We start from the raw sequence: 57,671 nt of genomic DNA, 5'->3' as shown, positions 1-57,671 counted from the left end.
AACTGGCGTCCCTCGCCGGTGCCGCTCGGCGGCAGGGCGGCCGCACGCGGACCATTGCGTAACCATGCTTCCCGCGCGTCGACCTCGCCGACGTGGACGGGAACTCCGGCGACCGCCGCGACCGGGTCGGCACTCATGTCACCGTCACCTTCACCGCCGGCGAGTAGACCAGCCCACCGGCGCAGCCTACCCGCACCAGCGCCCACCACTGGCCGGGCTCCAGCCACGGCGGCGGGGTCACGTCGAATGCAAGTTCGACCGTGTCGCCGGCCGGCAAGACAGCAGCTCGTACGGCCGGACCGAGCCACTCCCAGGTGCCCCACGGGCTGATCAGGTGCGCCTCCACTGCCACGTCCGCTCCGGCACGGCTGCCGAGGGTGACGGTGAGGCGAGCCGAGTCGCCGGCGGCCACGTCGATGTCTGCCGGCGCGTCGAGGAGGTAGGCCAGCTCCTGCTGAGGTGTCCCGACCGCGAGGACGCACACGTCCTCGACCACCTGCCGCCACGCGGCCGGCGCCTCCCGGTCGGTGACGGCCAGCCGGGCCCCGACCGGATACAGCCCCGGCGGCGTGTCGGCCGGGATCATCAAAACGACATCGGCTTCCAGGTATTCACCGGCACCCAAGGTGAACGGCAGCCGGGCCGGTGCCACCGACCAGCCGTCGGGACACACCACATCCACGGTGCCGCCCAACGCGGAGTCGCTGCAGTCACTGGCGGCGGTGAGACGCAACACCGCCTGGTTACCCGCCTCCGCGTTGACCAGCCGGGGATGTAGGTAGGCGACGGCCGGCAGTCCGCCCAGCGGAGCCGGGCCGCGGTTGTGCAGCCAGTAACGGGCATACAGCGGCTGCGCAGTTTCGGCTTGCGGCGCGAGCTCGGCGTCGCCGGCGGTCCCGCTGATGTCGAGCCGGGCCACCACGGTAGCGACCTGGTAGCCGTGCAGGTCGATTGATCGCTTGCGCTGTTGCGGGGATTCCAGCAGGTCGGCCATCCGGAATCCGGCTACCTTGCCGACGTCGGAGCCGATCCGGACGCGGGCGGCAGCCCCGGTGGTCTCGACCAGCCGCAGCGCGACCACCGCGGGATCGACGGGCCGGACGCTGCCGGCCGTCAAGGGGTTGCCCGCCGCTTTGAGCGCGCCCAGATGAACCGCATCGGCGGGGTCAACCTGCAGCAGCGAGCCGGCCGACGGCAGCCTTGCCGCCGATTTTCGCGGGGTCACCGCGATGAGTGGATGCGAGAACTGCGCGCTGGTCGCGGGCAGGCCGGCACGGCGCCAGTCGCCGTCCGCGCAGACCAGGGCGTAGTCGAAATCGTGTGTCCAGTGCTGGAGTTGGAAGTTGGAGCCGTCGGGCGCGGTGCGGCGCGGTTCGTCAATCCAGACGCCGGACGGCCAGCCGGTGCAGGAGCGCATCAGCGCGGTATGCAAGGTGCCCTCGGCGTCAACGGCGAAGCTGGGCACCCCGCGGTTGAGCAGCGCCACGGTGCGGGCCTCGAAGGGTTGCATCGCAGGCGGTGCCTGTTGACTGACCTCGATCTCGGCGTCGCCCAGGTCAGCGATCACCGAGGCGATCGCCGCGGCGAGGTTGGCGTCGTCGCGGCCGTCGATCACCAACACCGGCAGCGCGTCCGCCGCGCGCAGGTCCGCCCCGGGCACCCAGACCGCCGGCAACGGCGCCGCGGCCGGCACCCACACCCTGGCTCGGCCGGTCTCGGCCAGCTGCCGCTGGAGTTCGGCGGTGTATGCCGGGTCGGCCTCGGCCAACACCGCTTTGGTGAACACGTTGCGGTCAGGCCCGCCCAGCGCGATCCGGGTATCCGGCAGGTTGGAGTCCACGTCGAGGTTTCCGTAGCGCGGTTTGTCGGCACCACTGCAGGTGGCCGTGACGCCGGCGCGAACCAGCGCGACCATCAGCTCGCGAGCCATCGGGCCCGACATCTTCTCACCGGGCGACACCACCTCGGCGACCGATACCGCCCGGACGGCGTCACTGCCGGCGCGGACCCGCGCCGCCGACGACAAGCCGAACCAGCCGTAGGCCGGGTTGTCCAGTGTCCACGGGTGGTCTGCGGTATCGACCGAGCCGCGGCCCGATTCACCAGGGCTGTGCAGCAGCGCGAAACCACGCCCGACGACGGCATCGCCCACCTCGCTGACCGGCATGGCGCCCGGAACCGGGCATGGCCAGCGCAGCCGCAGCAAGCGGTCTTCACCGGTGAACCCGTCGACCGTGGTGCGGCAGTCGACGCGGGGCACGCCGTTCCACAGGGTCAGGGTTTGGGTATAACGCAAGACCGTGCCGATCCGGCCGCGCACCACCAGCCGCTGGCCCAGCGGGCACCGGTAGGCCCGCACCTGCGCCGGCGATTCCGACGAGCAGACCACCGGCCCCTTGGGCAGCAGGTGCCACGGACCCTCACCCTGCGTCGGGTGCGCGGGGTATTCCTCGTAGACGGCAAGCTCGTTGCCCACCCGGCCGTCGGCGATGAGCTGACGACCGTCCTGCACCAGCGAGGCCACCGCTCCGCCGCGCGCGGGGTCGACGGTCAAGCGGTAGTGCTCGTTGGCGATCGATTCACCGGACGCCGGTTGCCAGCCGGCCGGGCGGTCGGCCGCGTCCAGTCGGTAGCACCGCCAGCCCAGCGACGAGACATCCCGCGCCAGCCAGGTGACCGTCCGCCCGTCGTGCTCGACGACCGCGGGGACCTCGGCACCCTCGGAGTCACGGACCCGCACCCCGGCGACCTGCGGCGCTTCGAGCCGCACCGTGACGATGTCGGTGCGCCGGTGGGTCAGCGGGTTCCACACGACGACGGAGCCCTCGGGAGTATCGACCAGGCCGGAAATCGATGCCAGCGCGTTGTCGCGGGCGGTGCGGCCCAGTTCCCACGCGTCACGCCAGCCGGTCAGCAGATCGAGGTAAACCTGGTCGGATTCCGACCCGGTGATCGCATCGTGGTGCGCGCCGTAGGCCAACTGCACCCAGGCTTTGGCCAACGCGGCCTGCGGATACCGGGCGCCGGTCAACACCGCGGCGAACACGGCGAATCGTTCGGCGTCCAACACCGCGTTCTCGGCGGCCCGGTTGGCTTGCTTGGTGTCGATGTACGAGACGTCCTTGCCGGTGTAGATCGGGTTCATGTCGCGGGTCTGCGGCGACGGCACGACACCGCGCTCGGCGAGTTCGGTGCGCACCGCCGCGAAGAACTCCCGCGGCAGCCCGCACACGAACCGCGGCCAGGTATAGCGGACGGCCCAGTCGCGGTGGATCTCGGTCACCCACTTGTTCGGCGGGGTGTAGTCGGTGCCGACCGGCAGCAGCACATTGCGGGTCAACGCGACGCTTTTGAGCTGGTCGAAAAGCGCATACGTGGCCTCCTCGGCCTCGGCCAGCGAGGTCGACGAGTCCATCCACCAGCCCGCCGAATAGTGCGCCGGCATGTAGTGGGTGAGCAATCCGCGGCCCGACGGCGAAATCCACTCGAACTCGCTGGAAAACTGCATGCGGTCGACCCCGCCCTGAGCCGGGCCCCATTGATGGTGTGGCCCACGGGCCCAAGAACTCGACGTCAGCCCCGCGTCGGCGGCCATCCCGGGAAATTGCGGGTCGTGGCCGAACACGTCGAGCTGCCACGCGGTCGCCGGATCGGCACCCAGGACATGCCGCTGAAAGCCGGTGCCGTGCACCAGGTTTCGAATCGTCGTCTCCGGGCTGGTGAGGTTGGTGTTGGGCTCGTTGTAGGTTCCGCCCATCACCTCGACGCGGCCCTCGGCGAGAAACCGGCGCAGGTCGGCACGGTCCTCGGGGTGGGTGTCCCAGTACGGCTTGAGGTAGTCGACTTCGGCGAGCACGAACTTGTAGTCGGGATCGCGGCGCGCCAGCTCCAGATGGGCGCGCACCAGCTCGAAGCCGTTGGCCTGCCGGGCTCGCCCCGGCGGGTCTTCACGCCACTGGCTGGTGTAGCCGGCCTGGGTGTTCCACCACACCGGGTCGTAGTGGAAGTGGCTGACCATGTACATGGTCCAGCCCGGCTCGGCCACAACGAACTCGAAAGTCAGACCGGCCCTAGGGGCGCGCACCCGCGCGGGCAGCCGCGCCCCCACCACCGGCCGGTCCACCGAGACCGCGATATCGACCACCTCTTCGCCGGAAGCCACGACCGCCTCCCCGCGCAGGCCGTCACCGTCGACGCGCAGCGGTGTCGGCTCGGCGCATCCGGCGACGGCGACGCGCACCAGTTGCAGCGGCTGGTCAGGCGGGCCTACGAACAGCTCGGTCGATGCCGCCGAAACCAGTTGCATGACCGCACCTTACGGTGCCTTACCCGCACACCGAAGACGTTTGCCCACCGCACCCGCCGCCGCCTGCACCTCCGCCGGCTCCGGCACCTCGAACTCGGCACCCACCATCGCGAAGTCAACACCATCCGCTCGGGCTCGTCGCCGCCTGCCGTCACCACGCAGGCCTCGCCTGCGTCGGGTTCGACAGTCATCGATTGCGGCGAACGGTCCGCAGGCGGATTACCAGAATTGGCAGTACGCCACCCACGCCGCGACCGCCCTGCGGCAACTAGACGAGGAGTACGCGACCTGGATCACCGGTGCGCGGGCGCTGTCCGCCACCGAATTGGACCGACCATGCGGTCCAGCGGAAGGACCCTCCGCCCAGTACGCATTGAGTAAATTGAGCCTGCACATCAACCGGGAGGCGATCCATCACGGCGCTGAAATCGCATGTCTGCGAGACCTTTACCTGCACAACCATTTGCACGACCGAAAGGATTGACAATGCCGGCCCTTGCCGCTCCGGTCGCCGATGAGCGCAGCGCGCTGCTCGAGTTCCTGGCCTATCACCAGAGCGCCTATTTCGCGGTGTCTTACGGCCTGACCGACGACCAGGCGCGATCGGCGCCGTCGGCCAGCGCGCTATCCGTCGGCGGTCTGATCAAGCACGTCACCGGTATGCAAAGGGTATGGATGGCAAGGGTGGCCGCCGCGCCGGACGCCCTGCGGGAGGATCCGCGGCCGTTGGAGCAACGCACCGCCGAACACGCCAGTGAATTTGTGATGCGGCCCGAGGAAACCCTTGCCGGTTTACTCGAGGCATTTGCCGCGCAGAACGCGGAAGCGCTGCGGCTGGCCGGCACGGCTGACCTTGACGCCGCCGTGCCAGTGCCGCGGGACGCGCCGTGGTTTCCCAAGGACGTCCCCGCCTGGTCGGTGCGCTGGGTCATCCTGCACGTGATCAACGAACTGGCCCGCCACGCCGGACACGCCGACATCGTCCGGGAAAGCATCGACGGTGCGACCATGTACGAATTGATCGCCGGCCTGGAGAAGTGGCGGCCGCAGCCGTGGCTGACACCCTGGCAACCCAAATAGACCGCCGTACACGCATCGTTGGCGGCTTTCGTCGCGGGTGAGGCGGCATACGGAAATTGTGAGTCGGCTCCACCAATTTGGCACACTGCACAGATGAGTTCCACCAAACACCGCGACGTGGCCAAGCTCGACCGGGTGCCGTTGCCGGTCGAAGCGGCCCGGGTCGCCACCACTGGTTGGCAAGTCACCCGCACTGCTGCTCGGGTGCTCACCAGGCTGCCGGCCAAGGGTCCGTGGCAGCAGAAGATCATCAAGGAAATCCCGCAGACCTTCGCCGATCTCGGTCCCACGTATGTGAAGTTCGGGCAAATCATAGCCTCCAGCCCAGGGGCGTTCGGCGAGTCGTTGTCGCGTGAATTCCGCACCCTGCTGGACCAGGTGCCGCCGGCCGACACCGACGAGGTGCACCGGCTTTTCGTCGAGGAGCTCGGCGACGAGCCGGCCAGGCTGTTCGCCACGTTCGAAGAAGAGCCGTTCGCCTCCGCGTCGATCGCCCAGGTGCACTACGCGACCCTGAAGACCGGCGAGGACGTCGTGGTCAAGATCCAGCGTCCGGGCATCCGCCGCCGGGTCGCCGCCGACCTGCAGATCCTGAAGCGCTTCGCGCAGGCGGTGGAGCTGGCCAAGCTGGGCCGGCGGCTCTCGGCACAAGACGTGGTTGCCGACTTCTCCGACAACCTGGCCGAAGAGCTGAATTTCCGGCTCGAGGCACAGTCGATGGAGGCGTGGGTGTCGCACCTCCACGCTTCCCCGCTGGGCAAGAACATCCGGGTGCCACGGGTGCACTGGGACTTCACCAGCGAGCGGGTTCTGACCATGGAGAAGGTGCAGGGCATCCGAATCGACAACGTCGCCGCCATCCGCAAGGCCGGGTTCGACGGTACCGAGCTGGTCAAGGCGCTGCTGTTCAGCGTGTTCGAGGGCGGGCTGCGCCACGGGCTGTTCCACGGCGACCTGCATGCGGGCAACCTGTACGTCGACGACCAGGGCCGCATCGTGTTCTTCGACTTCGGGATCATGGGCCGCATCGATCCCCGTACCCGCTGGCTGCTGCGCGAGCTGGTGTACGCCCTGCTGGTCAAGAAGGACCATGCCGCGGCCGGCAAGATCGTCGTGTTGATGGGCGCCGTCGGGACCGTGAAGCCGGAGGCTCAGGCCGCCAAAGACCTGGAGAAGTTCGCCACCCCGCTTACCATGCAATCGCTGGGCGAGATGTCGTATGCCGACATCGGCCGGCAGCTGTCGGCGCTGGCCGACGCCTACGACGTCAAGCTGCCCCGCGAGCTCGTGCTGATCGGCAAGCAGTTCTTATACGTCGAGCGGTACATGAAGCTGCTGGCGCCGAAGTGGCAGATGATGTCCGACCCGCAGCTCACCGGGTACTTCGCCAACTTCATGGTGGAAGTCAGCCGCGAGCATCAGCCGGATGTAGAGGTCCAGTGAGGTCTAGTTGAGGTCTGGTGGAGGTCCGGTGGACGTTCGCAGTGGTCACGCCATATCAAGGGCCACCTCGGGCGACCTGAAGCTGTACTACGAGGACATGGGGGACCCCGACGACCCACCGGTGCTGCTGATCATGGGTCTGGGTGCCCAACTGCTGCTGTGGCGGACCGGCTTCTGCGAGCGACTCGTCGCCCAGGGGCTGCGAGTCATCCGTTACGACAACCGTGATGTGGGCCTGTCCAGCAGGACCGAGCACTGCGATAGCGGCCCGTCGATGCCGGCGCGGCTGCTGCGCTTCTGGTTCGGCCTGCGCAACCAGGCCGCATACAGCCTGGAGGACATGGCCGACGACGCGGCCGCTCTGCTGGACCACCTGGGTATCGAACACGCCCACATCGTCGGCGCGTCGATGGGTGGCATGATCGCCCAGATCTTCGCGGCCCGGTTCCCGGAACGGACCAAGGCCCTGGCGATCATCTGCTCCAGCAACAACCGAGCGTGCCTGCGGCCGCCGGCGGTACAGGCGTTGCGGGCCATGCTCAGCGGCCCGCCTCCGGGTTCGCCGCGCGACGTGGTGGTCGACAACGTCGTGCGGGTCACCGGGATCACCGGCAGTCGCCGCTACCGCCTGCCCGAGGAACGGATCCGGGCCGAAGCGGCCGAGAACTACGACCGCAGCTTCGACCCGTTGGGCGTGAGCCGGCAGTTCAACGCGGTCCTGGGCAGTGGCAGCCTGCGTCACTACAACCGGCGCATCGCGGCGCCGACCGTGGTGATCCACGGCCGAAAGGACATAATGGTGCGGCCTTCCAATGGCCGCGCGGTCGCCCGCGCGATCGATGACGCTCGATTGGTGTTGTTCGACGGAATGGGCCATGATCTGCCCGAGCCGCTCTGGGATGGGCTGATCAGTGTGCTGATGAGCAACTTTGCCAGGGCGGGCTGAGGCTTGAACGAAGGTTGCGACGAGGTTGTGACGAGGATTGTAGGGTTGCACAAGGAGGTTGTCTCAATTGGCCGAGCTGACACCGTATTACGAGGACTCGCAAGCGGCGTACGACATTTCGGACGACTTTTTCGGGCTGTTCCTTGACCCGACGTGGGTCTACACCTGCGCCTACTTCGAGCGCGACGACATGACCCTCGAAGAGGCGCAGCTGGCCAAGCTCGACCTGGCCTTGGACAAGCTCCACCTCGAGCCCGGGATGACGCTGCTCGACGTCGGGTGCGGCTGGGGCGGCGCGCTGGTCCGGGCCGTCGAGAAGTATGACGTCAACGTCATCGGCCTGACGCTGAGCAAGAACCACTGTCAACGCAGCCGAGACCGGCTGGCCGCCATTCCCACCCAGCGGCGGGCCGAGGCGCGCCTGCAGGGCTGGGAAGAGTTCGACGAGAAGGTGGACCGGATCGTCTCCTTCGAGGCGTTCGACGCCTTTCACAAGGAGCGCTACGGCGCGTTCTTCGAACGCGCATACGAGATCCTGCCCGACGACGGGCGGATGTTGCTACACAGTCTGTTCACCTATGACCGCAGGTGGCTGCACGAACAGGGCATCGCGCTCACCATGAGCGACATCCGATTCCTCAAGTTCCTGCGCGAGTCGATCTTCCCGGGCGGCGAACTGCCTTCCGAACCCGACATTGTCGACAACGCGCGGGCCGCGGGTTTCTCCGTCGAACAGATCCAATTGATGCAACAGCATTACGCCCGGACGCTGGACATGTGGGCCGCCAACTTGGCCGGCGCGCGCGAGCGTGCCATCGAGATCCAGTCCGAAGCGGTCTACGACAACTTCATGCACTACCTGACGGGCTGCGCCGAGCGGTTCCGCCGCCGCTTGATCAACGTGGCCCAGTTCACTCTTGCGAAATAGCCCCGCACCCGCCCTGGCCTGCGCAGATTCGGTCGTGATTTAGTGCTGCGGCGCTGCATCGGATAACATTTCCCGAGCACTTGGGGGAGCGCTTCGGTGCGCCTTAGGCGAGCACCGTAGGGCCGATCCTGGCCCGGAAAGGCATTCATAAGGTCATGGCTGAACAACTGACGCCGCATTTCGACGACGTGCAGGCGCATTACGACTTGTCCGACGAGTTCTTCCGGCTGTTTCTGGACCCGACCCAGACCTACAGCTGCGCCTACTTCGAGCGCGACGACATGACCCTGGAAGAGGCCCAGATCGCCAAGATCGACCTGGCGCTGGGCAAGCTGGGCCTGCAGCCGGGCATGACGCTGCTCGACGTCGGCTGCGGCTGGGGCGCCACCATGCGCCGGGCCATCGAGAAGTATGACGTCAACGTCATCGGCCTGACCTTGTCGAAAAACCAGGCCGCCCACGTGCAGAAGAGCTTCGACGAGCTCGACACCCCGCGCACCAGGACGGTGTTACTGAAAGGCTGGGAACAGTTCGACGAGCCCGTCGACCGGATCGTGTCCATCGGCGCCTTCGAGCACTTCGGCCACGACCGCTACGACGACTTCTTCGCCATGGCACACCGGGTCCTGCCCGCCGACGGCGTGATGCTGTTGCACACCATTACCGGGCTGACCGGACCGCAGATCGTCGAGCGCGGCATGCCGATGACCTTCGAGATGGCGCGATTCATCAAGTTCATCGTGACCGAGATCTTCCCCGGTGGCCGGTTGCCGTCGATCGAGAAAGTCGAGGAGCACGCGGGTAAGGCCGGCTTCACCCTGACTCGGCGGCAGTCGCTGCAGCCCCACTACGCGCGGACCCTGGACCTGTGGGCCGAGGCGCTGGAGGCGCACCAGGACGAGGCCATCGCGATCCAGTCCGAAGAGGTCTACGAGCGCTACATGAAGTACCTGACCGGCTGCGCCAATGCGTTCCGCATCGGCTATATCGACGTCAACCAGTTCACCCTGGAGAAGTAGTGACTGCGACCATCGCAGGTCCCGGTCTGGAAAAACCGGCCTCTCAGCGACTTTCAATGCGATGGTTGCGCCCTACCCGGTGTAGGGTGCCGTGGATGATCACCCTGTGAAGGTGCTCATCTGTTCTTGGAGGACATATGGCTGGTAAGACAGCAGGTGACGCGAGCACCCGGTCTAACCTGGACGACGTCCAGGCGCATTACGACTTATCCAACGAGTTTTTCGCCCTGTTCGTCGATCCCACCCGCACCTACAGCTGCGCATATTTCGAACGCGACGACATGACCCTGCACGAAGCGCAGCTCGCCAAGATCGACCTGACGCTGGACAAGCTGGGACTGCAGCCGGGGATGACGCTGCTCGACATCGGTTGCGGCTGGGGCTCGGTGCTCAAGCGCGCGGTCGAGAAGTACGACGTCAACGTCGTAGGGCTGACCCTGTCGAAAAACCAGCACGCCTACTGCCAGCAGGTGCTCGACGAGGTCGACAGCAGCCGCTCGCGTCGGGTGCTGCTGCAGGACTGGGCCGAGTTCACCGAACCAGTGGACCGCATCGTCGTCATCGAAGCGCTGGAGCACTTCGGCTTCCACCGCTATGACGACTTCTTCAAGTTCGCTTACCACGCCATGCCCGGCGACGGCGTGATGCTGTTGCACTCGATCACCGGGTTGCATGTCAAGCAGGTCATGGAACGCGGCATACCGTTGACCATGGAGATGGCCAAGTTCATCAGGTTCATCGTGACCGACATCTTCCCGGGCGGCCGGCTGCCGATGATCGAGACCGTCGAGGAGCACGCGCAGAAGGTCGGTTTCACGGTGACCCGCCGACAGTCGCTGCAGCTGGACTTCGCCAAGACTCTGGACTTTTGGGCGGAGGCGCTTCAGGCGCGCAAGGACGAGGCGATCGCCATACAGTCCGAGGAGGTCTACGAGCGCTACATGAAGTACCTGACCGGCTGCGCCAAGGCATTCCGGATAGGCTACATCGACTGCAACCAGTTCACACTCGCCAAGTAGACTCTGGTGCCACAGACGGGCTATGGGTGCACACGCTCGCGTCGATAGGTAGTAACGCCTCGGGGGTTCGTCGGGCGGTTGCACAAGTCAAACCGAGGTTTCGCGTGCGTTCGGGCAATGATCACTATCCAGGAGAACAGGACGACAATGGCTGAAAAGGCGCCGACACAGACGAAGACCCGGACGCGCTCGGAAGACATCCAGGCGCACTACGACGTCTCCGATGACTTCTTCGCCCTGTTTCAAGACCCGACCCGGACTTACAGCTGCGCCTACTTCGAGCGTGACGACATGACACTCGAAGAAGCCCAGTACGCCAAGATCGACCTCAACCTGGACAAGTTGGACCTCAAGCCGGGTATGACATTGCTCGACATCGGCTGCGGTTGGGGTACCACGATGCGGCGGGCCGTCGAGCGCTTCGACGTCAACGTCATCGGCCTGACCCTGTCCAAGAACCAGCACGCCCGCTGTGAGCAGGTGCTGGCCGCCCTGGACACCAACCGCTCACGTCAGGTGCGGCTGCAAGGCTGGGAAGACTTCACCGAGCCCGTCGACCGGATCGTCTCCATCGAGGCCTTCGAGCATTTCGGACACGAGAACTACGACGACTTCTTCAAACGGTGTTTCGATATCATGCCCGAGGACGGCCGGATGACCGTGCAAAGCAGCGTCGGCTACCACCCCTTCGACATGGCCGCCCGCGGCAAGAAGCTGAGCTTCGAGACGGCGCGCTTCATCAAGTTCATCATCACCGAGATCTTTCCCGGCGGTCGGCTGCCGTCGACCGGGATGATGGTCGAACACGGCGAGAAGGCGGGTTTCACCGTCCCCGAACCCCTTTCGCTGCGCCCGCATTACATCAAGACGTTGCGGATCTGGGGTGACACGCTGGAGTCGAATCGGGAGAAGGCCATCGAGGTCACCTCCGAAGAGGTGTACAACCGGTACATGAAGTACCTGCGCGGTTGCGAGCACTACTTCACCGACGAGATGCTCGACTGCAGCCTGGTCACCTACCTCAAGCCGGGCGCCGTCGCCGCCTAGTTGGTGTCGGATTAGGGCTGCGCGGTTCGTCTAACAGGTAGAGAGTGGAGCACAGGGCTTCGCTCACTGCCGGATGAGGTGACCACGATGCAGTACTTCGCCCTATTGATCAGCCAAGAGCGCGACCGCACGCCCGACGAGCGGGCCAGCGAGATGGCGGCCTATGAGGCCTTTCACGCCGAGGTGGCTTCGGCGATCCGCGGCGGCGACGCGCTGCTCCCGGCGGCGACCGGCGTGCGCATCGCCGGCGGGCCAGACGCGCCGGTCGTCACCGACGGCCCATTCGCCGAGAACGCGGAAGTGGCCGGCGGCTATTACGTGTTCGAAGCCGAAAACCTTGATGAGGCGCTGGGTTTCGCACGCGGCATTCCCGCCGCCAAGCACGGCGCGGTGGAGGTCTGGCCGATGTTCGGGACCTTCGAACCGAGTCGGCGGGAAGGCAGCCAGTGGCTGGCCCTGCTGCTGGAACCGCCATCGAACGCGGTCGCGCCGGGAACCCCCGAGTGGCAGGCGTTGGCCGCGCCACACCAGGAGTTCATGGCCGCGGCCGGCGATCACATCACCGGCGGAGCCGCCCTGCATGAACCGTCCACCGCGACGACGGTTCGAGTGCGCGACGGCGAGGTCGTCATCACCGACGGGCCGTATGCCGAGGCTAGCGAAGTGGCCAACGGCTTCTATGTGCTCAGCGCGGCCGACCGCGACGAGGCCGTCAAGCTCGCGTCGATGATCCCTGCCTCCGCCGTTCAGCTACGTCAGCAGGCCGGTGTATCCGGGCTGTAGCGACCTGCCGATGGTCAACCTGGACGGTGTCTTCCGTCGCGAATGGGGTCCGGCCGTCGCCGCGATCGCCCGGTGGTCCGGCGACCTCACCATTGCCGAGGACGCCGTCCAGGAGGCCTGCGCGGAAGCGCTTCGCGTCTGGCCGCGTGACGGACTGCCGGATCGCCCAGGGGGGTGGCTGGTAACGGTCGCCCGCAACCGCGTCCGGGACCGCCTTCGCCGCGAATCTGCGCGCCCTGGAAAGGAAATGGCGGCCGTGATAGACGAGATTCGGGCACGTACCGAGGGCACCGACCCACATCCGGTTCGCGACGACGAGCTACGGATGATGTTCACCTGCGCCCACCCGGCATTGGACCGGCAGTCGCAGCTGGCGCTCACACTGCGGTTGGTGTCCGGGCTGACCGTCGCCGAGATCGCCCGCGCGCTGCTGCAGACCGAGACGGCGGTCGGTCAGCGAATCACCCGCGCCAAGAACAAGATTCGCCGGGCCAATATCCCGCTGCGGGTGCCGCCCGCCGAGCTGCTGGCCGAGCGGACTCCGCATGTGCTCGGCTGCATCTACTCGGTGTTCACCGAGGGCTATTGGTCCACGGCAGGTCCGTCGGCGATTCGTGATGAACTGTGCGACGAGGGAATTCGGCTGGCCGGAGAGCTGTGTGCGCTGATGCCCGACGAACTGGACGCACACGCGCTGGCAGCCCTGGTGCTGCTGCATGATTCACGACGAACGACCCGGGTGGACGACTCCGGGGCGCTGGTGCCGCTGGAGGAACAGGACCGTCAGTGCTGGGACCGCGGTCGCATCACCCGCGGCCTGGATCGGCTTCGGCAGGCCCGGGGATCGACCGGACCGTACCTGCCGCAGGCGGTCATCGCGGCATTGCATGCAACGGCACCATCGTGGGAGCAGACCGACTGGACCGCGATCTGCGCGGCCTACGACCGGCTACTGCAGCTGACCGACTCTCCGGTGGTGCTGGCCAACCGAGCGCTGGCGGTTGGTTTCCGCGACGGCCCCGGCGCCGGTTTGGCGGCGCTGGAGAAAGTGGCCCATGATCCGCGACTGGCCCGTTCGAACCTGGTCGCTTCGGTGCGTGCAGATCTGCTGCGCCGCGCCGGACGCCGAACCGAAGCCGTCACCTGGTATCGAAAGGCGTTGGACGCCAACGGTTCCGAGCCGGGCCGGGCATTCCTGCGGCGCCGCATCGCCGAGTGCGGCGGATAATCCACCAGCGGTTTTCGCCGGGCCTCGCCCGGCCAACAGACATAGAATCGCATCGCCCCAGCGATTGTTGTGCGATTCCGCGTCTGCTCGCCGGGAGAAATCAGGCCTCCGCGAAGTTGCGGGTGATGGACGGGTCGACCGGAATGCCGGGGCCCGTCGTCGTCGACACGGTGATCTTCTTCAGGTAGCGGCCCTTCGATGCCGACGGCTTGAGCCGCAGCACCTCGTCGAGGGCGGCGCCGTAGTTCTCGGCCAGCCGCTTCTCGTCGAACGACGCCTTGCCGATGACGAAGTGCAGGTTGGCTTGCTTGTCCACCCGGAAGTTGATTTTGCCGCCCTTGATGTCGGCGACGGCCTTGGCGACGTCGGGCGTGACGGTGCCGGTCTTGGGGTTGGGCATCAGGCCGCGCGGGCCCAGCACCCGGGCGATGCGACCGACCTTGGCCATCTGGTCGGGCGTCGCGATCGCGGCGTCGAAGTCCAAGAACCCGCCCTGAATCTTCTCGATCAGGTCGTCACTGCCGACAACATCGGCTCCGGCGGCGACGGCAGCATCGGCCTTTTCCCCTACCGCGAACACCGCGACCCGGGCGGTCTTACCGGTGCCGTGGGGCAGGTTGACGGTGCCGCGGACCATCTGATCAGCCTTGCGCGGGTCCACCCCGAGCCGAATCGCCACCTCTACGGTCGCATCCTGCTTGGTCGACGACGTCTCCTTGGCGAGCTTGGCCGCCTCCAGCGGCGTATAGAGCTTGCTGCGATCCACCTTCTCGGCGGCGGCGCGGTATGCCTTGCTGGTCTTGCTCATATCCGATATCCAATCTGGTGTTGGGTCGTGGTTTCCAAACGGGCCGAAGCGAGCCCTCCCACAGGGGTTTGATCCCGGCCTATGCAGGCCTATTCGAGGCTATTCTGGCCTATTCAACGGTGATGCCCATCGACCGGGCGGTGCCGGCGATGATCTTGGCCGCGGCGTCGATGTCGTTGGCGTTGAGATCGGTCTTCTTGGTCTCGGCGATCTCGCGGACCTGGTCCCAGCTGACCTTGGCAACCTTGGTCTTGTGCGGCTCGGCTGAACCCTTGGCCACACCTGCGGCCTTGAGCAGCAGCTTGGCGGCGGGCGGAGTTTTCAGCGCGAAGGTGAAGCTGCGGTCCTCGTAGACCGTGATCTCCACCGGGATGACCTGACCGCGCTGGCTCTCCGTCGCCGCGTTGTACGCCTTGCAGAACTCCATGATGTTGACGCCGTGCTGACCGAGCGCGGGACCAACCGGCGGCGCAGGGTTGGCCTGACCCGCCACGATTTGCAGCTTGATCAGCCCGGCGACCTTCTTCTTCTTCGGGGGCATGGCGACTCGATTGTTCCTTCCTGGTTAAACCTGGTTGATGCGCTGAGCTTGACTGCCCGGCTCTCGACCGGGGTGGGCCGGCTAGATCTTGGAGACCTGGCTGAAAGTCAGTTCCACCGGTGTCTCGCGGCCGAAGATCGAGACCAGCACCTTGAGCTTCTGCTGTTCGGCATTGACTTCGCTGATGGTGGCCGGCAATGTGGCGAACGGCCCGTCCATGACGGTGACCGATTCGCCCACCTCGTAGTCGACCTCGACAACGGGACGTTCCAGCCCGCCCGCTTCGGCGACGGCGGCGGTGCTGGCCGCACCCTTCGCTGCCTTCTTCGCCGCTCCCCGGGGCAGCAGGAACTTCACCACGTCGTCGAGGGAGAGCGCCGATGGGCGCGAGGTTGCCCCGACGAACCCGGTGACCCCGGGTGTGTTGCGCACCGCTGCCCAGGAGTCGTCGGTCAGGTCCATGCGCACCAGGATGTAGCCGGGCAGCACCTTGCGGTTGACCTGCTTGCGTTGGCCGTTCTTGATCTCGGTGACCTCTTCGGTGGGCACCTCCACCTGGAAGATGTAGTCACCGACGTCAAGGTTCTGCACCCGGGTTTCCAGGTTGGCTTTGACCTTGTTCTCGTAACCCGCGTAGGAGTGGATGACGTACCAGTCGCCGGGCTTGCTGCGCAGTTCCGCCTTGAGCGCAGCGGCCGGGTCGACCTCTTCAGCGGGGGCTTCTACTTCCTGGGCGGTAGTGGCCTCTTGCAGGTCCACCGCCTCACCCGCGGACGTGTCACCGTCGAAGGTAGTCACGGTTTTCAGTCCTCTCTGTTACTGCCAAGTCTCAGCCGAACACCAGCATCACGAGCCTGCCCAGGCCGAGATCGGCGCCGCCCACCAGCGCCACCATGAAGGCAAGAAACACCAGCACTACCGACGTGTAGGTGATCATTTGCCTGCGGTTAGGCCAGATCACTTTCCGCATCTCGGCCACAACCTGCTTGATGTAGTTGTAGACGAAGATGAACGGGTTGGCCGAGCGTGCGGCCGGCCTGCCGGCCTTCGTGGTTTTCTTGGCCTTCACCGACTTCTTAGCCGACGTCTTAGCCGACTTCCCAGCCGACTTCGTGTCTTTCTTGGCGGAGCCCTTCTTCGAGACCTCGGTCGCGGTCGACGGCTCCGTGTCCTCGGCGTCCTCGTCGGCCTCTACCGCACGCTGCCGAGACCGCTTGCCGGTCGGTCGTTGCGGCCGCACCACGGACTTCGTCACCACGGCCGTGCGACCACCGCCGTCGCTGCCGTCCTCGGTTGCGCCGCCGTCGCTTGCGGCGCCGTCGGCGGCGTCGCGCTCGTCGCTCACCGCGTGCTCCTTTGTTCGCTAACTATCGCGCCAGCCGTCCCGCTAAGACTGGGTGTCCTCCCAGTGTCCAGCATGGCATGTCTTTGCCTTCAGCAGGGGCGACAGGACTTGAACCTGCAACCTGCGGTTTTGGAGACCGCTGCTCTGCCAGTTGAGCTACGCCCCTTCGCGGTTGGCAGGCCAACCTACTCGTGCCGGGGCTTACATGACACGCGCGCATCCGGTCGGTGGTCACGAACCGAAGTGAGACAACTCGTCCGTCTCGCTCCCGTCGCCGGCTTCGCTCGACCGACTCACGGAAAAATGCGCTAATGTTGGGAAAACCCCGGGGTCCGAGTGTACTAGAGTCTAGCCGGGCGCCGGTGCCAGATACTAATTACCCGGTCCTGACGACCTGCCCTGATTCCTTATCCCATTTGAGTTTGGCGGAGCCGTCGCCCTGCTGGCCCATCAGCGTGGTGTAGGCCTCCAGCACCAGCTCGCCGTTGTCGTTGTGGCAGGTGTTCTTCGTGACGACGATGTCGGCGCCGAAACGCTCGTCCACGGAGTGGATGTCCATGCGGGCCCACAGCTTATCCCCGGCGAGCACCGGTTTGTAGAACACGAACCGCTGGTCGACCTGGACGATTTGCATGGTCTCCATGCCGATGTCAACATTGCGGAAGAAATCCAGCTGGACCAGCTTGGCCAGGATTGTCACGAAGGTCATCGGAGCCACGATCGCGTCGTAGCCCAGTTCGGCGGCCGCGTCCTCTTCGAAATAGGCCGGGTGGTCGCACTTGATGGCCTGCGCAAACTGGCGGAGTTGCTCGCGGCCCACGATGAAGTAGTCGGGATACCGCCAGATCATCCCGCGAATGTCGGTCTTGAGCGCCATGGCCTATGCGGGTTCCTAAGCCAGCTTCGCCGACGCGACGGCCCGACCGAAGATCTTCTTGCCGCCGGTGGTGGCAGTGAGCGCGATCGTGACCGACTTGCTGTCGGGATCCACCGACTTCACCCGGCCGCTGAACACGAGCTCAGCACCCTTGCCGTCGTTGGGCACCGGTACCACGGCGGTGAACCGCACGTTGTACTCGGTGATCGCACCCGGATCCCCGACCCACGACGTGACGTAACCACCGCCGATGCCCATCGTCAGCATGCCGTGGGCGATTGCGGTGTCCAGCCCGACGACCTTGGCGATGTCGTCGTCCCAGTGAATCGGGTTCAAGTCACCCGACACGCCGGCGTAGTTCACCAGATCCTGGCGGGTCAGCGGATAGGTCCGCTCCGGAAGCTGGTCTCCGACCTTGACCGAACTGAACTCACGCAGCGCCATCTGAAAATCCCACTTCCCCGTCCTCGCCGGCACGACCCGCCAGGGTCGTGTAGGTCTCCTGCACAATGTCACCGTCTTCGTTGGTGATGATGTTCTTGGTCACGATGATCTGGGTGCCGTGCGCCTCACGCATCGAATCCACATACACATCGCAGTAGAGCTTGTCACCGGCAACGATCGGCTTGGCGAACTTCAACACCTGGTCGACCTGGACGATCTGGGCGTCCTGCACGGCGATGTTCGCGTGTTTGAAAAACGCCGATTGCGCCTTGTAGCCGAACACGCAGATGAACGTCAACGGCGCTAACAGCCCGTCGTAGCCAAGCTCCGCGGAGGCCTTCTCGTCGAAAAAGAAGGCGTCGTCATTTTGTACGGCTTGCGCATGCTCGCGGATTTTCTCGCGCTCTACCTCATAATGGTCGGGGTAGCGGTAATGCATCCCGACAATGTTGGTTGTCAGTGGCACGGCTATCGAATCTACCGAATCAGTTTGGCTACCGTATGTGGTCACCGCGTCTCGCGGTGCGCTTGGTGCTTGCCGCAGTTCGGACAGAACTTCTTCAGCTCCAGGCGGTCCGGGTCGTTGCGGCGATTCTTTTTGGTGATGTAGTTGCGGTGCTTGCACACCTCGCACGCCAAAGTGATCTTAGGCCGCACGTCGGTACTGGAAGCCATGACCGTTCTCTCTCGAATCTGGTGTCAAACGTCTCGGTGTTGTGTTGTAGCGATGGCCGGACTCGAACCGGCGACCTAACGATTATGAGTCGTTCGCTCTAACCGACTGAGCTACATCGCCTCTGGGCCGCCCCGCCTTGGTTCAGGGCTGCCCTCCTGCTCGGCGTCCGCCGAGCCCCCTAACGGAATCGAACCGTTGACCTTTTCCTTACCATGGAAACGCTCTACCGACTGAGCTAAGGGGGCCGCTCACCCGTAACGGCCAGTCGAGCCCCGGGCAAAAAGAGGGTACAGCCTGGCGCGCGGCGTCACCAAACCACGTGCGACGCGATGCGCAAACTGGCGTCCTCGAGACGCTGGACGACGGGGGCCATGACCGGGGCGCAGATCAGCCGCCGCGATGGCCCCGGTGCGGGTCGAGCACACTGAGATCGCTGAACTCGTCGTATTCCTCCTCGTCGGCCTCCCCGCTACCGCCCTCGGCGAGAAGGGTCCGCAACGCGAGATGGACCGCTTCGCGCGCATCAGCCAGGCCGTACCGACGGATCGCTTCCTGGACCAGATCGTCGTCGATCTCGATCTCGACCTTCTTCCGCATGCGCCAACAATACCCACCGGCTTCGCCCGCGGAATCACAGAAGCCCCGCATTTCGCATCGGGGCATCGTGGCGTCAAGGCCGCCAGGATTGGACCGATCTTGGATCAGTCATAGTCTGGTGACGTGTCAGATTCGGACCGGCTGTATTTCCGGCAACTGCTCTCCGGTCGCGACTTTGCGGTCGGCGACATGATCGCCGCGCAAATGCGCAACTTCGCCTACCTGATCGGCGACCGGCAGACCGGCGACTGCGTGGTGGTCGACCCCGCCTATGCCGCCGGCGACCTCGTCGACAGGCTGGAAGCTGACGACATGCACCTGTCGGGGGTGTTGGTGACCCATCATCACCCGGACCATGTCGGCGGCTCGATGATGGGCTTCGAGCTCAAGGGATTGGCCGAGTTGCTGGAGCGGGCCATCGTACCGGTGCACGTGAACACCCATGAGGCATTGTGGGTTTCCCGGGTAACCGGGATTCCGATGAGTGATCTGACCACCCATGAGCACCGCGACAAGGTCGCCATCGGCGACATCGAGATCGAGTTGCTGCACACTCCGGGCCACACGCCGGGCAGTCAATGTTTCCTACTCGACGGCCGGCTGGTCGCCGGTGACACGCTGTTCCTGGAGGGCTGCGGGCGCACCGACTTCCCCGGCGGGGATTCCGACGAGATCTACCGCAGCCTGCAACAGCTGGCCGCGCTACCCGGCGATCCGACGATATTTCCGGGGCACTGGTATTCGGCCGAACGTAGTGCGCCACTCTCGGAGGTCAAGCGGTCGAACTACGTCTATCGCGCCGCCGACCTCGGTCAGTGGCGCATGTTGATGGGCGGCTGAGCAGCGGCAGACCCGGGTTGATCCCGCCACGTGCCCGCCGCCGCGATGGGGGGTCACATCCAAGATCGTGCGTTACTCAATTTCGCCTGCGGATCGGTGTGGTGGTATAAGCGGAGGGTGGATTCCATGGGGTGGGTCCAGAGCAGCTGGCATGGGGTCACCGATGTCGAGTCCGGCACCTGGTTCGCGGTGGCTGCGTGGGCGGCGCTGGCGCTCGGCGTTATCGCACTGGTCGTGATGAACTATCAGATTCGCCGCAACCGCGAACTGACGTTCGAACAGACGCGACCGTATGTGTCGATGCTGATGGAGCCCCACGTAGCGGACTGGCATGTGATCGAACTGGTGGTCCGAAACTTCGGTCGTACCGCGGCCTACGACATCCGGTTCTCGTTTCCCAATCCGCCGACCGTGGCCGAATACGAGAACGCCTCGGACGGTTACGCCGACGTCGTCGAATTGCAGTTGCCCCGCGAACTGCCGACGCTGGCGCCCGGTCAGGAATGGCGGATGGTGTGGGATTCGGCGCTGGACCGCGCCGAGATCGGCCATGGCGTCGAATCCCGGTTCGAGGGGACGGTGATCTACTACGACCGCCCCGAGCAGCGGCCCGGCTGGCGGTTCTGGCGACGGGGGCGGCGTCCACTGGAGACAAAAGTGGTGCTGGACTGGGATGCCCTACCGCCGGTTCAGCGGATCGAGCTCATGACGACCCACGACCTGGCGAAACGGGAAAAGCAGAAGCTGGAGCTGTTACGCAGCCTGCTGACGTATTTTCACTATGCGAGCAAGGAAACGCGACCCGACGTTTTCCGCAGCGAGATCGACCGGATCAACCGCGCGGTCCAGGAGACCCAGGACCGATGGCGAACCCGCCAACTCGACGAACCCACCGACGTCAGCCTGCGTTGGGGTGACGCGGAAAGCGAGCTGGGCAAGCATCGCGGGCAGCGGGTCTGAGGGCGTTCTGCGACCGGGCAAGCGATGCGCGGTCATGGTGATCTGATTCAATCGACGTCCCTACCGAAGGAGTAAACCCATGAGCGGCCCGGTCACCTATACCCACGACGAAACCATCGCGGTGATCCGGATGGACGACGGCAAGGTCAACGTGATCGGCCCGGACATGCAGCGCGCCCTCAACGAGGCGATTGACCAAGCCGACCGGGACAACGTCGGGGCACTGGTCATCGCCGGCAATCACCGGGTGTTCAGCGGCGGCTTCGACCTCAAGGTCCTGACCTCCGGCGAAGTGCAGCCCGCAATCGACATGCTGCGCGGCGGGTTCGAGTTGGCCTACCGGCTGCTGTCCTATCCCAAGCCGGTGGTGATGGCCTGTACCGGTCATGCGATCGCGATGGGCGCGTTCCTGTTGACCTCCGGCGACCACCGGGTGGCCGCGCATGCCTACAACATTCAGGCCAACGAAGTCGCGATCGGCATGACCATTCCCTACGCCGCCCTGGAAATCATGAAACTGCGGCTGACTCCGTCGGCCTACCAGCAAGCCGCCGGGCTGGCCAAGACATTCTTCGGCGAAACCGCGCTGGCGGCCGGCTTTATCGACGAGATCGCGTTGCCCGAAGTGGTGCTCAGCCGCGCCGAGGAAGCCGCGCATGAATTCGCCGGTCTCAATCAGCAGGCCCACGCCGCGACCAAATTACGCGCCCGTGCCGACGCCCTGAAAGCCATGCGCGCCGCGATTGACGGAATAGAAGCCGAATTCGGCGTGTAACGGCGGTAAAAGGCCGTCAACGGCCGTCAACGGCCGAAAAAGCCCGGCGTTTCGTATTCTCAGCGCCGGGTAACTATCCGCTCATGGTTACGCCGGACCGGATCGCCCAGCCCTGGGGAACCAGGACGCCCTACGGAGCAGGCCAGGACTGGCCGCAGCGCATCGACCAATACCTGGCGGACGGCCTGAACCCGGAATCGGTTGATCAGTGGGTGCAGTCGGCTGCGGTGTTGCACTCCAACGGGGACGGCCTGGATATCGCCGTCAAGCAGGGGCGCATCGTCGGGGTCCGGGGCCGCGCCGTCGACCGGGTGAACCACGGTCGGCTCGATCCCAAGGACCTGTTCGGCTGGCAGGCCAACGCATCACCAGATCGTCTCACCACACCGCTGATCCGCCGCGACGGGCAATTGCGGCCGTGCGACTGGGACACCGCCATGAACGCGATCGTGCAGCGCAGCCGGGAGCTGCTGGACAGCCACGGCCCCAGCGCAATCGGGTTTTATACCTCCGGGCAGCTGTTCCTCGAGGAGTACTACACCCAGGCCGTCATCGCGCACGGCGCGATCGGCACCAACCACGTCGACGGCAATACCCGGCTCTGCACGGCGACGGCCGCCGAGGCGCTGAAGGAGTCGTTCGGCTGCGACGGCCAGCCCGGTTCCTACACCGATGTCGACCACGCGGATGTCATTGCGCTGTTCGGGCACAACGTGGCCGAGACGCAGACCGTGCTGTGGGCGCGGATGCTCGACCGGTTGGCCGGCGACACGCCGCCCGCCATCGTGTGCGTCGACCCCCGGCTCACCCCCGTGGCCCGGCAGGCCACGGTTCACCTGGCGCCGCTGCCGGGCACGAATGTGGCGCTGATGAACGGGTTGCTGCACGAGATCATCGAGCACGGATGGGTCGACCGCGAGTACATCGACGCGCACACCGTCGGCTTCGACGAGCTCCGCAACCGGGTTGCGGAGTTCCCCCCACAGCGCGCCGCCGAGATCTGCGGCGTCGACGCCGACGACATCCGCTGCGCGGCAAGGCTTCTCGGCACTGCCGAGCGGCTGCTGTCCACCGTGCTGCAGGGCTTCTACCAGTCCCATCAAGCCACCGCGGCAGCGGTGCAGGTCAACAACATCCACCTGGTGCGCGGCATGCTGGGCAAGCCGGGTTGCGGCATCTTGCAGATGAACGGGCAACCGACGGCAGAGAACACTCGTGAGTGCGGCGCCGACGGGGATCTGCCCGGCTTCCGCAACTGGTCCAACGACGAACACGTTGCCGACTTGGCCCGCGTGTGGAACATTGAGCCACAACAGATCCCGCACTATGCGCCGCCCACGCACGCGATGCAGATGTTCCGCTATGCCGAAGAGGGCACGCTTCGGATGCTGTGGGTTACCGCCACCAATCCGGCGGTGTCGCTGCCGGAGCTCTCGCGGATCCGCGACATCTTGGCCCAGACGCGACTGTTCCTCGTCGTCGAGGACATCTTCATGACGGAGACGGCCGAGCTGGCCGACGTGGTATTGCCGGCCGCCGCGTGGGGCGAGAAAACAGGAACGTTCACCAATGCCGACCGCACCGTGCACCTCTCCGAAAAGGCCATCGAGCCACCAGGGTTCGCGCGTAGCGACCTGGACATTTTTCTCGACTATGCGCGGCGCATGGACTTTCGCGACAAGGACGGCCGGCCGCTGATGTGGTGGACCGATCCCGAGTCGGCGTTCGAGGCGTGGAAGAAATGCAGCGCCGGGCGGCCCTGCGACTACACCGGTCTGAGCTACGACAAGCTACGCGGCGGCAGCGGCATCCAATGGCCTTGTAACGCAGACTATCCCGACGGTACCGAACGGTTATACACTGACGCCGGATTTTGGGCGCATCCCGACTACTGCGAGGCTTACGGCAAGGATCTGATCACCGGCGCTCCGCTGGAGCCCACCGAATACCGTGCGATGAACGCCTACGGTAGGGCCATTATCAAAGCGGCCGAATATATTCGGCCGCACGAGCCGACCACCGCCGATTTCCCGTTCGCGTTGATCACCGGCCGCACCCTTTACCATTTCCACACCCGCACCAAAACGGCTCGGGCACCGCAACTTCAAGGCGCCGCACCCGAGATGTGGGTGGAAGTCTCGCGGCGCGACGCGGGCCGTCTCGGTATCGCGGAGGGCGATACCGTCGAGGTGAGCACCCCGCGCGGCAGGGTCCGCTGCGCCGCCCGGATCAGCGGCATCCGCGACGGCGTGTTGTTCGTGCCGTTCCATTACGGCTATTGGGACGCCGGGGGCGACCGTGGCCATCATCGGGCTGCCAATGAGCTCACGCTGACCGATTGGGATCCGGTGTCCAAACAACCGATCTACAAGACGGCGGCCGCGCGGCTGCGGCGGCTGCGCGCCGGAACCGGTGGTGCCTCATCCGCGCCGACCACCGCAGCCTCGGCACCGGTCGACGACACGGTCCACGATACGGCGGGCGGAGCGGCGGCCCGCGCTGCCGAAGCCCTGGTCAGTGGGGGTGCGTCGTGAAGCTCAAGCTCGCCATTCGCGAATTGCATCGCTCCGAGCGCCAACTCGCCCACCGACTCAACGTGATGGCCGCCCGCCACCGCAGCGACCAGGACATCTATCACCTGGCGCACGACCAGGCCGGCTGGTCGCAGCATCACCTCGAAGAGCTGGCCCGCCACGGCCGCCACTACGGGCTGCGGCTGTCCGCCGATCCGCATACCCGCGCGTTGACCGGCTTTGCGCAGACTCGGATGAGCGGCATGCTGCGACACCGCCCGCAACCGGCCCTGTTGCTGCTCGCCGACCTACGGCGAATACACCGGATCGCCGCCGGGGCATCGCTGGACTGGGAGCTGTTGGGCCAGGCCGCGCAGGCGGCCAAGGATCTGGAGCTACTCGAGCTGACGGCACGCTGCCATCCGGAGACCCTGCGCCAGATGCGCTGGGCCAACGCGATGCTCAAGGAGCTTTCACCACAGGTGCTCACCTCCTGAACGCTCTGTCACTGCTCGTCGGCCGCAACCCACTGATAGGGAAGGAATTTCCCGTCGAATGTCACCACCACGCGGTCGCCCGAGGAATGCGTCTTCTTGTGCACGTCGACGCTGAAGTTGATCGCGCTCATGATGCCGTCGCCGAACTTCTCGTGGATCAATTCCTTGATGGCTTCCCCGTAGACCTGCAGCGCTTCGTAGAAGCGGTAGATCGTGGGGTCGGTGGGCACCGCGGTGGGCAGACCGCCGCGCATCGGCGGAGCGGCCAGCACGGGCACCGCCGATGCGTCAAGACCCAGCATCTCGACCAGGACCGTACCGAGTTCGGCGGGTATAGGGTGCTGTCCAAGCAGCGCCGACGTCGTCCATACCACCGGTCTACCGATGGCGTCGGCCAGTTCCTGCCAGGTGAGCCCTTTGGACAGGCGGGCCAAGACGATCTGTTCGGTAATGCGGGATCTGTTCATCCAACTAGCATGCGTCACCGAGGTTTCGTGGCGGCGACCAGGCGCGTGGAAAACTACGGCCCCCCGTACCACATAAGCCAGCCGAGGTTGCGGCGCTCGACAATTCGCCAGCCCTGGTCACGCAGCCAAGCAGCACCCGCATCGCCGCCAGCGCTGCCGCCACGCGGTTACCCCGGGCAAGGCTGAGGCCCGCCGCCGCAGCGAACACAGCGAACTGAACACCGACACCTGCCAACTGCGTTGTCGCCGAAAAGGTGCCGAAGGAGCATCACCAGCGCCCGTAGTGGACGGCCCCGCCGAAAGGCCGCCGGTTAGGTTTGCGGATCGGGACGGTAGTCGGGGACGCCAAAAACGCGCCGGGCCTTGTCCTGGTCACCCACAGTGGGTTCCGGCACCGCACGGCGATCAGTCATGACGACGAAGTCCCCACGGCTGGCGGTTCTTCGCCATCAGTGTCGGTCCGGCGGGCTATCGTGGCCGGCGATGGCGCTTCATCTCCACCGTGCCGAGCGCACCGACCTGCTTGCCGACGGACTCGGCGCCCTGCTGGCCGACCCGCTGCCCGACCCGTTCGCATCGGAGCTGGTGCTGGTCGCCGCCCGCGGCATGGAACGCTGGTTGAGCCAACACCTGTCCCAGGTGTTGGGCAGCCGCGGCGCCCACGGCGACGGAGTGTGCGCCGCCGTTACATTCCGCAGCCCGCAGTCGTTGATCGCCGAGATCACCGGGACCGCCGACACCGACCCGTGGTCGCCGGAGGCCATGACGTGGCCGCTGCTGGAGGTGATCGACACCGTCCTCGACGAACCGTGGTGCCGCTCACTGGCAACACATTTGGGCCACTTCGACACCGACGCCGTCGAGGCCGAGTTGCGCCGCGGTCGCCGCTATTCGGTGGCGCGCCGCCTGGCCGGGCTGTTCGCCTCTTACGCGCGGCAGCGTCCTGCGTTGCTGGCCGGCTGGCTGGACGGGCACCTCGACGGCGTGGACGCCGACCTGGCGTGGCAACCCGAATTGTGGCGGGCATTGGTCGCCGCGGTCGCGGCCGAGCCGCCGCACCTCCGGCACGAACGGACCGTGGCCCGGCTGACCGCGGGCCCGGCCGACTTGCCGGCGCGGCTTTCGCTGTTCGGGCACACCCGGCTGGCGTGCACCGACGTGCAACTGCTCGGCGCGCTGGCCACTCATCACGATCTGCACCTGTGGCTGCCCCACCCCAGTGACGATCTGTGGCAAGCGCTCGCCGGTGTCCACGGCGCGGTGCAACGACGCCAGGACACCAGCGGGCACGCTGCCCGGCATCCGCTGCTGCACACCCTCGGGCGCGACCTGCGGGAGCTGCAACGGGCGCTGCCGGCCGCTCCGGCGACCGACGAATTCCTCGGCGGGACAACCAAACCCGACACGTTGCTGGGCTGGCTGCAAGCCGACATCGCCGCCAACGAGGCGCGCCCAGACGGACGGCGGCTGGCCGCCGGCGACCGCTCGGTGCAGGTCCACGCCTGCCACGGGCCCGCCCGGCAGGTCGACGTGCTGCGCGAGGTGCTGCTCGGTCTACTGGAGGACGACCCGACCCTGCAACCGCGCGACATCGTGGTGATGTGTCCTGATATTGAGACCTACGCGCCGCTGATCGTGGCCGGCTTCGGCCTGGGTGAGGTCGCCGGCCTCGGGCATCCCGGGCACCGGCTTCGGGTCAGGCTCGCCGACCGCGCGCTCACCCAGACCAATCCGCTGCTCGGCGTCGCCGCCGAACTGCTCGTCATTGCCGGCGGTCGGGCCACCGCCAGCCAGGTGCTCAACCTCGCGCAGGCCATCCCGGTGCGCGCCCGCTTCGGTTTCAGCGACGACGATCTCGACGTGATCACCGACTGGGTGCGCCAGTCCAACATCCGGTGGGGCTTCGACCGGCGCCATCGCCGGCCGTACGGCCTGGAGCGTTTCCTGCACAACACCTGGCGGTTCGGCATCGACCGCATCCTCACCGGCGTGGCCATGTCGGACGACTCGCGAGCGTGGCTGGACACCGCGTTGCCCCTCGACGACGTCGGCAGCAACCGGGTGGACCTGGCGGGACGCCTGGCCGAGTACGTCGCGAGGTTACATCACGTGGTCGAACGACTCAGTGGCGCAATGCCGTTGACCGACTGGCTGGATGCGTTGACGGACGGGGTCGGTCTGATCACGCGCTGCGATGAGGATTGGCAGCAGGCGCAGCTACAGCGGGAATTCGCCGATGTCCGCGCGCAAGCCGGCGACCGCGCAGCCACCCTGCTGCGGCTGCCAGATGTGTCGGCGTTACTGGACGCATCACTGGCCGGACGTCCCACCCGGGCCAACTTTCGCACCGGCACCCTGACCGTGTGCACCATGGTGCCGATGCGATCTGTGCCGCATCGGGTCGTGTGCCTGCTCGGCCTCGACGACGGAATCTTCCCGCGGCACAGCGCGCCCGACGGCGACGACCTGCTGGCGCGGGCGCCGATGACCGGTGAGCGTGACGTCCGCTCCGAGGATCGCCAGTTGCTGCTTGACGCAATCGGCTCGGCCACCGAGACATTGGTGATCACCTACACCGGCGCCGACGAACACACCGGCCAGCCGCGTCCGCCGGCCGTGCCGCTCGCCGAGCTGCTCGACGCGCTGGATCGCACGACCGTAGCGCCGGTGCGGCGGCAGATCCTCACCAGACATCCGCTGCAGCCCTTCGACCGCAAGAACGTCACACCCGGGGCACTGGTGCCCGCCACACCGTTCACCTTTGACCCTGCTGCGCTCGCGGCCGCCGAAGCGGCCACCGGAACGCGCTGTGCGCCTGCGCCTTTCATTGGCGACCGGCTGCCTGAGCCGCCCACCGGCGACGTGACGCTGGCCGATCTGCTGGACTTCTTCAAGAACCCCGTCAAAGGATTCTTCCGGGCACTCGACGTCACCCTGCCCTGGGACGTCGACACCGTCGAGGACGAAATGCCCGTCGAGATCGACGCCCTGCAGGCGTGGACGGTCGGCGACCGGATACTGCACGACATCCTGCGCGGCATGCATCCGGACGCGGCCGCCAACGCCGAATGGCGCCGCGGAACCCTGCCGCCCGGGCGCATTGGCGTGCGCAAGACGAAGGAAATCCTCGACTGTGCCTGCCAGCTGGCCCGGGCCGCGCTGCCGCACATGGCGGCCGACGGCGACGCCTACGACATTGACATCGATCTCGGTACCGGCCGCCGGCTCAGCGGGACCGTCACGCCCGTCTACGGCGAGCATCTGGTGTCGGTGACGTACTCGAAGCTGGCGCCCAAGCATGTGCTGACGTCATGGATCGGGCTGGTCGCGTTGGCCGCTCAACTTCCGGGCCGCGAGTGGGCGGCGCTGTGCATCGGCCGCGGAGCCAGCAGGAACCGCACCGCCAGAAGGGAATTCGCACCGGCTCCGGACCCGGTGGCCGTACTGCGCGATCTGGTCTCGCTCTACGATGCGGGCCGGCGCGAGCCGTTGCCGCTGCCATTGAAAACGTCGTACGCGTGGGCGCAGGCGCGCCGGGACGGCGACGACCCCGCAGCGGCCGCGCGAGAAAGGTGGGAGTCCAACAGGTTTCGTGACGGGGACGATCGTGAGCCGGCGCACCTACGGGTCTGGGGCGACAAGCCCGCCTTCGGTGTGCTGCTTGGCTCGCCCCGCCCGGGCGAGGAGACGGCCGGCGAGGGCACCCGCCTGGGTGCGCTGGCGGCCCGGTTGTGGCTGCCGCTGCTCAACGCCGAGAGGACCGGCTGATGGAACGCTTCGACCTGCTGGGGCCGCTGCCCGCCCATGGCGCCACCATTGTGCTGGAGGCCAGCGCGGGCACCGGCAAGACGTTCGCGCTGGCCGGTCTGGTGACCCGCTACCTCGCCGAGACCGACGTCACCCTCGACGAGATGCTGCTGATCACGTTCAACCGCGCGGCCAGCCGCGAGCTTCGCGAACGCGTCCGCGACCAGATCGTGGCGGCGGTGGCCGCTCTAGACGGCCGGATGCCAACCGACACTGATCTGGTCAGGCACCTGCTGGGTAGCGAGGCCGAGCGGGCCGTACGGCTGGCTCGGCTGCGTGACGCGCTGGCCAACTTCGATGCCGCCACCATCGCCACCACGCACGAGTTCTGCGGCTCGGTGCTGAGATCCCTTGGTGTGGCGGGTGACAGCGATTCCGGCTTCACCTTGCGGGAGAGCCTCGACGATCTGGTGGCCGAGATCGTCGACGACCGCTACCTCGCGCGCTTCGCCAACACCGACACCGATCCGGCGCTGACATACGCGCAGGCGCTCGACCTGGCCCGCAACGTCGTCGGCGATCCGTACGCGCAGCGGCGCCCGCTGGATCCCGACCCGGACAGCGCGGCCGGTGTCCGGTTGGACTTCGCCGAGCAGGTGCTCGACGAGCTCGAACGGCGTAAGCGCCGGCTACGGATTCTCGGCTACGACGACCTGCTGCTGCGGTTGTCGAAAGCCCTTGCGGCAGCGGACTCGCCGGCTCGTGACCGGATGCGGCGCCGGTGGCGAATCGTGTTGGTGGACGAATTCCAGGACACCGATCCGATCCAGTGGCAGGTGCTGGAACGTGCTTTCCGGGGCGTGTCGACGCTGATAATGATCGGCGACCCGAAGCAGGCTATTTACGGCTTTCGCGGCGGCGACATCTACACCTACCTCAAGGCGGCCCGCACCGCCGACGCCCGCTACACGTTCGGAGTCAACTGGCGCAGTGACAGGGTGCTCGTCGAGAGCCTGCAGACGGTGCTGCGGGGTGCCGCGCTGGGTCATCCGGAGATCGTGGTGCACGACATCGAGGCGCACCACGGCGGGCATCGGCTGCAGGGGGCGCCGCGCGGCGCGCCGTTTCGGCTGCGGGTCGTCAGGCGGCCGACCGTCGGCTACGACGGTACCGCCAATGTGCCAATCGGCGTGTTGCGCGAGCATATTCCCGCCGACCTGGCCGGGGACATCGCGTCCCTGCTGTCCAGCGGCGCCCGGTTCGCCGAACGACCGGTGGCGGCCGGGGACATCGCGGTGATCGTCGAACATCACCGAGACGCCCGGGCCTGTCGGGACGCCTTGGCCAGGGCGGGTATCCCGGCGGTCTACACCGGCGACACCGATGTGTTCGCGTCGCGGGCGGCCAAAGACTGGCTGTGCCTGCTGGAGGCCTTCGACGCACCGCAACGCAGCGGGCTGGTCCGCGCCGCCGCCTGCACCATGTTTTTCGGCGAGACCGTGGAAACGCTTGCCGCCGAAGGGGATGCGCTGACCGACCGGGTGGCCGCGACGCTGCGTGAGTGGACGGACCAGGCCCGGCTGCGGGGTGTGGCGGCGGTGTTCGAGGCCGCGCAGCTGGCCGGCATGGGCCGCCGGGTGTTGGGCCAGCGTGGCGGCGAGCGACACATGACCGACCTGGCGCATCTCGCTCAGCTGTTGCACGAGACGGCGCATCGGCAGCGCTATGGCCTTCCGGCCCTTCGTGATTGGCTGCGCCGGCAGTGCGACGACACCACCCGCGCCGCCGAGCAGAACCGGCGATTGGACAGCGACGCCGCAGCGGTGCAGATCATGACGGTGTTCGTGGCCAAGGGTCTGCAGTTTCCGATCGTGTACGTGCCGTTCCTGTTCAACAGGAATGTCCGGCGCGAAGACATCATGTTGTATCACGACGACACCGATACCCGATGCCTCTATCTCGGCGGCGACAACAGCCGATCGGTTGAGGAGTTGAACCGCGCCGAGGCGGCCCGCGACAACATCCGGCTCACCTATGTCGCGCTCACCCGGGCCCAGTCCCAGGTGGTGGCCTGGTGGGCGCCGACCATCGACGAAGTCAACGGCGGGCTGTCGCGTTTACTGCGCGGTCGTGGCAGCGGTGACCCGCTGGTGCCGGACAAGTGCGCACCGCGGATCCGCGACGACGACGCATGGGCGGTGTTCACGCGCTGGCAGGAAGCCGGCGGACCGTCGGTCGAGGAATCGACGATCGTCTCCCCCGCCGCCATCGAAACAGCTTCTTCGGCTGACGGTTTCGCGGTCCGGCACTTTCATCGCCAGATCGACACCACGTGGCGGCGCACGTCGTATTCGGCGCTGGTGCGCGCCGCAGATGCGATTGTGACGTCCGGAGTGACCAGCGAACCCGAGGTCGACGTGCGCGATGACGAGGTGGATGCGGTGGTCGTCAGCGAACCGGGTTCAGGTGCCGACCTCGACTCGCCGCTGGCCGCCATGCCGTCCGGTGCGGCGTTCGGGTCGCTGGTGCATGCGGTGCTGGAAACGGCCGACCCGCAGGCCGCCGACTTGGCTGGCGAGCTCGAGGAGCAGGTGCGACGGCACGCGCCGTGGTGGCCGGTCGACACCGACGCCGCCGAGCTGGCGACGGCGCTGGTGCCGATGCACGACTCGCCACTGGGCCTGCTGGCCGGCGACTTGACATTGCGCCAGATCGGGGTGCGGGATCGGCTGCGGGAGCTGGACTTCGAGATACCGCTGGCGGGCGGTGATCTGCGGGCCCGCGCGCCGCGGGTGTCGTTATCGGATGTGGGTGAGCTGTTGCGGGTGCACCTGCCGCGCAGTGACCCGTTCTGGTCCTACGCCGATCGGTTGACGTCGCCCGGTTTGGGCGGTCAGTCGCTGCGGGGGTATCTGTCCGGGTCGATAGATGTGGTGTTGCGGTTGCCGCAGCAGCGTTACCTGGTGGTGGACTACAAGACCAACCACTTGGGCGCCACCGCCGCCGACTACAGCGTCGACCGCTTGACCGAGGCCATGTTGCATTCCGACTACCCGTTGCAGGCGCTGTTGTATGTGGTTGTGCTGCACAGGTTTCTGCGGTGGCGGCAGCCCGGATATGATCCGCGACGGCATCTGGGCGGGGTGCTGTATCTGTTCGTGCGGGGAATGTGTGGTGCCGGAACGCCGATCCGGGACGGGCATCCGGCCGGTGTGTTCGGCTGGCGCGCGCCGGCCGACTTGGTGGTCGCGCTGTCGGATCTGCTGGATGACGGGAGACGTGCCGCGTGAGCCTTGTCGACGTCGAGACCGCCGTTACCGCGGCGGGCCTGCTGCGCAGCTTCAACGAGGCCGGGGTGCTCGATCTCGCGGACGTCCACGTGGCACAGCGTCTTTGCGCTCTGGGCAGGGAGACAGATGACCGGGTGGCGCTGGCCGCGGCGCTGGCGGTGCGGGCGCTGCGCGGTGGATCGGTGTGCGTGGACATGTCGACGATCGCGGAGGCCGCTGACGGCCTACCGTGGCCGGACGCCGAGCAGTGGCTGACCGCGGTGCGGGCCAGCACGCTGCTCGCGGATCCGCCGGTGCTGCATCTCTATGACGATCGGCTGCTCTACCTCGACCGGTACCGGCGCGAGGAACAGCAGGTGTGTGACGACTTGGTGGCCATGCTGGTTCCCAGACCGTCCGGGCCTACCGCCGAAGTGCCCGCCTTCGAGCGGCTCTTCCCGCCCGGCTTCGAAGAGCAGCGCGGCGCGGCGGAAATCGCGGTGTCGCAGGGCGTGACGGTACTCACCGGCGGGCCGGGGACCGGCAAGACCACCACGGTCGCGCGCCTGCTGGCGGCGCTGGCCGAACAGGCCGAACTGGCCGGCCGGTCGCGGCCCCGCATCGCGCTGGCAGCGCCGACCGGCAAGGCGGCGGCGCGGCTGGCCGAGGCGGTGCGACACGAGGTGACCCGCCTCGATGCGGCCGATCGCATGAGACTCGGCCACTTGCAGGCGGTTACGCTGCATCGTCTGCTCGGTAGCAGGCCCGACACGTCGTCGCGGTTTCGGCACGATCGCGGCAATCGGTTGCCGCACGATGTGATCGTGGTGGACGAGACGTCGATGGTGTCGCTGACGCTGATGGCGCGGCTGCTGGAAGCGGTTCGTCCGGGCGCACGGCTGATTCTGGTGGGTGATGCCGATCAGCTGGCGTCGGTGGAAGCCGGTGCGGTGCTGGCGGATCTGGTGGACGGGCTCGCGGCGCGAGACGACGTGCGGGTGGCCGCGCTGCGCACCTCACATAGGTTCGGCAAATCGATTGGGACCCTGGCTGACGCGATTCGCGGCGGCGACGCGGACCGGGTGCTGGCGCTGCTGCGATCGGGTGACGAGCACATCGAGTTCATCGACGACGAGGACCCGACGCAACGGTTGCGCGCGGTGTTGGTGCCGCACGCGTTGCGGCTGCGCGAGGCGGCGCTGCTGGGAGCCGTGGACGCCGCGTTGGGCACCCTCGACGAGCACCGGATGCTGTGCGCGCACCGGCGCGGGCCTTTCGGTGTCGGGCACTGGAACCGACAGGTGGAGGCCTGGCTGGGCGAAGAAACGGGCCAGCCGCCCTGGTTGCAGTGGTATGCCGGGCGTCCGCTGCTGGTGACCGCGAACGACTACGGGTTACGGGTGTACAACGGCGACACCGGTGTGGCCATGGTCGGCCCGGACGGTCTGCGCGCTGTCCTGGCCGGTGCGGCCGGGCCGCTCGCCTTCGCCACGGGCCGGTTGTCCGACGTCGAAACCATGCACGCCATGACCATCCACAAGAGCCAGGGCAGCCAGGCCGACGTGGTGACAGTTCTGCTGCCGGAACAGGATTCGCGATTGCTGACGCGTGAACTCTTCTACACCGCGGTCACCCGGGCCAAGGCGAAGGTGCGGGTGGTCGGTTCCGAGGCGTCGGTGCGGGCCGCGGTCGAGCGTCGCGCGGTGCGGGCATCCGGATTGCGAATGCGGTTGCAACGTAGGTGATTTCTGCGGTGGATGGCTGTGCACACCATCCCGCCCGCGCTGTCATGACGCCGTGATCCGCTGTCTTCGTTTGACTGGTCAAAATGGTGGTGGCTTGTTGCGTTCGGCAACGTGGGCATCGTTGCGGGCCCGTTCGCATTTGATGCGGCGGGCGCCCTCGGCGGCTCGGGTGCGTTGCCGGTGGGGCATCATCACGCCGCGGTCACCGACCGTAGTTGCGGGGGTTGGTGTTGGAGGCAAGTCGCCGGTGGTGGTGTTCCAGGCGGGAAAGAAGATCCAGCTGCCGGGGCGGGTGGTGTAGGTCCCTCCGTTGGGCGCGGTCCAGATCACCGTGCCGTCGGGCAGCTGCACATCCTTCCAGGCCGTCCAGAACGTTTTCAACAGGTGGTGTTTTCTACACGCACACTTAAGGTTTGACGGATGTGTGGGCCCCAACGGCCAGGACACCGTATGGTCGATGTCACAAAATTCGGCGGGCACGTCACATCCGGGGAACCGGCACGTCAAATCGCGGATTCGGATGAACTCCGCCAGCTTGGCCGACGGCCGGTAGTGCGGCTCTAACCCACGGCCGCCGGGTTGGCGCACGGGGCTGATGGTGGCCCCGCCGCGGATCAACTCGGCCAGCAGCGGCGCAGGCACCACACCCCCGCTGGTAATCAACGCGGCCGGCGGCTTGACCGATGACGCGGTGGGCTGATCGGGTTCGGGGTCCGGCGCCAACGCCTCGGCCAGCGTCATCTCCGAAGTGATTGGCCGCGATGGCGGCGCCTCACCCGAAATGTGCGGGTCAGCTGCAGCATCCAGCGCGCAGGACTCGGCGAGGACGTGGATGACCACACCGCTGGCCCGCTCGTTAGTGTCGCCGGCACCGCAGGGGCAGTCGGCGTTACCGCACCCGCACGCCAGCCGTTCGGCGCCCGCGGCCAACGCGCCCAGCGCATCGGCGCGACGCTGAGCTAGCGTGCGCGGGTCGTCGTCGCACACCCCGCGGGCCATCTGTGTCAACCGCCGATCCAGCATCGCGGCGTCGGTGGCATAGAGCCGGCCCCACAACGCGGCGGTGCCCACGTCGTCATCGGGGTCGCCGAAGCACACGTCGCGGCTGCGGGCCGCCGCACGGGTGCGCCGCAACGCACCGGGGTCGTAGCGATCAACCCACCCGTCGATGGCCTGCTCCAATTTGGACGCCGACAACGGCCCCCACGCGCCGGCGTGTTCGGCCACCGCGGCATCGACGAGTCGCTGCGCCTCGGGGTCGCGGACCAGATAGGTCCGCCACGCGATGACCGACATCAACCGCGCACTAATCCCTCCGGCCAAAAACAGCGCCGCCACCTTGGGCAGCCGATTCAACGCCAGGCTCAGATGCATCTGCCCAGACGCCCTGCCCTGACTCAGACCCAGCGCGGCAGCCACCTCGGCAGCAGCGCTGTCCCATTCGTCGCAAGCCCAGTCTGCGCGCTGGTCACTGGCCGTGCGCCGACAGGTCAGGGCCGCGATCGCCGACAACCGCCGAGCACTCGCGGCCGCCTCCGCGCGAGCACAGTCCTCGATCGCTGCCACCAGCGCAGCGTCGTCGCATCGGCGCAGCTCAGCCGGATCGGGCAACGACACTTCGAACATATGAGCGATACTAGACGACGGCGCCGACAACACGATCTGAACTGACCACCCGCCGACAACGACGCGTGAAGCCGGTGCGGTAACCGCGGTGCTCGCAAGAAGGCGACCATCGGGCAGCGCGGCGAGTTCGCGACCCGACGACCATCCGGGGGCTCGCCGATGATCACCCCACGGAGAACGACGAATCATGTTCTACGCCAGAGAGGCGGCTGCTCATGTGTCAACTGCGACACTCGGCACCTCACCGACGTACCGAGCCAGGCTAATTGACCGTCACTCGGTCAGTTGGCGACCGGGGTAGCAATGTCTTCACGATCCGTTACCGTCAACCGAACTTTGGTCCAAAAGAACGTCCGGCCTGGACCATACTCTACTTCGGGGGTTCGCCGAGCCGCCGCAGTCTCGACAAGGAGCCGGCATGGACACACACGAACTGCGTATTTCCAATGTCGACGTCTTCGACAGCGTCGACGGCCGGATCACCGGGCCGATGGACGTCACCATCCGGGAGGGCGTGATCGCCGCGGTGGCGCCCGCTGGTTCGACGGAATTCTCCGGCTCGAAGATCGACGGGACCGCAAAGACGTTGATACCCGGGCTGATTGACGCGCACTGGCATGCGATGTTCGCCACCATCCCGGCGGCGGTGGCGCAACTCAGCGAACTCGGTTACGTCTACGCCCGGGCGATCACCGGCGCCCGGGAAACGCTGCTACGCGGCTTCACCACGGTCCGCGATCTCGGCGGGCCGGTGTTCGGGATCAAGCAGGCGATCGACGAGGGCGTGATCGTCGGCCCGCGCATTTATCCTTCGGGCGGGTTCATCTCCCAGACCGGTGGACACGGCGACTTCCGGCTGCCCCACGAGGTTCCTCGCGGTATCTGCGGACATCTGAGCTACACCGAGATCATCGGTGCCGCCGTCATCGCCGACGGCGAAGCCGAAGTGCTACGGGGGGCACGAGAGATGTTGCGGCGCGGTGCCTCTCAGCTCAAGCTGATGGCCGGTGGCGGTATCACCTCGACGTATGACCCGGTCGACGTGGCCCAGTTCACCGAAGCCGAGATCCGTGCCGCGGTGGCGGCCGCGGAGAACTGGGGCACCTACGTCACCGTGCACGCGTACACGCCGCGCGCGATCCGCACTGCCGTCGCCGCCGGGGTCCGGTGCATCGAGCACGGCCACCTCATCGATGAGGACACCGCCGCGCTGCTCGCCGAAAACGACATCTGGTGGTGCCTGCAGCCCTTCCTGAACGACGAGCCCACGATCCCGGTCACACCGCAGACGACGGCAAAGCTGCGGCAGGTGGTCTCCGGCACCGACACCGCGTATCGGCTTGCGATCAAGCACCGGGTCAAGGTCGCGTTCGGAACCGACATATTGTTCGACACCACACTCGCCAGCCGGCAGGGCGCCCAGCTTGCCGAGCTCACCCGCTGGTTCACGCCCGCCGAGGTGCTGCAGCAGGCGACCATCCGCAACGCCGAGCTCTTGGCCATGTCCGGGCCGCGCAACCCGTACCCCGGCCGGCTGGGTGTGGTGGCCGACGGCGCCCTGGCCGACTTGGTTCTCGTCGACGGCAATCCGGTTGCCGACATCTCGCTGATCGCCCGGCCCCAAGAGGCGTTCGTCGCCATCATCAAGGATGGCCGTCTGGTCAAAGGCACTGTCGAGTAGCCAGGGCGTGCCCGGACATGCCGGTGCGGAAGAATTGCGGTCAGCATGGTCGACAACCCCGGTTCTCCGCTGACATCCCGACGACACCACATCGTGCGGCTCGTCGTGTTCGCCGGCTTTCTACTCGGGCTGTGGTACCTGGTAGCCGTCGCACGAGTCGTCGACGTCGAGGTGATGCGTCGCGCGGTCTCGGCGACAGGTCCGGCGGCGCCGCTGACCTACGTTGTGGCCTCGGCTGTCCTCGGAGCGTTGTTCGTGCCGGGCCCGGTCCTGGCAGCGGGTAGCGGTCTGCTGTTCGGTCCGGTAGAGGGCATCTTTGTGACGCTGGGTGCGACGGTGGGTACCGCGATCGTCGCCAGCTTCGTCGGCCGTCGGGCCGGACGCGACAGCGCACGTACTCTGCTGGGGGCGAGCCGCGCCGACCGCATCGACGTGCTGATCGAACGACGCGGACTGTGGGCGGTGGTCGGTCAGCGTTTCGTCCCCGGCATCTCGGATGCGCTCGCCTCCTATGCGTTCGGTGCGTTTGGAGTTCCGTTGTGGCAGATGGCCGTCGGCGCGTTTATCGGTTCGATGCCGCGGGCATTCGTCTACACCGCGCTGGGCGCCTCGATCGGTGATCGGTCCTCACCGCTGGCATACGCGGCGATAGCGGTATGGTGCGTGACCGCCGTCGTCGGCGTGTTCGCCGCACGGCGTGGTTACCGATCTTGGCGTGGGCGCGCACTGCCGAGTCAGCGGCCGCGGCGCTGAAGATGTGATCCGACCAGCTCCTTGCGCGTGGCGACGCCGCGGCTGCGGTAGACGACGTAGGGCCGGAACAGATACGCGACCGGTGCGCTGAACGCGTGAACCAGCCGGGTGAAAGGCCAGATCGCAAACAGCGCCAGCGCGATCATCACATGCAGCTGGTAGTACAACGGCGCCAGCGCCATCAGTTCGCCGCGAGGTTGCAGCACCCAGATGGACCGGAACCACACCGAGACGGTTTCGCGGTAGTTGTACGACTCGCCGAACGTCCCCGAGCCCAACGCGGTCGTATACAGCCCCGCCGATATGGCCCCCGCCAGCAACACATACATCAGCTTGTCGTTGACCGTGGTGGCCATGAACACCGGGCCGCGGCTGCGTCGCCGGTAGATCAGTAGCGCCAGCCCCGTCAGCGTGGTGACGCCGGCTATCGACCCCAGCACAACAGCCTGGACGTGGTAGGCGTGATGACTTACCCGGACTGCGTCCGTCCACGATTCCGGGATCAGCAGGCCGATGACGTGTCCGACGATCACCACCAGAATGCCGTAGTGGAAAAGCGGGCTCGCGATACGCAGCAACCGCACCTCGTAAAGCTGCGACGAGCGGGTGGTCCACCCGAACTTGTCATAGCGGTACCGCCACCAGGTGCCGACGGCGACGATCGCAAGTACCACGTACGGCACCACATCCCAGAACGTCTTGCCGAGCACCTCATTCACCTCCGGAGTTGCCTCGCCTGCAGTGACCTCATCGCCGCCGCCCGCGCGGGAACATTCCGGGTGGCACCCCGCGACCGTCCCAGTTGAGGAGGTTGACCCGCGACGGCTGATTGGCGTTGGCGGCCATCCCTTCACTGGTCTGCCGTTGCCGCAGCGCGTGGAACGTCTCGACCGCCACCGGCACCGGTCCTCCGCTGGCCTCGCCGAACGGGCCGGACCCGTACATCCCGGGACCGCCGTCGAAGGACAACGAGCACCCGGCTTCCTCAACCGCGTCGCCGTCCAGCTCGTACGCGGTCGGGATCACATACCGCTCTTCGTATTTCGCCAACGCAAGCAGCCGGTACATCTGGTAGATCTGCTCTTCGGTCATGCCGACCGATTCCGGGATATGCGGCTGCGTCGGCCGGCCGAGGTTGATATCGCGCATATAGGAACGCATCGCCGCCAGCCTGCGCAGCACGGATTCCACCACGGTTGTGTCGCCGGCGGTGAACAGCCCCGCGAGGTACTCGATCGGAATGCGCAGTGCCCCCAGCGCCCCGAACAAGTTGCCCAGGTCCTCACCGTCGTGGCCGTCGCGGCCGATGGCGTCGACCACCGGAGACAGCGGCGGAATGTACCAAACCATCGGTACCGTGCGAAATTCCGGATGCAGCGGCAGCGCCACCTGGTAGGTGTTGATCAGCGCGTAGACCGGGGAGCGCTGGGCGGCCTCGATCCATTCGTCGGGGATCCCCTCGGCGCGCGCACCGGCGATCACGTCGGGGTCGTTGGGGTTCAACAGGATTCGCCGGTGAGCAGGGTAGAGATCGGCGTCGCGCTCCACCGACGCGGCTTCCAGCACCCGGTCGACGTCGTAGAGCACCAACCCGAGGTAACGTAACCGTCCGACGCACGTTTCCGAGCACACCGTCGGCAGGCCCACTTCGATGCGCGGATAGCACATCGTGCACTTCTCCGCCTTACCGGTCTTGTGGTTGAAGTACACCTTCTTGTACGGGCAACCCGACACACACATCCGCCAGCCGCGGCAGCGATCCTGGTCGACGAGCACGATCCCGTCCTCGGTGCGTTTGTACATCGCACCCGACGGGCAGGACGCCACGCACGACGGGTTCAGGCAGTGCTCGCAGATCCGCGGCAGATAGAACATGAATGCCTGCTCGAGTTCCAACCGCACCCGTTCGCTGACTTGTTGCAGCACCGGGTCGCCGGGCACGATTTCCGGTGAGCCCCCAAGGTCGTCGTCCCAGTTCGCCGACCACGACACCTTCATCGGCTTGCCGCTGATCAGGCTGCGCGGCGGCGCCACCGGCATCTGCTCGCCCAGCGGGGCGGTGATCAGCTTCTCGTAGTCGTACGTCCACGGCTCGTAGTAGTCGGCGAGGCTCGGCATCTTGGGGTTGGCGAAGATCTTCAGCAGCTTGGCCAGCCGGCCTCCTCCGCGCAGCCTCAGTCGACCGCGCTTGTCGCGTTCCCAGCCCCCGCGCCAGCGCGTCTGGTCTTCATAGGTGCGCGGATAGCCTTGGCCCGGACGGGTTTCGACGTTGTTGAACCATACGTACTCGGTGCCGCTGCGGTTGGTCCACGCCTGCTTGCAGGTCACCGAACAGGTATGGCAGCCGATGCACTTGTCGAGGTTCATCACCATCGCCAGCTGCGCCATGACTTTCATCAGTAGGCCACCTCCTGGGAGCGCCGACGTACCACCGCCACCTCGTCACGCTGGTTGCCGGTTGGGCCTAAGTAGTTGAACGCGAACGCGTTCTGCGCGTAGCCGCCCGCCAGGTGGCTGGGCTTGATCAGCAGCCGAGTCAGCGAATTGTGGATGCCACCGCGACGCCCGGTGGTCTCGGTCAGGGGCGTGTCGATGGTGCGCTCCTGGGCGTGGTAGACGAATACGACGCCGTCGGGCATCCGGTGACTGACGATCGCTCGGCACACCACCACCCCGTTGCGGTTGACCGCCTCCACCCAATCGTTGTCACGCGCAGCGATTTTCGCGGCATCACCCACGCTCATCCACATGGTGGGACCGCCCCGCGACAGCGATAGCATGAGCAGGTTGTCCTGATACTCCGAGTGGATCGACCATTTCGAGTGTGGCGTCAGATACCGCACGGTCAGCACCGCGCCGTCACCGCCCAGTCTCGGCTCACCGAAGAGCCGCGACATGTCCAGCGGCGGACGGTAGATCGGCAGCTGCTCGCCGAGCTCTTCGACCCAGTCGTGGTCCAGGTAGAAGTGCATTCGGCCGGTGAGCGTGTGAAACGGCTTGAGCTCCTCGATGTTCACCGTGAACGGCGCGTACCGGCGGCCGCCGGTCTCGCTTCCGGACCACTCCGGGCTGGTGATCACGGGCACCGGGCGGGCCTGGGTGTCGGCATAGGTGATGCGGCGTTCCTCGCTGCCTTCGGCCAGATGCGCCAGCCTGCGCCCGGTCCGTCGCTCCAGTTGATGAAAGCCCTCGACCGCGAGCCGGCCGTTGCTCGTTCCCGACAGCGCCAGGATCACGTCAGCCATGTGCTCGGCGGTGGTGATCGCCGGCCGGCCGGCGGCGGGCCCGGAGTTCAGCACCCCGAATTTGGCGGCGAGCTCGTCGACTTCGCGATCCGGCCAGACGGTGATGCCCTTCGTGGTCAGCCCCAGCCGCTCGGTCAGCGGCCCCAGCGCGGCCCACTTGTCGGCAATGGCGGCGTAGTCTCGCTCGACCACGGCGATGGTGCCCATCGTCTTACCGGCCTTAGGCAGCTCTCCTGTGGTGCGCCAGTCGTATTCGGTTCCCGACGGGTAGGCCATCGCGCCGGGGGTGTCGTGCTGCAGCGCGCCGAGCACGACGTCGGTGCGGGTGCCCAGGTGCTTGGCCGCCAGCGCCGAGAAGACGGTCGCGATCGCGCCGAATGCCTGGTAGTCGGAGCGGGTTTCCCACGGCGGATCGATGGCGGGACTGAATGCGTGCACGAACGGGTGCATGTCGGTGCTGGACAGGTCGGCCTTCTCGTACCAGGTGGCGGCCGGCAGCACCACGTCGGACAGCAACGTCGTGGACGTCATCCGGAAGTCGATGGACATCAGCAGGTCGAGCTTGCCTTCACCGATGTCGTCGCGCCAGACGATGTCATTGGGCCGCAACGCTTCTGGCGCCGGTGCTGCTTGCAGATTCGACGTCGTGCCGAGCAGGTGCGCCAGGAAGTATTCGTTGCCCTTGCTGGACGAGCCGAGCAGGTTGGCGCGCCACACGTTGAGCACCCGCGGCCAGTTCGCCGGGTCGTCGGGATCGGCCAGGGCCGGTTTGAGGGCGCCCGTGGCGAGTTGCTCGGCCACGTAGTCGGCGATGTCCCGCCCGGCCGCGCGTGCCTCGTCGGCGACGTCGAGGCTGGAGCGGTTGAACTGCGGGTAGAACGGCGTCCAGCCCATCGCGACTGCGGCGGCCAGCACGTCCATGGTGTGCTTGCGCGCGAACCGGCCGCGGCCGACGGGGCTGGCCAGCGCGTCGGCCCGGTAGCCGTCATAGCGCCACTGGTCGGTGTGCACGTACCAGTACGACGTGCCCGCCATCTGGCGCGGCGGCCGCGACCAGTCGGTGGCCATCGCCATCGTCGCCCAGCCCGTGACGGGGCGGCACTTTTCCTGACCGACATAGTGCGCCCACCCGCCGCCGTTGCGGCCCATCGACCCGGTGAGCAGCAACAGCGCCAGCACGGCCCGATAGGTGGCGTCGCCGTGGAACCATTGGCAGATGCCCGCACCCATGATGATCATCGACCGGCCGCCGGATTCCTCGGCGCTGCGGGCGAATTCACGCGCCACCCGAATGACCTTGCCCGCCGGTACCCCGGTGATCGGCTCCTGCCAGGCCGGCGTGTACGGGTACGTCGCATCGTCGTAGCCGGTGGGCCAGTCTCCCGGCAGCCCGGGCCGGGCGACCCCGTACTGGGCCAGCATCAGGTCGAACACCGTGCAGGTCAGGTTCTCGCCGATGCGGCGCACCGGGACGCCGCGAATCATCGTCTCGCCGCGGCCGTCGTCAGTGTCGAAGCACGGCAGGATGATTCGCGCGGTTTCGCCGGCGCTGCGGTGCGCGACGGTCAGCGCCGGCACGATGTCCCCGAGGTCGAGGTTCCACTTGCCCACGCCGTCGTCGCCGTACCGGAAGCCGAGCGATCCGTGCGGGACCGCGGCCCGGTCGGTGGCGCCGTCCAGCAAGACCGGTTTGAACGCCGCGTTCTCGATGTCGTGGCCCAGGTCGGCGGCGGTGAGGACCTTGCCCGGCACCACGTCGTCACCGCGGCTTTCCAGCTTGACCAGGAACGGCAGGTCGGTGAACCGGCGCACATAATCGACGAAAAACGGAACCCGTTGCCTGACAAAGCATTCCGATAGCATTACGTGTCCCATGGCCATGGCCAGCGCGCCGTCGGTGCCGGCCGCGCAGGGCAGCCACTCGTCGGCGAACTTGGTGTTGTCGGCGTAGTCGGGGCTGACGGTGACCACCTTGGTGCCGCGGTAACGCACCTCGGCCATCCAGTGCGCGTCAGGCGTGCGGGTGACCGGCACGTTCGACCCCCACATCATCAGGTACGCGGCGTCCCACCAGTCGCCGGACTCCGGCACGTCGGTCTGGTCGCCGAACACCTGCGGCGCCGCCACCGGAAGGTCGGCGTACCAGTCATAGAACGACGTCATCGCCCCGCCGATCAACTCCACGAAACGGGAGCCGGCCGCGTGGCTGACCATCGACATCGCCGGGATCGGCGAGAAGCCGGCGATGCGGTCCGGACCGTAGGTCTTGATGGTGTGCACGTGCGCCGCGGCGATCATCTCGGTGGCCTCGGCCCAGGTGACGCGCACCAACCCACCCTTGCCCCGCGCCCGCTGGTATCGGCGGCGCCGGTCGGGGTCGGACACCACGTCGGCCCAGGCCAGCACCGGATCGGTCAAGCGCGCCTTGGCTTCCCGGTACATTTCGACCAGCACGCCCCGGGCATACGGGTGACGCACCCGCGTCGGCGAATAGGTGTACCACGAGAACGCGGCACCACGCGGACAACCACGCGGTTCGTATTCGGGGCGGTCGGGGCCGACGGACGGGTAATCGGTCTCCTGGTTCTCCCAGGTGATGATCCCGTCTTTGACATAGATCTTCCACGAGCAGGACCCCGTGCAGTTGACGCCGTGGGTGGAGCGCACGACCTTGTCGTGGCTCCACCGGTCGCGGTAGAAGACGTCGCCGTCTCGCCCGCCCTGCCGGGTGACGGTGCGCAGGTCGTCGGAGAATTTCCCCGGCGTGAAGAACCTTCCGCACCGCTCGAGGAGTTCTTCGATCCGGCCCCCGGGTGGGCTGCTCACGTAGTCGCCTCCCTGCGTTCGGGTTCGTTGGCATGCAATCCCAGCGCGGTGTATGCCAGTGCCACCAGCGCGGTCGCGACCAACAGCGCCAACCCGACCATGTAGTCGTTCTCGACGGGGTCGTAGGTCGCGCCCATCACCATCGGCGGGAAGTAACCGCCCAGCCCGCCAGCGGCGGCGACGATGCCGGTCACGGTGCCGACGGATTGGGCGGGCGAGCGGCGGGCGACCCAGGCGATCACGCCCCCGGTACCGGCCCCCAGGAAGATTGCCAGCGTGATGAATGTCAGCGCCGAGAACACGTCCGGCGGTGGTTTGAACAACGCGATGAACGCCAGCGCCGCAGTGCCGGCCAGCGACCCGAGGACGACGTACTTGGGCGCGAAGCGGTCGGCCAGCGCGCCGCCGACCGGCCGGGCCATCACGGCAGCCAGCGCGAAGCCGGCCGTGCGGGCGCCTGCGTCGACCGCGGAGAAACCGTAGATCGTCTTGATATAGGTGGGCAGGTAGTTGGCGAACGCGACGAAACCACCGAACACGATGGCGTACAGGAACGACATCTCCCAGGTCACCCGCAGCTTCGCGGCGGCGGCCAGCTTCGGCAGCACCGGGCCGGTGTTCGGTGTGAAGTCCGGCGAGTTGCGCATGACCAGCACACACGCCGCAGCGGTGAGCGCCAGCGCAGCGGCGATGATGACGTGAGTGTTGATCAGGCCGAACCAGCGCACGAACCGTGGTGTGAAAAACGCCGACAACGCGGTGCCCACCATGCCCATGCCGAACACGCCGGTGGCAAACCCACGGCGGGCGGCCGGGTACCACGCGTTGGCGAACGGGATGCCGACGGCAAAAACCGTGCCCGCGATCCCGAGGAAGAACCCGAACACCAACAGCAGCGGGTAGGAACCGTACTTCCCGGCAAGACCCACGGCCAGCACCGGCGCGATCGACGCCAGCGAGATCGCAATGAACATCGCGCGCCCGCCGAATCGGTCGGTCAGCGAGCCGATGGCGATCCGGCCCAGTGCGCCGACCAGAATCGGCGTCGCCACGAGCAGCGAGGCTTTCGCACTCGACAGCCGCATCTGCTCGGCATAGGTGGTTGACAGCGGGCCGATCATGTTCCATGCCCAGAAGTTGATCGTCGAGACCCAGGTCGCCAGGGCCAAGTTCGCATTCCGCTGTGCGCCGATATCCGGCGTACTCGCCGTATCCACGGCTATACCCAATCACCTCGTCAACCGGTTCGAAACCAAACCGAGCTAATTCGCCGGCCCGCAGCGGCCGGGTACGTATTGTGCTATTCCCCCGCCCGCACCGCGGAAACGAACAGATTCTGCGGCGCGCTGTCTTGGACCTCCTTCGGCGGGTTGCGGTCGTAGCCGGCCATCAGCTGCGCCGACGGCGTCACCGTCACCTCCCAGCCGTGGCGGCGCAACCAGTCGCCGACATCGTCGCGTTCCTCGAAGTACCACAACTCGTCGGTGCTGGGCACCTCCCGCTGGGGGTCGATCTTGGCCATCAACGCCCGGACGCGGTCCATTCGCTCGCGCCGCTTGGCGCGGAAGGCGGGATCCAGGAAATCGGGGCCCAGCGCCTCGACAGCGATCCGGCTACCGCTGACCACGAGCTCCTGAACGCGGTTGAACAGCATGTCCTGTGCAGCCGCCGGCAGGTACGGCATGAGCCCCTCGGCGGACCATGCGCTCGGGGCCGACGCGTCGAAACCGGCCTGCCGCAAGGCCTTCGGCCAGTCTTGGCGCAGGTCGACCGGGACACCGACTCGATTGCAGGTCGGCTCGGCCCCATGCTTATGAAGTGTCGACGTTTTGAACTCCAGCACCTTGGGCTGGTCGAGTTCGTAGACCGTGGTGCCGGCGGGCCACGGCAGCCGCCAGCACCGCGCGTCCAGGCCGGCGGCCAGAATCACCGCCTGACGGATACCCGAGCGGGTCGCTTCGAGGAAGAAGGTGTCGAAAAACGCCGTGCGGCAGGCCATATAGTTGATCATGGCCTGCATTCGCAGGTGCACTTCGGGTTCGGCTTGGAGAACCTCGGCGGGTAGCTGCGGCGCCGAATACCAGTTCCACACGCCGTCGCCGGCCGCGTCGAGGAAAACCCGCGCGAACGGATCGTGGATCAGCGGGTGCTCGCTCTGGGTTTCGGCCGCGCGCGCCGCCGCCACACCCAGCGCGGTAGCGCCAACGCTCTCGGTGATCTCCCAGCTGTCGTTGTCTGTTCTGGCGGTTCTGGCCATGCGTTCACTTCCTCCCGCTCAAGCACCGACCCTACGTGCCAGCGCCCAGACCGACAGGCTCGGGGGACCCGGGTCCGGCGGATGTCAGCCGGCCGTGGGAATGAGGACCGCGACGTCGCTGTGCAAGTGCGCCAGTCCACTATCGAGAGTCGCCAACTGCCCGTTGCGGCTTCGGGCCAGCTGCGCCAGGTAGGCATCGGTCACCTGTCGGTGACCGACCACCCCTCCGATCTCGACATCGGCGAAAGAGACGCTGTCGGGCCAGAACTCGTGGCGCTTTGCGGTTTCGACAGCTCCGACCACCTCCCGCGCAACTGCGGCGGGTTGGCCCGTCCGCATCAAGAATCGAACCAGACTTCCCTGCGTGATTGGGCACGTCGCGAAGCCGTTGTCGCGCGCGGACAGCCATGCCGCGGCGACGTCGTGATGGACGTGTTCGGCGACCACCAGTGCGATCAGCACGTTCGAGTCCAGCAGCGCGATCACTCCTCATCCTCCAACGAGCGCACGTCCTCGGAGGTGACAACTTTGCCGACGTTCACCAGAGGCAGCCCGGTTCTCGGGTCAGTGGAGATCGCGGCGGCGCCGCCGGCCCCCAGGCCCCGTCGCATGAGATCGGCGACGGTTTCACTCAACGTCCGGCGCGTGTCCCGGGCGATGGCCAGCGCTTGCTTGTGGAGGTCGTCGGGAAGATCAATGGTGGTACGCACACCCTAGCCTACATCACTGCATCACGATGCGATGATGCGGCCGACGCCGAGCCGACCAACGACCCGAGTAGGTCGGCGGGGTTCTCGCGGCGCGGCTAGCCGGCGCATAGGGTGGTCGCCGTGGCTGATGCCGTCGGCGAGTCCGAGACCCTGGCAAGAATCCTGACCGAACACGGCCCGTTGTCCGCGGAGGACATCGCAGCGCGGCTATTGGAGCGCGATGTGACCGATCCGGATACCCTGGTTGACCGGTTTCTCGATGAACTCGATTGCGCTGCAAGACAATTGGTCGACGAGAAATGGGTATGGCTGCCGGCCGTGCTGGCCGGGCGGGTGTTCACCCACCGGCTGTGCGCCGAAGAGCTGGCCTATGACGCTCTCAACGTGACCCCGGATCTGGATCCCGTCACCGCACTGTGTGAGCACGAGCAGTACCAGCGACTCGCGGACGGTTCGCCGGCCGGGGCGGTGCTGGCCGACTTCGACGACGAGTTGCTCGAACGGCGCGGCATCCCGGACGAGGCGGTCGACCCGGCCGGAACGCTGCTGCTGGCGCCGGGCACATTAGGCGCGCTGGGGTTGTCCGAGGGCGACCTGGCCGGGGTCCGGCTGACCGAGGAGGGGCTGGTGGTCGAGCGGGTCACCGAGGTCGCGTCGGCCCAAGGAGTGGGTGCGCGGCTAGCCGCGACGCTCGACGCCGGGCAGCCGACGTACTTCGACGCCGCGGTATGGACGGTGTGCGCAGAGGAACCGCAGCTGTTCACCGAACCGCTGCCGCCGCTGTCCGAGATCGTCGACGACCACGGTCTCGCGCGCCACGGCGAGTGGCTTGCACCGGGCGGATTCGATTTTGGCGCTTGGCATTTCAAGCGAGGATGCGAAGCGCTGGCCGAACGTCATGAACTAGATCCCAACGACGCGGTCACGTTGTACGTGCTGGTCACGTTGCACGACCAGATCGCAGTGCTGCTCGACGCTGGCGTGGCGCCGGAGGAAGCGTTGGCCGCGGCCACCGAGGGCGCGACAGGGCCCGACATGGATCTCGTCGGTGAGTTCGGGGCCGCCCTCGCCGATCCGCTGCTGGCCGAGCTGCTGGTGGCCGAGACGATCGGCACCGACCGCGTCGGGACGGCCGGGCTGGGCTTGTTCGCCGAGGTGCTGGAGTCGAAGGTGCCCCGCCCGGCGCGGGTGGCGTGTCGGTGGCTGCGGGCGGTCGCGCTGGAGCGGCTCGGCGACATTGAAGCGGCCGAACGCGAACTGGTGGCCGCCGAGACGATGAATCCGGATTGGCCGTTGCCATTGTTCGATCTGGCCCGCATTGCCTCCGATCGCGGTGACGTCGAGCGCGGGTTGACGTTGTTACGCCGCGCCGGCGCCGAGCCGGACTACCCGCTGGTGGAGCTGCTGGAGATGTACCGGGCCGAGCCGCGCCGTGACGTCGGCCGAAATGACCTGTGCTGGTGCGGGTCTGGGCGCAAGTACAAGAAATGCCATCTCGGGCGTGAGCAGCTGCCGTTGGACGACCGGGCGCGCTGGCTGTATGCGAAGGCCATCCAGCATGCGCTGGTGAGCGGCTGGAACGACCTGCTGATCGAGGTGGCCGACGAACGCTCCCGCCACGCCGGCGATGATCCGGACGCCCTGAACACCGCGCTGGGTGATCCGCTCGTGATCGACGCGGTGCTGTTCGAGGGCGGGGCCTTCGAGGAGTTCCTTGAGATCCGCGGGTCGTTGCTGCCCGACGACGAGCGACTGCTGGCACAGCAGTGGCTGTCGGTGCCACGGTCGGTGTTCGAGGTGGAGCGGGTGCAGCGCGGCTACAGCGTCACCGTGCGCGACCTGCGCACCGGCGACACCCACCAGGTGCGGGAGCACGCGGCCGGCCGCCAGCTCAAGACGGGGCAGCTGGTGTGCGCGCGGGCGCTGCCCGCCGGTGACACCATGCGATTTTTCGGCGGCGTGGAACCGGTCGCGCTGCACGAACGCGACCGGCTGATCAACCTGCTGGACACCGAACCCGACGCGGTGACGCTGGTGGCGTACTTGAGCCTTCGGTTCGCGCCGGCAGCGGTTCGTGTTGCCGCACCACCCGACTCCGCGCCCGAATAAGACTATAGATATAGTTGCGTAGTGCAATAGTGTGTACGTACACTATTGCGAACGTGGTGAATCATTTGGCCTGCACCGGCACCCGGTCACTGACAACGTCAGCGCCGTCCGGACATTTGGGGCCGCAATTGTTAGCGCGGCTCGGAGGAGTCGATGTCCTGGAATGTGCGACAGGAACCGGAGACCACTCCGCAGCAGCAGGTTGGGCGTGCTAACGCGGCACCCCTACCGTTTCGGCTACGTGACTGCCATGGTCATCGATACCACGGGCAACGGTTTGTGGGTTCCCTTCGCGCTGCTGTACTTCACGCATGGACGCGGCATGAAGCTGGTCGACGCTGGTGCCGCGCTGACAATGGGCAGCCTCGTTTCGTTGTTGGCCGGCGGTTTGCTGACGGGAGCCATCGTCGACCGTATCGGGCCTTTTCGCTCGGCGACGCTCAGTTCGCTGATCCGGGTGACTGCCTTCCCGTGCTACCTGGCTGACAACACCGTTGCTTCGCTGGCGATCATTGCGATGGCGGTGAGTTTCGCCGGCCGGCTGTTCTGGGTGGCGCACCCGGGGATGGTACGTGCCTTAGCTCCGTCGGAAGACGCTCGCGTCGGCCTCTTTTCGCTGATCAACGCGATGCGCAGCATTGGCCTGGGGATCGGTGGGCTCGTCGCCTCGCTCGGAGTGTGGGCCGAACGCGGCAGTGGGCTTTTCTGGAATTTCATCGTGGTGGCCAACACGGTCAGCTTCGCGGTCTGCGGACTGCTGTTCTGGCGGCTACGCGACTTCGATCGCAAGACCAGCGACCGCGACACCAGCGGCGTCGGCCGGTACCGCGACGTGTTGGCCCAACGCCGCTTCTTGGTATACGTGGTCGCGGTTTTCGTGCTTGCACTAGCGAGCGTCGGGTTCGACTCGATCCTGCCGGTGTATCTGCTCGCGCTGGGCTATCCGGCCTGGACTCCGCCGGTCGCCTACCTGCTGGCAAGCGCGTTGATCGCCGCGTTCGCGCCGCTGGCGACCAAATGGGGCCGTTCTCGGCCGGGGCTGCGGCTGTTGGCTCTAGCCGCCGGGCTGCTCGGAGTCGCATTCGCGGCACTGATCGCGATGGTCGCAGCCGACGACGTCGGCAGGATGGTACTGCTGTCGGCGGCTGTGATGCTGTTCAGCCTGGCCGCAGCCACCTGGGGAGCCACCGCGTTCCAAGTCATGTTGAGTTTTGTGCCGCGGGACCGGGCGGGTCGCCATTCCGCGGTTTACTCGTTGTCGTGGGGCGTAGCCATCGCCGTCGGCCCAGGGCTGTTCTCTTCGTTGTTCACCCTTGGCCGCGTGCTCCCGTGGATCTTCCTCGCGGTGGTGCTCGTTTTCGCGATCACCGCATTCCTGGCCTCATCGCGCACCGCCCTGCACGAACTTGGCGCATCCGGGTAATACGGCTCATGAGCCAGGCATCGCCAGCGAGGGCTCAACAGCGGCGCTCATGCTGTGATCGGATGCGGCCCGCCGGGCTTGCGCTAACACCTGCTTGGCCGGCTGTCCGAGAGCTTCTGCGGCGGCCACAATGTCACGCCACTCGGGGTTGACGTTGACGGTTTCACCGTCGAGCCGGGCGGTCTTGATCCGGATCGGTTGCCCGCCAACCTGGACCAGGCTCTCGGACCTGGCTAACTTGTGATGCTTGGCCACCGTGAATTCCCGCAATCCGATCGAGCTGGTCTCGCGGAAGATGATCGCGCGCAGATCCGCGGCGCGCTGGCTTGGGGCCAGTACGGAAAGGGTGTGCGCGGGCCGGCCCTTCTTCATGATGATCGGGGTGAGCCAGGCGTCGTAAGCTCCAGCGGCGAGCAGGCGCTCGATGACGTACGGCCACACCCGCGGGTCGAGGTCGTCCACATTGGTTTCGAGCTGCACGCTGCAGGCCGGTTGGCCGGCCGGCTCGCTGACGACGATGCGCAGCACGTTCGCCGCCTCAAGCGAATTATGCTGGCCGGCGCCGTATCCCACCCGGCGCATGATGAGTGGGGGCAGCTCGCCCCAATCCGTCACCAGCGTCGCGAGCACCGCCGCGCCCGTAGGTGTGGGGCAGTGTGCGGTGGCTGTACCGCCGGCCACCGGGACGCCCTTGAGCAGTTCCAGGACGGCGGGAGCCTGCATTCCTGTTGCGCTGCCAAGGCCGACCGGCGAACAGTGCAGCGTCTCCAAGCCCAACCAATGGAACCCGGCCGCCGCTGCGACTATGCAAGCGAGGGTGCTGGCGTTTTCACAGAAGTTCCAACCCTCCAATGGGATACGGGATACCCGCGACTCGGCCTCGGCCAACCGGCGAACGATGTCGTGGATGGTCTGTCGAACGGGTTCGGCAACTCGATCGAGCAACCGCTGAATCTCGGCAAGGTTCCGGATCTGCGGGTCCTCGTTGCCAACGACGCGCACCTCCGTGGCGCCGATGCCGCCCCGCCCGCATGGCGTCGACGCCAGCGTGATGTCAAGGCCAAGTTGGTCGACCGCCGTCTGCAATAGCTCCAACGGCACGCCCACGTCGACGAGAGCGCCGAGCAGCATCTGGCCGCTCACCCCGGCTCGGGCGTCGATCCAGCCGATCATGTTCGGTTTAGTGCCAGCAGGATTCGGTTCGCTGCACACGCCGCTCCGAAGCCGTTGTCGATATTCGTCACGGTGACGCCCTGGGCACAGCTGGTCAGCATCGAGCGAAGCGCGGTTTCGCCGTCGGCGGCTGCGCCGTAGCCAGTCGATGTGGGTACCGCGATCATGGGCTGGCCGGTGAGCCCGCCGACAACCGAGGCGAGTGCGGCATCCATACCGGCAACAACGATCACGACGTCGTGGTCGAGGATCTCGTCGACTCTTTCCAGCAGACGCCAGATACCGGCTACACCAACGTCGGCGATGCGCGCGGCCTTGAAGCCAAGGAACTCGAGCGTCCGGCAAGCCTCGGCCGCCACGGGGATGTCTGAGGTGCCGGCGGTGACAACAGCCACCGTGCCGTTGCGGGTCGGTAGACAACCATGAAGGACAGCGGTTGCCGACTCCTCGTCGTATTCCAGCGCTTGCCCGGTGAGTGGCCGGACGGTCTGGTATTGGGCGTCGCTCATCCGGGTGAACAGAACCGGGTTGTCGGGCCGTTCGAGCAACTCGGTCACGATGGCGCGTAGCTGGCTGGTCGTCTTATTGAGGCAGAAGATCGCCTCGGGCATTCCGACGCGCGCCAGCCGGGTGTAGTCGTAGCAAACGGTCATGCCAGCAGCTCCAGGGCACGACCGGGACGATATGGCTTGTCGTCCAGGACGACTCGGTGCAGCGACGGTTCCACCCTCCGCATGGCCGCAGCCACCCGGTCGATGACGTCGTCGGTGACACGTGCGGCGTCTTCCGCGCGAACCTCGATGAGCACGACGTCCTCACGCAGCCGGCACCGGACGACGTCGATTCCGGTCAGCATGCGCAGCAGGTCTTCGCCGATCTCGATCGAGCGAAGCCGCGACGGCGTGACAGCGGTATCCGTGTACAGGCGGCTGGCCAGACATGGCGATGCGGGCAGATCCGCAAAATCCAACGCCAGCGTGCGGGCGATCGACCGGATGTCTTCCTTGCCCAGACCCGCTTCAACGTACGGGTGCCGGACGTGATTTTCCTCGGCGGCGATCAGACCGGGCCGGTACTCGCCGAGATCGTCGAAGTTGGCGCCGCTCAACATTGTTGCGCCGTCGCACGTCGGCAGTTCGCGAATCGCGGTGTAAAGGTGACTCTTGCAGAAATAGCAGCGGTTACGCGGATTGGAAAGGTAGCGCTCGTCGTCGAACTCCTTGGAACGGACCAGCTGCAACGTCCATCCTTCGGCTTCGGCATGCGCCACAACCCGTGCCGTGGCCGCGGCGGGAACCGCTGGCGTGACCGCGTGCGCCACGGTGGTGCTTTGCGGCGCCGCTCGGTGGGCGACGGTGGCGAGTAGCAGACTGTCCACGCCGCCGCTGCACGCTACGATGCGGGTGGGTATGTCGCGCAGGACGCGATCCAGTCGAGTTAACGGCATTGACCTGACTTTCCGAAATACGTTGTCTTCGTTTAGCGTTCGCTGATAATGGTCGCATCGGCGGCCATCGGTGGCCGTACAGCGGATGCTGACAGCCCTGGTGGCTGGAGCCGTTGGCGAATTGCCGCAGCTCAAGCGCCGACGGCTTGGCATCCACAGACTGTGAACTGCGTCGGGTTGAGCGCCGATCCCTCGGCGGCGGCAGGCGCCGCCGCCAATCGAGGTAGCGGCTGCCATATTGGGGTGTGGTTATTGAAGTCTCGGGTGCTCGGGAGTTGGCGAATGCGCAGTAGTATATGTGCCTATATTGCGCTTAGCAACTGTTGTCTATGGCATATTTCCCGAGGGCCCGGCTCCGCGCGCTGATGCAGCCACACAAAGTCATGGATCCCGGCTGACTGCAACATGATCCGTTCCGACGCGGGCCACACCCACATCGGCTCAACCCCGGAATCGAGCTCCGGCCGCTCCAGCCGATAGCTACGCCCCTTCCAATGCCCTTTCCAATCGAGTGCGCCGTCACCGGCGGCCATGAGGTTTCGGTACCAGTCGGTGTGAGTGCCATGAGTCAACGGCAGCACGAAGCCGTCGCCGTAGGGATGGCTGCCCACCGGCGTCCGGTAGTGACGCCCGCTGCGGCGATCCACATGGGTCAGCAGGCCCCAATCTTCATGCGCAATCCTTCAACGACGACTGAATCGCTGCAAGGCTACGCAGTGCCGATCCGCTCGGCGTGCTAGACGGCTTCGCCGTGGCAGACGGTCCCGTCGAGCAACGGTCCGAAAATAGGCCCTGAGAAGCGGCGCATCGGCGCATGATGGAGGGGTGCGGATCGGAGTCGGATTCTCCACCGCGCCCGATGCGCGGAAGGCGGCGGTGGAGGCCGCCACGCAGGCGTGCGACGAGCTCGCCGGTGAGATGCCGTCGCTGGCCGTGCTGCTCGGTTCGCGATCGCACTCCGATCAGGCGGCGGACGTCCTTAACGCGGTGCAGGAGATCGTGGGATCGCCCCCGCTGATCGGCTGTGTCGCCCAGGCGGTTGTCGCCGGCCGGCATGAGATCGAGGACCAGCCGGCGGTGGCGGTGTGGCTGGCGTCGGGTCTGGCCGCCGAAACGTTCCAGCTGGACTTCGTCCGCACCGGTTCGGGCGGACTGCTGACCGGTTACCGGTTCGATCGGACCGCCCACGATCTGCATCTGCTGTTACCGGACCCGTACACATTCCCGTCGAGTCTGCTCATCGAGCACCTCAACAGCGACCTGCCGGGAACGACCGTGGTGGGTGGCCTGGCCAGTGGTGGACGCGGCCCGGGCGGCACCCGGCTGTTCCGCGATCGCGGCGTGTTCAGCTCGGGGCTCGTCGGTGTGCGCCTGCCCGGTGTGCACAGCATCCCCATCGTGTCGCAGGGCTGCCGGCCGATCGGCCGTCCCTACATCGTCACCGGCGCGGACGGCGCGGTGATCACCGAGCTGGGCGGCCGTCCACCGCTGGTGCGCCTGCGAGAGATCGTCGAGGGCTTGCCCTTGCACGAGCAGGAGCTGGTCAGCCGTGGCCTGCAGATCGGCATCGTGGTCGACGAGCACCTGGCGGCTCCGGGGCAGGGCGACTTCCTGATCCGCGGGCTGCTGGGCGCCGATCCTTCGACCGGGGTGATCGAGATCGGCGAGGTCGTCGAGGTCGGCACGACGGTGCAGTTCCAGGTCCGGGACGCCGCGTCGGCGGACAAGGACCTGCACCTGGCCGTGGAGCGGGCGGCGGCCGAGCTGGGTGGGCGTCCGGCGGGTGCGCTGCTGTTCACCTGCAACGGGCGGGGGCGGCGGATGTTCGGGGTGGCCGACCACGACGCGTCGACGATCGAGGACCTGCTGGGCGGGATTCCGCTGGCCGGTTTCTTCGCCGCCGGCGAGATCGGCCCGGTTTTCGGCCGCAACGCGCTGCACGGCTACACGGCGTCGTTGGCGCTGTTCGTCGACTGACTGCGCGGGGTGTGTCACTGGTGTCACAGCTGTCACTGGCGGCGGGCACTATGCGTTGTGCCCGGCTATGAGCGACTTTTCAGCGACAAGCCGGCGCCTGGTGCCGGGAGCTCATTCCGGCAGCGCGGATCGGACGCCGGTCTACCCAAACTCACGCTCGGCGAACTCCGCTTGGGAGTGCTGCAAGCCCCCGGCCCGGAAGCCGCGGCACGCCGGCTCTCCACCTATCAGCTTGCCCAACGATTCGAACCGCTGAGCGTCGACGAGAGGGTTTCCGAAGCGTGGGCACTGCTGGTATCCAAGCTGCGAGCCGCCCACCTGCGGGAACCGATCAACGACAGTTGGATTGCGGCAACCGCAGTGGCGCACCAGATTCCGATCGTGACCCAGGACGGCGACTACTCCGCGGTGCCTGACGTCGAGGTCATCACGCTCTGACGCAGCAGGCGTTAAGGCCACTACATCCACGCATTTGGGGTGAAATGCGTTCGGCCGCCCAGCGACGAATGCCGCGGCACGCTCGGCTAGCCTGTTGGCTTGGGCGACGTTTATTCGGGCCAAACGTTGCCGACGCGCAAACCTTTATCCCGTTCTCGGACCGCGAGCTGCCGCCACAGACACCGCATGGCTGCGGGGCGCCCATGCACGTGGTCCGTCACCGATCACTTCGGAAAATGCGACAACGTGCCAAATTTGTCGGACACCCGAAGTATGGTCGCCACCGGGTCGGTACCAGCTTCCTAACGGGAGGTGTCATGGACGCGTTCGGTGTCCTTGACGAAGTCCTGAACGACTACGAGTCCTTCGTGAAGGGCTTCCTTGACATCAAGGACGAGCAAATCCGGGCCAAGGTCGAGGGCGAGATCGACGACGGCCTGCTGTGGCCCGAGCCATGGTTGGCGCTCAACCCCGCTTTCGAGCCGGGTGGGTCGGTCGGCGAGCTGGTCGAACGGGGAGTGCTGCATCCCCAAGCTCAGGAGATCTTCCGCATCAAGGCCGACGACGACGCTATCGGCCGGGAAGTCACCTTCCATCGGCACCAGAGCGACGCCTTCGAGATCGCCAACCGCGGCGAATCGTACGTTCTGACCACGGGCACCGGCTCAGGCAAGTCGATGTCGTACATCGTGCCCATCGTGGACCGGGTGTTGCGCGAGGGATCGGGCAAAGGTGTACGAGCCATTGTCGTCTACCCGATGAACGCGCTGGCCAATAGTCAGCGCAGCGAACTGGAGAAGTTCCTCGGTACCGCGAACCAAAAGGTGACGTTCGCCCGCTACACCGGACAGGAGACGTCAAGCGAACGCGAGACGATCCTGGCATCGCCGCCGGACATCTTGCTGACCAACTACGTGATGCTCGAGCTGATGCTCACCCGGCCACGTGAGCGTAAGGCGCTGATCTCCAGTGCCGAGAACCTGTCGTTCCTGGTCCTCGACGAGCTGCACACCTATCGCGGGCGCCAGGGCGCCGACGTCGCGATGCTGGTGCGCCGGCTGCGCAGCGCGATCAACGCTGAAAAGCTGCAGTGCATCGGCACCAGTGCGACCCTCGCCGGTCCGGGCACCAAGGCCGAGCAGCGCCAGCAGGTCGCCGACCTGGCCACCCGAATCTTCGGTGTCAAGATCCCGGCCGCCAACGTGGTCGGCGAGACGCTGCGACGGGCGACGTCCGGCCACGTCGATACGGCTGCGCTCACCGCGCGGCTGCCAGCGTCGACCCCGGATACTTGGGAAGACTTGCGGACCGATCCGCTGGCCGTGTGGGCCGAGGAAGAGTTCGGGCTGCGCGAAGACGACGAGGGAAAGCTCAGCCGCCGCCCACCGAGCAAGCTGAGCGAGGCGGCGGCAAAGCTACACGCCGAGACGCGTGTCGACGAACACGTGTGCCGTGACAAACTCCGGAAACTCTTGCTGGCAGGGTCGCGAGCCCGCGATCCCCAGGGTCGTTCGCTATTCGCGTTCAAGCTGCACCAGTTCATCGGCAAGGGCGACACCGTCTACACCACGCTGGAGCCGGTGAAAAGCCGTTACCTTACAACGCAATACCAACGAAGCGCACCCGAGCGGCCGGCGGGTCAACCGTTATTTCCACTGGCCTTTTGCCGGGAATGCGGCCAGGAGTTCTTGGTGGTCAACCTCGATCGCGGCCGCAAGAGTTTCAGTCCACGCATCCTGCACTCAGGCATTGATGAGCAACCCGACGCGACCGGGCTGCTCTACGTCACTGACCAACCATGGCCCGATCCGACCGACCCCGCACTTCTGGAGCTGGTGCCCGACGACTGGGCGGTGTCTGCCGGTGCGGGCCAAGCCCTTGATCCCGCGCGCCTCAACAAGCTCCCGGTATCGCTGCGCGTCGACCCTTTTGGCAGCATCACCGACGACGGAATGCCCGTTGCGTTCTTCGAACGGCTTGACTTCTGCCCCTCGTGCAAGACGAGCTACGAGAGCGCCCGGCAGTCGGAGTTCTCCCGCGTGGCCAGCCTTGGTACCGAGGGCCGGGCCAGCGCGGTGACGGTGCTGTCGCAATCAGTCGTGCGTG

The 57,671-nt window shown here is 66.6% G+C and carries 45 protein-coding genes, 3 tRNA genes and 6 pseudogenes (2 of these 54 only partly in view); 25 read left to right on the top strand and 29 right to left on the bottom strand.

The window, feature by feature from the left end; all coding sequences use genetic code 11:
* Positions 1-137, bottom strand: the start of a protein-coding gene (locus MKAN_RS18555; RefSeq protein ID WP_023370838.1) for a DUF7158 domain-containing protein. The gene continues 481 nt to the left of window position 1, outside the view; only the first 137 of its 618 coding nucleotides appear in the window; its start codon is at positions 135-137; its stop codon lies off the left edge, out of view.
* The gene (locus MKAN_RS18550) at positions 134-4,306 is read right to left on the bottom strand and encodes a glycoside hydrolase family 38 N-terminal domain-containing protein (protein WP_023370836.1); all 4,173 of its coding nucleotides are present in this window, start codon (positions 4,304-4,306) and stop codon (positions 134-136) included. The genes MKAN_RS18555 and MKAN_RS18550 overlap by 4 nt, the downstream gene beginning before the upstream one ends.
* 205 nt (positions 4,307-4,511) lie before the next feature.
* Between MKAN_RS18550 and MKAN_RS18545 the strand changes: the two are divergent.
* The 10 genes and pseudogenes from MKAN_RS18545 to MKAN_RS18500 form a co-directional block, all read left to right on the top strand.
* Positions 4,512-4,790 (top strand): annotated as a pseudogene (locus tag MKAN_RS18545) (DinB family protein); the annotation flags it as partial.
* A 2-nt stretch (positions 4,791-4,792) separates the two neighbouring features.
* Complete coding sequence (locus MKAN_RS18540) at positions 4,793-5,386, top strand: DinB family protein (RefSeq protein ID WP_023370832.1); 594 nt, start codon at positions 4,793-4,795, stop codon at positions 5,384-5,386.
* A 93-nt stretch (positions 5,387-5,479) separates the two neighbouring features.
* Positions 5,480-6,829 (top strand): ABC1 kinase family protein, encoded by a 1,350-nt coding sequence (locus MKAN_RS18535; RefSeq protein ID WP_023370830.1) that lies wholly within the window; start codon positions 5,480-5,482, stop codon positions 6,827-6,829.
* A 28-nt stretch (positions 6,830-6,857) separates the two neighbouring features.
* On the top strand, positions 6,858-7,775 hold the full coding sequence (locus MKAN_RS18530; protein ID WP_023370828.1) for an alpha/beta fold hydrolase: 918 nt from the start codon (positions 6,858-6,860) through the stop codon (positions 7,773-7,775).
* 67 nt (positions 7,776-7,842) lie between these two features.
* Positions 7,843-8,703, top strand: a complete 861-nt coding sequence (mmaA1, locus tag MKAN_RS18525; protein ID WP_023370826.1) for a mycolic acid methyltransferase MmaA1 — start codon at positions 7,843-7,845, stop codon at positions 8,701-8,703.
* A gap of 155 nt (positions 8,704-8,858) precedes the next feature.
* A complete protein-coding gene (mmaA2, locus tag MKAN_RS18520; protein ID WP_023370824.1) occupies positions 8,859-9,722 on the top strand; it encodes a cyclopropane mycolic acid synthase MmaA2 in 864 nt (287 codons plus the stop codon).
* A gap of 137 nt (positions 9,723-9,859) precedes the next feature.
* Positions 9,860-10,741 (top strand): methoxy mycolic acid synthase MmaA3, encoded by an 882-nt coding sequence (mmaA3, locus tag MKAN_RS18515; protein ID WP_023370822.1) that lies wholly within the window; start codon positions 9,860-9,862, stop codon positions 10,739-10,741.
* A 117-nt stretch (positions 10,742-10,858) separates the two neighbouring features.
* Entirely contained in the window at positions 10,859-11,788 is a 930-nt protein-coding gene (mmaA4, locus tag MKAN_RS18510) for a hydroxymycolate synthase MmaA4 (RefSeq protein WP_099184580.1), read from the top strand.
* An 87-nt stretch (positions 11,789-11,875) separates the two neighbouring features.
* Positions 11,876-12,571: a YciI family protein gene (locus MKAN_RS18505; protein WP_036395326.1), complete on the top strand. Its 696-nt coding sequence runs from the start codon at positions 11,876-11,878 to the stop codon at positions 12,569-12,571.
* A 10-nt stretch (positions 12,572-12,581) separates the two neighbouring features.
* Positions 12,582-13,799, top strand: a complete 1,218-nt coding sequence (locus tag MKAN_RS18500; protein WP_036395324.1) for an RNA polymerase sigma factor — start codon at positions 12,582-12,584, stop codon at positions 13,797-13,799.
* Positions 13,800-13,899: 100 nt separating this feature from the next.
* Here the strand turns inward: MKAN_RS18500 and rplA are convergent, their stop codons facing one another.
* The 12 genes from rplA to MKAN_RS18440 form a co-directional block, all read right to left on the bottom strand.
* Positions 13,900-14,607: a 50S ribosomal protein L1 gene (gene rplA, locus MKAN_RS18495; RefSeq protein ID WP_023370814.1), complete on the bottom strand. Its 708-nt coding sequence runs from the start codon at positions 14,605-14,607 to the stop codon at positions 13,900-13,902.
* A gap of 109 nt (positions 14,608-14,716) precedes the next feature.
* Positions 14,717-15,148 carry a 50S ribosomal protein L11 gene (rplK, locus tag MKAN_RS18490; protein WP_023370812.1) on the bottom strand — a complete coding sequence of 144 codons (432 nt, stop codon included), beginning with the start codon at positions 15,146-15,148 and terminating at the stop codon, positions 14,717-14,719.
* Between the two features lie 81 nt (positions 15,149-15,229).
* Entirely contained in the window at positions 15,230-15,946 is a 717-nt protein-coding gene (gene nusG / locus MKAN_RS18485) for a transcription termination/antitermination protein NusG (RefSeq protein WP_023370810.1), read from the bottom strand.
* Between the two features lie 31 nt (positions 15,947-15,977).
* Positions 15,978-16,493 (bottom strand): preprotein translocase subunit SecE, encoded by a 516-nt coding sequence (gene secE / locus MKAN_RS18480; RefSeq protein WP_023370808.1) that lies wholly within the window; start codon positions 16,491-16,493, stop codon positions 15,978-15,980.
* Between the two features lie 93 nt (positions 16,494-16,586).
* Positions 16,587-16,659, bottom strand: a tRNA-Trp gene (locus MKAN_RS18475).
* Positions 16,660-16,869: 210 nt separating this feature from the next.
* The gene (hadC, locus tag MKAN_RS18470) at positions 16,870-17,370 is read right to left on the bottom strand and encodes a (3R)-hydroxyacyl-ACP dehydratase subunit HadC (RefSeq protein ID WP_023370806.1); all 501 of its coding nucleotides are present in this window, start codon (positions 17,368-17,370) and stop codon (positions 16,870-16,872) included.
* Positions 17,371-17,385: 15 nt separating this feature from the next.
* Positions 17,386-17,814, bottom strand: a complete 429-nt coding sequence (gene hadB, locus MKAN_RS18465) for a (3R)-hydroxyacyl-ACP dehydratase subunit HadB (protein ID WP_023370804.1) — start codon at positions 17,812-17,814, stop codon at positions 17,386-17,388.
* Positions 17,801-18,253 carry a (3R)-hydroxyacyl-ACP dehydratase subunit HadA gene (hadA, locus tag MKAN_RS18460; protein WP_371686015.1) on the bottom strand — a complete coding sequence of 151 codons (453 nt, stop codon included), beginning with the start codon at positions 18,251-18,253 and terminating at the stop codon, positions 17,801-17,803. Before hadA ends, hadB begins: the two co-directional genes overlap by 14 nt.
* A gap of 68 nt (positions 18,254-18,321) precedes the next feature.
* Complete coding sequence (gene rpmG, locus MKAN_RS18455) at positions 18,322-18,489, bottom strand: 50S ribosomal protein L33 (protein ID WP_003898538.1); 168 nt, start codon at positions 18,487-18,489, stop codon at positions 18,322-18,324.
* A gap of 47 nt (positions 18,490-18,536) precedes the next feature.
* Positions 18,537-18,610 (bottom strand) — tRNA-Met (locus MKAN_RS18450).
* Positions 18,611-18,662: 52 nt separating this feature from the next.
* Positions 18,663-18,735, bottom strand: a tRNA-Thr gene (locus MKAN_RS18445).
* A 142-nt stretch (positions 18,736-18,877) separates the two neighbouring features.
* The gene (locus tag MKAN_RS18440) at positions 18,878-19,087 is read right to left on the bottom strand and encodes a type II toxin-antitoxin system VapB family antitoxin (protein WP_023370800.1); all 210 of its coding nucleotides are present in this window, start codon (positions 19,085-19,087) and stop codon (positions 18,878-18,880) included.
* 123 nt (positions 19,088-19,210) lie between these two features.
* On the opposite strand from MKAN_RS18440, the gene MKAN_RS18435 reads away from it, so the two are divergent.
* From MKAN_RS18435 to MKAN_RS18415, 5 genes are all read left to right on the top strand, one after another.
* Positions 19,211-19,927, top strand: coding sequence for an MBL fold metallo-hydrolase (locus tag MKAN_RS18435; RefSeq protein WP_023370798.1), 717 nt, complete (start codon positions 19,211-19,213; stop codon positions 19,925-19,927).
* Positions 19,928-20,053: 126 nt separating this feature from the next.
* Entirely contained in the window at positions 20,054-20,887 is an 834-nt protein-coding gene (locus MKAN_RS18430; protein ID WP_023370796.1) for a hypothetical protein, read from the top strand.
* Between the two features lie 79 nt (positions 20,888-20,966).
* Complete coding sequence (locus MKAN_RS18425) at positions 20,967-21,662, top strand: crotonase/enoyl-CoA hydratase family protein (RefSeq protein ID WP_023370794.1); 696 nt, start codon at positions 20,967-20,969, stop codon at positions 21,660-21,662.
* Between the two features lie 83 nt (positions 21,663-21,745).
* Positions 21,746-24,196 (top strand): molybdopterin oxidoreductase family protein, encoded by a 2,451-nt coding sequence (locus tag MKAN_RS18420; protein ID WP_023370792.1) that lies wholly within the window; start codon positions 21,746-21,748, stop codon positions 24,194-24,196.
* Positions 24,193-24,672 (top strand): hypothetical protein, encoded by a 480-nt coding sequence (locus MKAN_RS18415; protein WP_023370790.1) that lies wholly within the window; start codon positions 24,193-24,195, stop codon positions 24,670-24,672. The genes MKAN_RS18420 and MKAN_RS18415 overlap by 4 nt, the downstream gene beginning before the upstream one ends.
* Before the next feature lie 8 nt (positions 24,673-24,680).
* Here the strand turns inward: MKAN_RS18415 and cynS are convergent, their stop codons facing one another.
* From cynS to MKAN_RS32785, 3 genes and pseudogenes are all read right to left on the bottom strand, one after another.
* On the bottom strand, positions 24,681-25,139 hold the full coding sequence (gene cynS, locus MKAN_RS18410; protein WP_023370788.1) for a cyanase: 459 nt from the start codon (positions 25,137-25,139) through the stop codon (positions 24,681-24,683).
* Between the two features lie 53 nt (positions 25,140-25,192).
* Positions 25,193-25,273 (bottom strand): annotated as a pseudogene (locus tag MKAN_RS32790) (SAM-dependent methyltransferase); the annotation flags it as partial.
* A 134-nt stretch (positions 25,274-25,407) separates the two neighbouring features.
* Positions 25,408-25,522, bottom strand: a pseudogene (locus tag MKAN_RS32785) (nitroreductase family protein); the annotation flags it as partial.
* 100 nt (positions 25,523-25,622) lie between these two features.
* On the opposite strand from MKAN_RS32785, the gene recC reads away from it, so the two are divergent.
* From recC to recD, 3 genes are read left to right on the top strand one after another with little or no spacing between them, the layout of a single operon-like run.
* The gene (gene recC / locus MKAN_RS18405; RefSeq protein ID WP_023370786.1) at positions 25,623-28,907 is read left to right on the top strand and encodes an exodeoxyribonuclease V subunit gamma; all 3,285 of its coding nucleotides are present in this window, start codon (positions 25,623-25,625) and stop codon (positions 28,905-28,907) included.
* On the top strand, positions 28,907-32,176 hold the full coding sequence (gene recB / locus MKAN_RS18400; protein ID WP_023370784.1) for an exodeoxyribonuclease V subunit beta: 3,270 nt from the start codon (positions 28,907-28,909) through the stop codon (positions 32,174-32,176). The genes recC and recB overlap by 1 nt, the downstream gene beginning before the upstream one ends.
* A complete protein-coding gene (gene recD / locus MKAN_RS18395; protein ID WP_023370782.1) occupies positions 32,173-33,900 on the top strand; it encodes an exodeoxyribonuclease V subunit alpha in 1,728 nt (575 codons plus the stop codon). The genes recB and recD overlap by 4 nt, the downstream gene beginning before the upstream one ends.
* Positions 33,901-33,978: 78 nt before the next feature.
* Here recD and MKAN_RS18390 read toward each other — a convergent pair whose 3' ends face one another.
* Complete coding sequence (locus MKAN_RS18390) at positions 33,979-35,526, bottom strand: HNH endonuclease signature motif containing protein (protein ID WP_023370780.1); 1,548 nt, start codon at positions 35,524-35,526, stop codon at positions 33,979-33,981.
* Between the two features lie 418 nt (positions 35,527-35,944).
* Between MKAN_RS18390 and MKAN_RS18385 the strand changes: the two genes are divergently transcribed.
* Both MKAN_RS18385 and MKAN_RS18380 read left to right on the top strand, forming a co-directional pair.
* Positions 35,945-37,207, top strand: coding sequence for a metal-dependent hydrolase family protein (locus MKAN_RS18385; RefSeq protein ID WP_023370778.1), 1,263 nt, complete (start codon positions 35,945-35,947; stop codon positions 37,205-37,207).
* Positions 37,208-37,252: 45 nt separating this feature from the next.
* Positions 37,253-37,960: a TVP38/TMEM64 family protein gene (locus tag MKAN_RS18380; RefSeq protein WP_023370775.1), complete on the top strand. Its 708-nt coding sequence runs from the start codon at positions 37,253-37,255 to the stop codon at positions 37,958-37,960.
* On the opposite strand, the pseudogene narI reads toward MKAN_RS18380, so the two are convergent.
* The 7 genes and pseudogenes from narI to MKAN_RS18345 form a co-directional block, all read right to left on the bottom strand.
* Positions 37,942-38,691 (bottom strand): annotated as a pseudogene (narI, locus tag MKAN_RS18375) (respiratory nitrate reductase subunit gamma); the annotation flags it as partial. The gene MKAN_RS18380 and the pseudogene narI overlap by 19 nt on opposite strands.
* A gap of 16 nt (positions 38,692-38,707) precedes the next feature.
* Positions 38,708-40,357, bottom strand: coding sequence for a nitrate reductase subunit beta (gene narH / locus MKAN_RS18370; protein ID WP_023370771.1), 1,650 nt, complete (start codon positions 40,355-40,357; stop codon positions 38,708-38,710).
* Positions 40,357-44,031: a nitrate reductase subunit alpha gene (locus tag MKAN_RS18365; protein WP_023370769.1), complete on the bottom strand. Its 3,675-nt coding sequence runs from the start codon at positions 44,029-44,031 to the stop codon at positions 40,357-40,359. The genes narH and MKAN_RS18365 overlap by 1 nt, the downstream gene beginning before the upstream one ends.
* A complete protein-coding gene (locus tag MKAN_RS18360; RefSeq protein ID WP_230589192.1) occupies positions 44,028-45,152 on the bottom strand; it encodes an MFS transporter in 1,125 nt (374 codons plus the stop codon). The genes MKAN_RS18365 and MKAN_RS18360 overlap by 4 nt, the downstream gene beginning before the upstream one ends.
* 179 nt (positions 45,153-45,331) lie before the next feature.
* Entirely contained in the window at positions 45,332-46,288 is a 957-nt protein-coding gene (locus MKAN_RS18355; protein WP_023370766.1) for a class I SAM-dependent methyltransferase, read from the bottom strand.
* A gap of 84 nt (positions 46,289-46,372) precedes the next feature.
* Positions 46,373-46,774: a TA system VapC family ribonuclease toxin gene (locus tag MKAN_RS18350; protein WP_023370764.1), complete on the bottom strand. Its 402-nt coding sequence runs from the start codon at positions 46,772-46,774 to the stop codon at positions 46,373-46,375.
* Positions 46,771-46,998: a hypothetical protein gene (locus tag MKAN_RS18345; RefSeq protein WP_023370762.1), complete on the bottom strand. Its 228-nt coding sequence runs from the start codon at positions 46,996-46,998 to the stop codon at positions 46,771-46,773. Before MKAN_RS18345 ends, MKAN_RS18350 begins: the two co-directional genes overlap by 4 nt.
* Before the next feature lie 120 nt (positions 46,999-47,118).
* Between MKAN_RS18345 and MKAN_RS18340 the strand changes: the two are divergent.
* Together MKAN_RS18340 and MKAN_RS18335 are read left to right on the top strand one after the other, a co-directional pair.
* Positions 47,119-49,062 (top strand): annotated as a pseudogene (locus tag MKAN_RS18340) (SEC-C metal-binding domain-containing protein); the annotation flags it as partial.
* A gap of 295 nt (positions 49,063-49,357) precedes the next feature.
* A complete protein-coding gene (locus tag MKAN_RS18335; protein WP_023370758.1) occupies positions 49,358-50,530 on the top strand; it encodes an MFS transporter in 1,173 nt (390 codons plus the stop codon).
* Positions 50,531-50,536: 6 nt separating this feature from the next.
* On the opposite strand, the gene larC2 is transcribed toward MKAN_RS18335, so the two are convergent.
* The 4 genes from larC2 to MKAN_RS33070 form a co-directional block, all read right to left on the bottom strand.
* Complete coding sequence (gene larC2 / locus MKAN_RS18330) at positions 50,537-51,703, bottom strand: nickel pincer cofactor biosynthesis protein LarC2 (protein WP_023370756.1); 1,167 nt, start codon at positions 51,701-51,703, stop codon at positions 50,537-50,539.
* Entirely contained in the window at positions 51,700-52,356 is a 657-nt protein-coding gene (gene larB, locus MKAN_RS18325; protein WP_023370754.1) for a nickel pincer cofactor biosynthesis protein LarB, read from the bottom strand. Before larB ends, larC2 begins: the two co-directional genes overlap by 4 nt.
* Positions 52,353-53,150 (bottom strand): ATP-dependent sacrificial sulfur transferase LarE, encoded by a 798-nt coding sequence (gene larE / locus MKAN_RS18320; protein WP_036395282.1) that lies wholly within the window; start codon positions 53,148-53,150, stop codon positions 52,353-52,355. The genes larB and larE overlap by 4 nt, the downstream gene beginning before the upstream one ends.
* Positions 53,151-53,452: 302 nt before the next feature.
* A complete protein-coding gene (locus MKAN_RS33070; RefSeq protein WP_051404539.1) occupies positions 53,453-53,761 on the bottom strand; it encodes a hypothetical protein in 309 nt (102 codons plus the stop codon).
* 214 nt (positions 53,762-53,975) lie between these two features.
* Between MKAN_RS33070 and MKAN_RS18310 the strand changes: the two genes are divergently transcribed.
* The 3 genes and pseudogenes from MKAN_RS18310 to MKAN_RS18300 all read left to right on the top strand — a co-directional run.
* Positions 53,976-55,127: an FIST signal transduction protein gene (locus MKAN_RS18310; protein WP_023370748.1), complete on the top strand. Its 1,152-nt coding sequence runs from the start codon at positions 53,976-53,978 to the stop codon at positions 55,125-55,127.
* Between the two features lie 147 nt (positions 55,128-55,274).
* Positions 55,275-55,565, top strand: a pseudogene (locus MKAN_RS18305) (PIN domain-containing protein); the annotation flags it as partial.
* Between the two features lie 317 nt (positions 55,566-55,882).
* A protein-coding gene (locus MKAN_RS18300) for a DEAD/DEAH box helicase (protein WP_023370743.1) crosses the window boundary here: on the top strand, positions 55,883-57,671 show its beginning. It continues 3,353 nt past the right edge of the window; only the first 1,789 of its 5,142 coding nucleotides appear in the window; its start codon is at positions 55,883-55,885; its stop codon lies off the right edge, out of view.

Origin of the sequence: Mycobacterium kansasii ATCC 12478 (assembly GCF_000157895.3) — a bacterium.
Classification (GTDB): domain Bacteria; phylum Actinomycetota; class Actinomycetes; order Mycobacteriales; family Mycobacteriaceae; genus Mycobacterium; species Mycobacterium kansasii.
The sequence above is the reverse complement of the archived record's forward strand: the minus strand, read 5'-3'. Positions and strand labels throughout refer to the sequence as shown.

Excerpts from the sequence above, each read along its gene's own strand:
- mmaA4 (WP_099184580.1), top strand. The coding sequence starts at position 10,859 with ATGATCACTATCCAGGAGAACAGGACGACAATGGCTGAAAAGGCGCCG.
- MKAN_RS18390 (WP_023370780.1), bottom strand. The coding sequence starts at position 35,526 with ATGTTCGAAGTGTCGTTGCCCGATCCGGCTGAGCTGCGCCGATGCGAC.
- MKAN_RS18420 (WP_023370792.1), top strand. The coding sequence starts at position 21,746 with ATGGTTACGCCGGACCGGATCGCCCAGCCCTGGGGAACCAGGACGCCC.
- MKAN_RS18360 (WP_230589192.1), bottom strand. The coding sequence starts at position 45,152 with ATGATCGGCCCGCTGTCAACCACCTATGCCGAGCAGATGCGGCTGTCG.
- larB (WP_023370754.1), bottom strand. The coding sequence starts at position 52,356 with ATGACCGTTTGCTACGACTACACCCGGCTGGCGCGCGTCGGAATGCCC.
- recB (WP_023370784.1), top strand. The coding sequence starts at position 28,907 with ATGGAACGCTTCGACCTGCTGGGGCCGCTGCCCGCCCATGGCGCCACC.
- larE (WP_036395282.1), bottom strand. The coding sequence starts at position 53,150 with ATGCCGTTAACTCGACTGGATCGCGTCCTGCGCGACATACCCACCCGC.
- MKAN_RS18535 (WP_023370830.1), top strand. The coding sequence starts at position 5,480 with ATGAGTTCCACCAAACACCGCGACGTGGCCAAGCTCGACCGGGTGCCG.
- MKAN_RS18500 (WP_036395324.1), top strand. The coding sequence starts at position 12,582 with ATGGTCAACCTGGACGGTGTCTTCCGTCGCGAATGGGGTCCGGCCGTC.
- narH (WP_023370771.1), bottom strand. The coding sequence starts at position 40,357 with ATGAAAGTCATGGCGCAGCTGGCGATGGTGATGAACCTCGACAAGTGC.
- MKAN_RS18540 (WP_023370832.1), top strand. The coding sequence starts at position 4,793 with ATGCCGGCCCTTGCCGCTCCGGTCGCCGATGAGCGCAGCGCGCTGCTC.
- hadA (WP_371686015.1), bottom strand. The coding sequence starts at position 18,253 with ATGCATTACCGCTACCCCGACCATTATGAGGTAGAGCGCGAGAAAATC.
- MKAN_RS18380 (WP_023370775.1), top strand. The coding sequence starts at position 37,253 with ATGGTCGACAACCCCGGTTCTCCGCTGACATCCCGACGACACCACATC.
- MKAN_RS18505 (WP_036395326.1), top strand. The coding sequence starts at position 11,876 with ATGCAGTACTTCGCCCTATTGATCAGCCAAGAGCGCGACCGCACGCCC.
- mmaA2 (WP_023370824.1), top strand. The coding sequence starts at position 8,859 with ATGGCTGAACAACTGACGCCGCATTTCGACGACGTGCAGGCGCATTAC.
- MKAN_RS18550 (WP_023370836.1), bottom strand. The coding sequence starts at position 4,306 with ATGCAACTGGTTTCGGCGGCATCGACCGAGCTGTTCGTAGGCCCGCCT.
- mmaA3 (WP_023370822.1), top strand. The coding sequence starts at position 9,860 with ATGGCTGGTAAGACAGCAGGTGACGCGAGCACCCGGTCTAACCTGGAC.
- recC (WP_023370786.1), top strand. The coding sequence starts at position 25,623 with ATGGCGCTTCATCTCCACCGTGCCGAGCGCACCGACCTGCTTGCCGAC.
- cynS (WP_023370788.1), bottom strand. The coding sequence starts at position 25,139 with ATGAACAGATCCCGCATTACCGAACAGATCGTCTTGGCCCGCCTGTCC.
- MKAN_RS18425 (WP_023370794.1), top strand. The coding sequence starts at position 20,967 with ATGAGCGGCCCGGTCACCTATACCCACGACGAAACCATCGCGGTGATC.
- MKAN_RS18385 (WP_023370778.1), top strand. The coding sequence starts at position 35,945 with ATGGACACACACGAACTGCGTATTTCCAATGTCGACGTCTTCGACAGC.
- hadC (WP_023370806.1), bottom strand. The coding sequence starts at position 17,370 with ATGGCGCTCAAGACCGACATTCGCGGGATGATCTGGCGGTATCCCGAC.
- MKAN_RS18355 (WP_023370766.1), bottom strand. The coding sequence starts at position 46,288 with ATGGCCAGAACCGCCAGAACAGACAACGACAGCTGGGAGATCACCGAG.
- rpmG (WP_003898538.1), bottom strand. The coding sequence starts at position 18,489 with ATGGCTTCCAGTACCGACGTGCGGCCTAAGATCACTTTGGCGTGCGAG.
- larC2 (WP_023370756.1), bottom strand. The coding sequence starts at position 51,703 with ATGATCGGCTGGATCGACGCCCGAGCCGGGGTGAGCGGCCAGATGCTG.
- MKAN_RS18335 (WP_023370758.1), top strand. The coding sequence starts at position 49,358 with ATGGTCATCGATACCACGGGCAACGGTTTGTGGGTTCCCTTCGCGCTG.
- MKAN_RS18440 (WP_023370800.1), bottom strand. The coding sequence starts at position 19,087 with ATGCGGAAGAAGGTCGAGATCGAGATCGACGACGATCTGGTCCAGGAA.
- rplA (WP_023370814.1), bottom strand. The coding sequence starts at position 14,607 with ATGAGCAAGACCAGCAAGGCATACCGCGCCGCCGCCGAGAAGGTGGAT.
- hadB (WP_023370804.1), bottom strand. The coding sequence starts at position 17,814 with ATGGCGCTGCGTGAGTTCAGTTCGGTCAAGGTCGGAGACCAGCTTCCG.
- rplK (WP_023370812.1), bottom strand. The coding sequence starts at position 15,148 with ATGCCCCCGAAGAAGAAGAAGGTCGCCGGGCTGATCAAGCTGCAAATC.
- MKAN_RS18430 (WP_023370796.1), top strand. The coding sequence starts at position 20,054 with ATGGGGTGGGTCCAGAGCAGCTGGCATGGGGTCACCGATGTCGAGTCC.